This is a genomic window from Bifidobacterium sp. CP2 (assembly GCF_018555635.1).
Lineage (GTDB): Bacteria > Actinomycetota > Actinomycetes > Actinomycetales > Bifidobacteriaceae > Bifidobacterium > Bifidobacterium saguinibicoloris.
The window spans coordinates 115343-173013 of record NZ_JAFEJX010000005.1 but is presented as its reverse complement, the minus strand read 5'-3'; the positions used below and the strand labels follow the sequence as shown (position 1 = coordinate 173013).

General features: G+C 63.7%; 55 protein-coding genes, 1 tRNA gene and 2 pseudogenes (2 of these 58 running past the window's edge). 27 read left to right on the top strand and 31 right to left on the bottom strand.

The annotated features are described in order from the left end of the window. Nucleotides 1–560, bottom strand: the beginning of a protein-coding gene (locus JS531_RS05625) for a Mur ligase family protein (RefSeq protein WP_214313816.1). Its footprint begins 907 nt before the window's first position; 560 of the gene's 1467 nt are visible here — the first part of the coding sequence; its start codon is at nt 558–560; the stop codon falls past the left edge of the window. 201 nt (nt 561–761) lie between these two features. Beyond that, nucleotides 762–2306, bottom strand: coding sequence for a replicative DNA helicase (dnaB, locus tag JS531_RS05620; protein ID WP_236034460.1), 1545 nt, complete (start codon nt 2304–2306; stop codon nt 762–764). Nucleotides 2307–2837: 531 nt separating this feature from the next. On the opposite strand from dnaB, the gene JS531_RS05615 reads away from it, so the two are divergent. Continuing rightward, nucleotides 2838–4310 (top strand): MATE family efflux transporter, encoded by a 1473-nt coding sequence (locus tag JS531_RS05615; RefSeq protein ID WP_346427763.1) that lies wholly within the window; start codon nt 2838–2840, stop codon nt 4308–4310. A gap of 117 nt (nt 4311–4427) precedes the next feature. Here the strand turns inward: JS531_RS05615 and JS531_RS11305 are convergent. From JS531_RS11305 to ftsY, 5 genes and pseudogenes are all read right to left on the bottom strand, one after another. Then, a pseudogene (locus tag JS531_RS11305) lies at nt 4428–4847 on the bottom strand (protein-PII uridylyltransferase); the annotation flags it as partial. A gap of 141 nt (nt 4848–4988) precedes the next feature. Then, a pseudogene (locus JS531_RS05605) lies at nt 4989–6404 on the bottom strand (nucleotidyltransferase domain-containing protein); the annotation flags it as partial. Nucleotides 6405–6848: 444 nt separating this feature from the next. Then, nucleotides 6849–7187, bottom strand: coding sequence for a P-II family nitrogen regulator (locus tag JS531_RS05600; RefSeq protein WP_034529718.1), 339 nt, complete (start codon nt 7185–7187; stop codon nt 6849–6851). A gap of 1 nt (nt 7188) precedes the next feature. Beyond that, nucleotides 7189–8475: an ammonium transporter gene (locus JS531_RS05595; RefSeq protein WP_214313814.1), complete on the bottom strand. Its 1287-nt coding sequence runs from the start codon at nt 8473–8475 to the stop codon at nt 7189–7191. Nucleotides 8476–8834: 359 nt separating this feature from the next. Then, on the bottom strand, nt 8835–10139 hold the full coding sequence (gene ftsY / locus JS531_RS05590) for a signal recognition particle-docking protein FtsY (protein WP_214313812.1): 1305 nt from the start codon (nt 10137–10139) through the stop codon (nt 8835–8837). 160 nt (nt 10140–10299) lie between these two features. On the opposite strand from ftsY, the gene JS531_RS05585 reads away from it, so the two are divergent. The 8 genes from JS531_RS05585 (at nt 10300) to JS531_RS05550 (ending at nt 16555) form a co-directional block, all read left to right on the top strand. Beyond that, nucleotides 10300–11091 carry a TetR/AcrR family transcriptional regulator gene (locus JS531_RS05585; protein WP_214313940.1) on the top strand — a complete coding sequence of 264 codons (792 nt, stop codon included), beginning with the start codon at nt 10300–10302 and terminating at the stop codon, nt 11089–11091. Between the two features lie 61 nt (nt 11092–11152). Continuing rightward, on the top strand, nt 11153–12286 hold the full coding sequence (locus JS531_RS05580; protein ID WP_214313810.1) for a glycosyltransferase family 2 protein: 1134 nt from the start codon (nt 11153–11155) through the stop codon (nt 12284–12286). A gap of 700 nt (nt 12287–12986) precedes the next feature. Next, nucleotides 12987–13439 carry a helix-turn-helix domain-containing protein gene (locus JS531_RS05575; protein ID WP_140463235.1) on the top strand — a complete coding sequence of 151 codons (453 nt, stop codon included), beginning with the start codon at nt 12987–12989 and terminating at the stop codon, nt 13437–13439. A gap of 159 nt (nt 13440–13598) precedes the next feature. Beyond that, nucleotides 13599–13784 (top strand): hypothetical protein, encoded by a 186-nt coding sequence (locus JS531_RS05570; RefSeq protein ID WP_140558968.1) that lies wholly within the window; start codon nt 13599–13601, stop codon nt 13782–13784. Beyond that, entirely contained in the window at nt 13781–15133 is a 1353-nt protein-coding gene (locus JS531_RS05565) for a helix-turn-helix domain-containing protein (protein ID WP_181161755.1), read from the top strand. Before JS531_RS05570 ends, JS531_RS05565 begins: the two co-directional genes overlap by 4 nt. Beyond that, nucleotides 15130–15714, top strand: a complete 585-nt coding sequence (locus JS531_RS05560; RefSeq protein ID WP_181161754.1) for a WhiB family transcriptional regulator — start codon at nt 15130–15132, stop codon at nt 15712–15714. Before JS531_RS05565 ends, JS531_RS05560 begins: the two co-directional genes overlap by 4 nt. A gap of 44 nt (nt 15715–15758) precedes the next feature. Further along, nucleotides 15759–16340 carry a ParA family protein gene (locus JS531_RS05555; protein WP_140463231.1) on the top strand — a complete coding sequence of 194 codons (582 nt, stop codon included), beginning with the start codon at nt 15759–15761 and terminating at the stop codon, nt 16338–16340. Next, nucleotides 16337–16555, top strand: coding sequence for a hypothetical protein (locus JS531_RS05550; protein WP_033494383.1), 219 nt, complete (start codon nt 16337–16339; stop codon nt 16553–16555). Before JS531_RS05555 ends, JS531_RS05550 begins: the two co-directional genes overlap by 4 nt. 83 nt (nt 16556–16638) lie before the next feature. On the opposite strand, the gene JS531_RS05545 is transcribed toward JS531_RS05550, so the two are convergent. Together JS531_RS05545 and JS531_RS05540 are read right to left on the bottom strand one after the other, a co-directional pair. Further along, on the bottom strand, nt 16639–17202 hold the full coding sequence (locus JS531_RS05545) for a DUF4411 family protein (RefSeq protein WP_214313808.1): 564 nt from the start codon (nt 17200–17202) through the stop codon (nt 16639–16641). Then, nucleotides 17199–18368: an ImmA/IrrE family metallo-endopeptidase gene (locus JS531_RS05540; protein ID WP_214313806.1), complete on the bottom strand. Its 1170-nt coding sequence runs from the start codon at nt 18366–18368 to the stop codon at nt 17199–17201. The genes JS531_RS05545 and JS531_RS05540 overlap by 4 nt, the downstream gene beginning before the upstream one ends. A gap of 407 nt (nt 18369–18775) precedes the next feature. Here JS531_RS05540 and JS531_RS05535 point away from each other — a divergent pair, with 407 nt between their 5' ends. From JS531_RS05535 to JS531_RS05485, 11 genes are all read left to right on the top strand, one after another. Then, nucleotides 18776–20485, top strand: a complete 1710-nt coding sequence (locus tag JS531_RS05535; RefSeq protein WP_214313804.1) for a SpaH/EbpB family LPXTG-anchored major pilin — start codon at nt 18776–18778, stop codon at nt 20483–20485. 287 nt (nt 20486–20772) lie between these two features. Further along, nucleotides 20773–23673, top strand: coding sequence for an LPXTG cell wall anchor domain-containing protein (locus tag JS531_RS05530; protein WP_214313797.1), 2901 nt, complete (start codon nt 20773–20775; stop codon nt 23671–23673). 163 nt (nt 23674–23836) lie between these two features. Then, nucleotides 23837–24040: a hypothetical protein gene (locus tag JS531_RS05525; protein ID WP_033494380.1), complete on the top strand. Its 204-nt coding sequence runs from the start codon at nt 23837–23839 to the stop codon at nt 24038–24040. Between the two features lie 65 nt (nt 24041–24105). Next, a complete protein-coding gene (locus tag JS531_RS05520) occupies nt 24106–24957 on the top strand; it encodes a hypothetical protein (protein WP_214313795.1) in 852 nt (283 codons plus the stop codon). A 28-nt stretch (nt 24958–24985) separates the two neighbouring features. Continuing rightward, the gene (locus JS531_RS05515) at nt 24986–25351 is read left to right on the top strand and encodes a PrgI family protein (protein ID WP_214313793.1); all 366 of its coding nucleotides are present in this window, start codon (nt 24986–24988) and stop codon (nt 25349–25351) included. A gap of 2 nt (nt 25352–25353) precedes the next feature. After that, nucleotides 25354–27714 carry a DUF87 domain-containing protein gene (locus JS531_RS05510; RefSeq protein WP_214313791.1) on the top strand — a complete coding sequence of 787 codons (2361 nt, stop codon included), beginning with the start codon at nt 25354–25356 and terminating at the stop codon, nt 27712–27714. Further along, on the top strand, nt 27714–29033 hold the full coding sequence (locus JS531_RS05505; protein WP_214313783.1) for a CHAP domain-containing protein: 1320 nt from the start codon (nt 27714–27716) through the stop codon (nt 29031–29033). The genes JS531_RS05510 and JS531_RS05505 overlap by 1 nt, the downstream gene beginning before the upstream one ends. Before the next feature lie 28 nt (nt 29034–29061). Continuing rightward, on the top strand, nt 29062–29607 hold the full coding sequence (locus tag JS531_RS05500) for a hypothetical protein (RefSeq protein ID WP_214313781.1): 546 nt from the start codon (nt 29062–29064) through the stop codon (nt 29605–29607). 31 nt (nt 29608–29638) lie between these two features. After that, nucleotides 29639–30637 carry a hypothetical protein gene (locus JS531_RS05495; protein WP_214313779.1) on the top strand — a complete coding sequence of 333 codons (999 nt, stop codon included), beginning with the start codon at nt 29639–29641 and terminating at the stop codon, nt 30635–30637. Nucleotides 30638–30952: 315 nt separating this feature from the next. Then, a complete protein-coding gene (locus JS531_RS05490) occupies nt 30953–32371 on the top strand; it encodes an RNA-binding domain-containing protein (RefSeq protein WP_214313777.1) in 1419 nt (472 codons plus the stop codon). A 272-nt stretch (nt 32372–32643) separates the two neighbouring features. Further along, entirely contained in the window at nt 32644–33018 is a 375-nt protein-coding gene (locus JS531_RS05485; RefSeq protein ID WP_214313775.1) for a hypothetical protein, read from the top strand. Between the two features lie 61 nt (nt 33019–33079). Here JS531_RS05485 and JS531_RS05480 read toward each other — a convergent pair. The 5 genes from JS531_RS05480 to JS531_RS05460 form a co-directional block, all read right to left on the bottom strand. Beyond that, nucleotides 33080–33152: transfer RNA gene (locus JS531_RS05480), tRNA-Lys, on the bottom strand. Nucleotides 33153–33243: 91 nt separating this feature from the next. Beyond that, a complete protein-coding gene (locus JS531_RS05475; protein WP_240542070.1) occupies nt 33244–34326 on the bottom strand; it encodes a hypothetical protein in 1083 nt (360 codons plus the stop codon). A gap of 11 nt (nt 34327–34337) precedes the next feature. Continuing rightward, complete coding sequence (locus JS531_RS05470; protein ID WP_214313771.1) at nt 34338–34940, bottom strand: ATP-binding cassette domain-containing protein; 603 nt, start codon at nt 34938–34940, stop codon at nt 34338–34340. Next, nucleotides 34930–35952, bottom strand: coding sequence for a peptidoglycan-binding domain-containing protein (locus tag JS531_RS05465; protein WP_240542057.1), 1023 nt, complete (start codon nt 35950–35952; stop codon nt 34930–34932). Before JS531_RS05465 ends, JS531_RS05470 begins: the two co-directional genes overlap by 11 nt. Before the next feature lie 90 nt (nt 35953–36042). Next, nucleotides 36043–36684, bottom strand: a complete 642-nt coding sequence (locus JS531_RS05460) for a hypothetical protein (RefSeq protein WP_240542056.1) — start codon at nt 36682–36684, stop codon at nt 36043–36045. Nucleotides 36685–36855: 171 nt separating this feature from the next. On the opposite strand from JS531_RS05460, the gene JS531_RS05455 reads away from it, so the two are divergent. Continuing rightward, complete coding sequence (locus tag JS531_RS05455; RefSeq protein WP_214313769.1) at nt 36856–37512, top strand: response regulator transcription factor; 657 nt, start codon at nt 36856–36858, stop codon at nt 37510–37512. Then, nucleotides 37509–38789: a HAMP domain-containing sensor histidine kinase gene (locus JS531_RS05450; RefSeq protein WP_214313767.1), complete on the top strand. Its 1281-nt coding sequence runs from the start codon at nt 37509–37511 to the stop codon at nt 38787–38789. Before JS531_RS05455 ends, JS531_RS05450 begins: the two co-directional genes overlap by 4 nt. 85 nt (nt 38790–38874) lie before the next feature. Here the strand turns inward: JS531_RS05450 and JS531_RS05445 are convergent, their stop codons facing one another. From JS531_RS05445 to JS531_RS05420, 6 genes are read right to left on the bottom strand one after another with little or no spacing between them, the layout of a single operon-like run. Then, entirely contained in the window at nt 38875–40557 is a 1683-nt protein-coding gene (locus tag JS531_RS05445) for a type IV secretory system conjugative DNA transfer family protein (RefSeq protein WP_214313760.1), read from the bottom strand. Next, a complete protein-coding gene (locus JS531_RS05440; RefSeq protein WP_214313758.1) occupies nt 40554–40964 on the bottom strand; it encodes a hypothetical protein in 411 nt (136 codons plus the stop codon). The genes JS531_RS05445 and JS531_RS05440 overlap by 4 nt, the downstream gene beginning before the upstream one ends. Further along, on the bottom strand, nt 40961–41284 hold the full coding sequence (locus tag JS531_RS05435; protein WP_214313741.1) for a hypothetical protein: 324 nt from the start codon (nt 41282–41284) through the stop codon (nt 40961–40963). The genes JS531_RS05440 and JS531_RS05435 overlap by 4 nt, the downstream gene beginning before the upstream one ends. 11 nt (nt 41285–41295) lie before the next feature. Beyond that, nucleotides 41296–42213 (bottom strand): DUF3801 domain-containing protein, encoded by a 918-nt coding sequence (locus tag JS531_RS05430; RefSeq protein ID WP_214313739.1) that lies wholly within the window; start codon nt 42211–42213, stop codon nt 41296–41298. Between the two features lie 30 nt (nt 42214–42243). Beyond that, complete coding sequence (locus JS531_RS05425; protein ID WP_214313737.1) at nt 42244–43686, bottom strand: relaxase/mobilization nuclease domain-containing protein; 1443 nt, start codon at nt 43684–43686, stop codon at nt 42244–42246. Beyond that, nucleotides 43668–44063 carry a MobC family plasmid mobilization relaxosome protein gene (locus JS531_RS05420; RefSeq protein ID WP_051923829.1) on the bottom strand — a complete coding sequence of 132 codons (396 nt, stop codon included), beginning with the start codon at nt 44061–44063 and terminating at the stop codon, nt 43668–43670. Before JS531_RS05420 ends, JS531_RS05425 begins: the two co-directional genes overlap by 19 nt. A gap of 256 nt (nt 44064–44319) precedes the next feature. Here JS531_RS05420 and JS531_RS05415 point away from each other — a divergent pair, with 256 nt between their 5' ends. Then, nucleotides 44320–44751: a hypothetical protein gene (locus JS531_RS05415; RefSeq protein ID WP_214313735.1), complete on the top strand. Its 432-nt coding sequence runs from the start codon at nt 44320–44322 to the stop codon at nt 44749–44751. 131 nt (nt 44752–44882) lie between these two features. On the opposite strand, the gene JS531_RS05410 is transcribed toward JS531_RS05415, so the two are convergent. The 6 genes from JS531_RS05410 to JS531_RS05385 all read right to left on the bottom strand — a co-directional run bounded on the left by JS531_RS05410 (nt 44883) and on the right by JS531_RS05385 (nt 51205). After that, nucleotides 44883–46589: a glycosyltransferase family 39 protein gene (locus tag JS531_RS05410; RefSeq protein ID WP_140463615.1), complete on the bottom strand. Its 1707-nt coding sequence runs from the start codon at nt 46587–46589 to the stop codon at nt 44883–44885. Beyond that, nucleotides 46586–47710, bottom strand: coding sequence for a glycosyltransferase family 2 protein (locus tag JS531_RS05405; protein WP_214313733.1), 1125 nt, complete (start codon nt 47708–47710; stop codon nt 46586–46588). The genes JS531_RS05410 and JS531_RS05405 overlap by 4 nt, the downstream gene beginning before the upstream one ends. Before the next feature lie 79 nt (nt 47711–47789). Further along, on the bottom strand, nt 47790–48362 hold the full coding sequence (locus tag JS531_RS11035; protein WP_240542055.1) for a hypothetical protein: 573 nt from the start codon (nt 48360–48362) through the stop codon (nt 47790–47792). A gap of 67 nt (nt 48363–48429) precedes the next feature. Further along, a complete protein-coding gene (locus tag JS531_RS05395) occupies nt 48430–49104 on the bottom strand; it encodes an ABC transporter ATP-binding protein (RefSeq protein WP_214313731.1) in 675 nt (224 codons plus the stop codon). Nucleotides 49105–49118: 14 nt separating this feature from the next. Continuing rightward, nucleotides 49119–50189: a hypothetical protein gene (locus JS531_RS05390; RefSeq protein ID WP_214313729.1), complete on the bottom strand. Its 1071-nt coding sequence runs from the start codon at nt 50187–50189 to the stop codon at nt 49119–49121. Next, entirely contained in the window at nt 50186–51205 is a 1020-nt protein-coding gene (locus JS531_RS05385) for a hypothetical protein (RefSeq protein WP_214313727.1), read from the bottom strand. The genes JS531_RS05390 and JS531_RS05385 overlap by 4 nt, the downstream gene beginning before the upstream one ends. On the opposite strand from JS531_RS05385, the gene JS531_RS05380 reads away from it, so the two are divergent. Together JS531_RS05380 and JS531_RS05375 are read left to right on the top strand one after the other, a co-directional pair. Continuing rightward, nucleotides 51204–52091: a response regulator transcription factor gene (locus JS531_RS05380; RefSeq protein WP_240542054.1), complete on the top strand. Its 888-nt coding sequence runs from the start codon at nt 51204–51206 to the stop codon at nt 52089–52091. The two genes, JS531_RS05385 and JS531_RS05380, sit on opposite strands and share 2 nt — an antisense overlap. Before the next feature lie 125 nt (nt 52092–52216). Further along, nucleotides 52217–53263: a histidine kinase gene (locus JS531_RS05375; protein ID WP_240542053.1), complete on the top strand. Its 1047-nt coding sequence runs from the start codon at nt 52217–52219 to the stop codon at nt 53261–53263. A 28-nt stretch (nt 53264–53291) separates the two neighbouring features. Here the strand turns inward: JS531_RS05375 and JS531_RS05370 are convergent, their stop codons facing one another. From JS531_RS05370 to JS531_RS05355, 4 genes are all read right to left on the bottom strand, one after another. Further along, on the bottom strand, nt 53292–53576 hold the full coding sequence (locus tag JS531_RS05370) for a hypothetical protein (protein ID WP_214313954.1): 285 nt from the start codon (nt 53574–53576) through the stop codon (nt 53292–53294). A gap of 129 nt (nt 53577–53705) precedes the next feature. Beyond that, on the bottom strand, nt 53706–54461 hold the full coding sequence (locus tag JS531_RS05365) for a hypothetical protein (RefSeq protein ID WP_240542052.1): 756 nt from the start codon (nt 54459–54461) through the stop codon (nt 53706–53708). Nucleotides 54462–54487: 26 nt separating this feature from the next. Next, nucleotides 54488–55429: an ABC transporter ATP-binding protein gene (locus JS531_RS05360; RefSeq protein ID WP_140463603.1), complete on the bottom strand. Its 942-nt coding sequence runs from the start codon at nt 55427–55429 to the stop codon at nt 54488–54490. Then, nucleotides 55426–55953, bottom strand: a complete 528-nt coding sequence (locus JS531_RS05355; RefSeq protein ID WP_240542051.1) for a hypothetical protein — start codon at nt 55951–55953, stop codon at nt 55426–55428. The genes JS531_RS05360 and JS531_RS05355 overlap by 4 nt, the downstream gene beginning before the upstream one ends. A gap of 267 nt (nt 55954–56220) precedes the next feature. Between JS531_RS05355 and JS531_RS11250 the strand changes: the two genes are divergently transcribed. After that, nucleotides 56221–56655, top strand: a complete 435-nt coding sequence (locus tag JS531_RS11250; protein WP_217625643.1) for an IS5 family transposase — start codon at nt 56221–56223, stop codon at nt 56653–56655. Beyond that, nucleotides 56580–57014 carry an IS5 family transposase gene (locus tag JS531_RS10850; protein WP_346427764.1) on the top strand — a complete coding sequence of 145 codons (435 nt, stop codon included), beginning with the start codon at nt 56580–56582 and terminating at the stop codon, nt 57012–57014. The genes JS531_RS11250 and JS531_RS10850 overlap by 76 nt, the downstream gene beginning before the upstream one ends. 306 nt (nt 57015–57320) lie before the next feature. On the opposite strand, the gene JS531_RS05345 is transcribed toward JS531_RS10850, so the two are convergent. After that, nucleotides 57321–57671 carry the 3' portion of a cytochrome C oxidase subunit IV gene (locus tag JS531_RS05345; protein ID WP_140463599.1) on the bottom strand. It continues 276 nt past the right edge of the window, so the window shows 351 of its 627 coding nt (coding positions 277–627); the start codon falls outside the window, past its right edge — the gene reads right to left on this strand; the stop codon is at nt 57321–57323.

The following is a 57671-nucleotide window of genomic DNA, read 5'->3' as shown; positions in this document are numbered from 1 at the left end:
CGGGCGATGCGCGGGTCCTCACGGTTGAGCACGACGGTGCCGGTGGTGGCGGCCGCCGCGTGGCCGAGCAGGCGTGCGGTGTTGTCGATTTCGCCGAAGCGGTCGAGCTGATCGCGCATCACGTTGAGCAGCAGCGTGTAGCGGGGGCGGACCTGCCGCACGAAGTGCACGGCGTACGCCTCGTCGAGTTCGAGGACGGCGATGTCGGCGTCGAGACGGCCGGAGAGGCTGACCTGTTCGAGCAGGGCGGAGGCCACGCCGCGCGTGAAGTTGGAGCCGGTGGGATTGGTGAACACCTTGAGCCCCAGGTCGGCGAGCATGGAGGCGACCATGCGCGTGGTGGTGGTCTTGCCGTTGGTGCCGGAGACGAGGACGACGCCGAGCGGCAGCTGCGCGAGCGTGCGTGCGAGGAACGTCGGGTCGATGCCTTCGACGATCTTGCCGGGGAAGGCGGAGCCGCCGTGGTGGAGCAGACGCGACGCCCAGCGCACGCCCTTGCCGATGAGCGGCGTGGCGAACGCGTTCCAGGGGGCGCGGGTCGCGGGGTCCTTCTGGGTCATAGTGCGTGGAACCTCCTGTGGGATACGGTGGACGAATGTGAAACACCCTGTGAAACAGGGGCATGCAGGCGTGGAACAGTGCGTGAAACATCGACGCCGGCGCGTGGAACATGCCGTGGAACACGGGAGAACATCCCACTCGGCCCGTCCATGCCGCCGACGGGCCACGCCGGCGGACGGCCATACGCTTCGCGGTCCATGTCACACCCCCTGCCCGGCGTTGTAGTCCTGCGGCATGTCCTTGAACTTGGACGTGGCGCCGAGGAACGCCAGATGGAAGGTCTCGGTGGGACCGTTGCGGTGCTTGGCCATGATGATGTCCGCCTCGCCGGGCCGGTCCTCCTTGTCGTAGAAGTCCGGGCGATGTACGAGGAACACTACGTCGGCGTCCTGCTCGATGGAGCCGGATTCACGCAGGTCGGACAGCTGCGGCTTCTTGTCGTTGCGCATCTCCGGGCCACGGTTCAACTGCGAGAGGGCCACGACCGGCACCTCGAGCTCCTTGGCGAGGAGCTTCAGCGCGCGGGAGAACTCGGAGACCTCCTGCTGGCGGCTTTCGACCTGCTTGCCGGAGGTCATGAGCTGCAGGTAGTCGATGACCACGAGCTTCAGGTCGTTGGTCTGCTTGAGCCGGCGGCATTTCGCGCGGATCTCCATGAGGCTCATGTTGGGCGAATCGTCGATGAACAACGGCGCGTCCTCCAGCTTCGACCAGAAGCCGTTCAACGTGTTCCAGCGTTCCGGCGTGATCTCGTCGGCGCGGCGCAGCGCGCCCAGTGGGATGTTCGTCTCGGCGGAGATGATGCGCTGCGCGAGCTCCACCTTGCTCATCTCGAGGCTGAACACGATGGTCGTCATGTGATGGTGCAGGGCCGCGGCACGCGCGAAGTCGATGCCGAGCGTGGACTTGCCCATGGCCGGGCGGCCGGCGACGACGACCATCTGACCGGGCTGCAGGCCCTGGGTGAGGTCGTCGATGTCCCTGAAGCCGGTGGGCACGCCCTTGTTGACGAGTCCCTGCTGGAGCTTGTCGAGCTGGTCCAGCGCGTCATGCACCACGGGGCCGATGGCGGAATAGTCCTGCCGCACCTTGCCCACGCTCATCTCGTACACCTCGGCCTGGGCGAGGTTGACGACGTCCTCCGCCTGGGAGCCTTCGGCCGAGTAGCCGAGCTGCGCGATCTTGGTGCCCGCGGCGATCACGTTTCTGAGGATCGCGCGCTGGTGCACGATCTCCGCATAGTAGGTGGCGTTTGCGGCCGTCGGCACCGAGGCCACGAGGGAGTGCAGATAGTCGGCGCCACCCACCTTGTCCAGGTCGCCGTGCTTGAGCAGCTCGTTCGCCACCAGCACCGCGTCCACCGGCTGGCTGGCGGAGAACAGGTTGATGATCGCCTCGTAGATGGTCTGGTGCTTCGGCTGGTAGAAGTCGGTCACCTCGATCATCTGCGAGACCTCGCCGATGGCGTCCTTGCTCATGAGCATGCCGCCGAGCACGGCCATCTCCGCGTCGTCGTCATGCGGGGGGACTCGGTCGAACAGGGCGTCGCGCACCGGCGTGCCGGTGGCCCCCGGCACGTAGCCGGAGCCGCCGCGCGAACGCGCTCCCCCACGGCCGGCGCGCTCGGACCGACCGGGAGCCCGATCCTCGTCGGCGCCGAAGCCGCCGTCCTGCCCGCCGAACTCGTCGGCGCCGGCGTCGTATCCGCCGGCCGGCGCCTCGTCATCCCATGTTTCCTCTGCCATAGGCCACAGTATAGATTCCCCCATTGCGAGGCCGGTAGATATCGCCCGACACGGTCCGCACACCCATGGATATATGGTCCGGCACGGTTATCCACACCTAGATATGCCGATGCGCCGAGTTATCCACAGCGTTATCCACATCCACGGGCCCCAAACCCGCGACACGCGCGGAATTCATTGTGGATAGCGAAACGAGTTATCCACATTTAGGGGATAACCATGTGGACAACGCACAGAGTTATCCACAATATGGGGATAACTCTGTGCATAACTTGGGGATAACTTCACCGAGCACCGGCAGGCGCTTGCGCAACCACCAACGTCGTGGTAATCGCAGTTGAACGGCAGGTGAACGGACGGACGACACGTCCGCGACGCCCCGGCGCGATTCGGCCCCGCGGACCATCGGGAACCACTATCGTGGACACGGACCACCGGCCGCGTCGGCGTCGAACGCGCCGGCGCATCGGACGAAAAACGGCGCGCGGAACCCATCGACGCGACGGCCGGAGACGGAGAGGGAGACGACCCGTGACACACGCGAACACGACCGACGACGCGGCGCGACCGGCCCCCGCGCGGACCGAGGACGCGGCGAACGGCGCAGACGCGGCCTCATCGGACGCCGCCACCAGACGTCGCATCATGGCGCTGGCCGTGCCCACGTTCGGACAGCTCATCGCCGAACCCACGTTCATCCTCATCGACACCGCCATCGTCGGCCATCTCGGCGACGCGGCGCTGGCCGGACTGTCCATCGGATCGACCATCATCCTCACCGCCGTGGGCCTGTGCGTCTTCCTCGCCTACGCCACCACCGCGCGGGTGGCGCACCTGCTGGGCGCGGGACGCCGGCGCGAGGGTATGCAGACCGGCATCGACGGGATGTGGCTGGCGCTCGGCATCGGCCTCATCCTCGCCGCGGCGCTGTTCCTCGGCGCCGAACCGCTCTGCCGCGCGCTCGGCGGGCGCGGCGAAGTACTGACGCAGGCCGTGGCCTACACGCGCGCCGTCGTGCTGGGCGCGCCCGGCATGCTGCTCGTCTACGCGGCCAACGGCATCTTCCGCGGCCTGCAGAAGGTGCGCGTCACCCTGATCGCAGCGGTGGCCGGCGCGGCGCTCAACACCGTGCTGGACGTGCTGTTCGTCATCGTGTTCCGATGGGGCATCGCCGGATCCGGCGTCGCCACGCTCATGGCGCAATGGTTCATGGGCCTGTTCCTCGCCGTCCCCGCCGTGCTGTGGGCGCGCGCGGACGGCGCAAGCCTGCGGCCGCGGCCCGCGGGACTCCTGCGCGTCGGCGGCGACGGACTGCCGCTGTTCATACGCACGCTGGCCATCCGCGTGGCCATGGTGGCGACCGTCGCGTGCGCGGCGCGCATGGGCACCGGCGTGCTGGCCGGCTTCCAAGCCGTGAACTCCACGTGGAACTTCGCCACGAACATGCTGGACTCGGTGGGCATCGCCGGGCAGACGCTCGTCGGATCCGCGCTCGGCGCGCGCGCATACGACCGGGCGCGCGGGGACGCGCGGACCACCGGACGGATGGGCCTGGCCATCGGCGCGGCGGCCGGCCTCGGCTTCGCGGCCGTCGGCCTGTTCGCCGGACGTTTCTTCTCCCCCAGCCCGGAAATACAGACGCTCGTGGCCGCCGGCATGATCACGATGGGCGTGTTCTTCCCGCTGCAGGGATGGATGATGGCGTTGGACGGCATCCTCATCGGCGCGCGCGACCACCGCTATCTCGCGGCCACCTGCACGGCCGTGGCCGCGGCGTACGTCGTCGCGCTCGCGGCGGCGGGCGCATGGGCCGCATCCTGGCAGACCGGACCGTCCGGAATCCTCGCGGGCTTCGGCGTCTTCGGCCGATCGGACGGCATGGCGGTCGACATCGTCCGCACCGTGCTCGTCTGGACCGTCTTCAACGTGGTGCTCATGGGCGGCCGCGCACTGGCCAACGGCCTGCGCGCGCACGGCGACGCGTGGATGCATCGGCACGCATAGGGCGGACTCCCGGACCACGCCTCCCGGACCACATCTCCCGACGCGGCAAGGGCGTCACCGCATCGCACGTCACCGCATCGCACACCACCGTCGCCACGACGCGGCGGACGCGACGCCTCACATGTGGTACCGGGTGGCGGTCACCATCTGACGGACCAACGTCTCACGCCACTTGCTCCACCCGTAGCGCTTCGTGATCGCCTCCTCGGGCGTGGCGCCCAACGAGGAGCCGTCGGCGCGGGTCAGATCGTAAAGCATGTCCAGCAGCACCGGATCGTGACGCAACCGGCCGGCCAGGTCGTCGCCCGTGTTCGGATCGTTCGGATTGCGGCCGGTCGCGAACTCGCTCAACGTGAGATGCTCACGCACCAGCAGGGTGACCATGCGCACCGCATCCTCGTCGAAGCCCATGCGGCGCATGATGACCGGCGCATGACGCGCGCCCTCCGCCGCATGGTCGGCCACGCCGGAACGCTTGCCGATGTCATGCAGGATGCCGGCCATGAGCAGCGCCGCGTAATGCGCGTCGTCGTAGCGCGTCACGCCGTCCTCGCCGACCGTCTCGCCGCGGACCGCGGGCCATCCGCTCCGCGAGCCGCCGCGGGCGCCGGCGGAGACACCGGCCGAAACGCCAGCCGAAACGCCACCGGAAATGTCACCCGGAACGCCACCCGGGACACCGCCCGCCGGGAACCCGCATTCGCGCCCCAATCGCGTCACCACCTCCACGGTGTGACGGTCGATGGTGTACCGGTGCGCGGCCGAGACCGACGGACGGTTGCGGATGCCCAGCCACTCCGGCATCCACTTGCCGGGGATGTCGGCGTAGTCGATCTCCTCCCATACGTCGAGCAGGTTCGGGCCGCAGGCCAGCAGGCGCACGAACAGCGCGCGCGACGTATCGTCCCACTGGTTGGAGTGGATGGGACACCGGCGCAGATTGTTCAACGTCGCCGGATTGATGGGCAGACCGCGCTCGCCCGCGGCCACGGCCACGCGCAGCGCGAGGCTCGCGTCCTTCGAGGGATTCGCGCCGGGGGCGAGCACGATCTCACCCTCGTGAACGGCCACGCCGGGCGCGACCGTCTCGAACGTCGGCGCCTCGCGATGGCCGCCGGCGCGCTGGGAGAACATCTGGAAGAACGCGAACCGCGGCTTCTCGTGCGTGAGGGAATGCTCGGCGCGGGAGGCGGTGGAGTCGAGCGCGAACGCGATGCGCCGGCCCAGCCGGGCGAGCATGGTCTGCATGTCGTCGATGGATTTCGCCTCGCGTTCGCCGCCCGTGGGCAGGGTGGGGTCGGCCAGGCCCAGCATGGCCGCCACCTTGTCCTGGTAGGCGGCGAGCAGCAGGTTCGTGTCCTTCTTCGCGACGAGATGGATGCAGTCGCGCACGTCGAGCAGCCGTTCAACGGCCTCGTCGTACATGCCGTGCGGGCGGTCGGCCAGCCATGAGGCGGCGAGCGCGGACACGAGGACGGAGTCGCGCAGGCCTCCGCGCGACTCCTTGACGTCCGGCTGGTTGATGTATTGGAGTCTGCCGAACTCGTCGAGACGTGACTTCGCGGAGTCGAGCAGTTCGGGCAGGCGCTTGCGGGCGGCCCTGCGCCAGCGTTCGAGGATGGAGTTGGAGGTGTCGCGGATGAGCTGCACGTCGCCGGCCACGGGTTCGACGTCGAGCCAGCCCATGGCGGCGGGCAAGTCGTGGTCGGTCACGGCCTCGCACTGCTGGCGGGTGCGCACGGAATGGTCCAGGTCGAGGCCGGAGTCCCACAGCGGGTACCAGAGCTTGTTGGCGAGCTCGTTGAGCTGCTGGTCCGTCAGCGCGTGCGGCTCGTAGATGATGACGAGGTCGAGGTCGGACGAGGGGCCGATCTGCCCGCGCGCGAGGGAACCGACAGCGGCGAATCCGACACCGTGCTCGGGCACGTCGAAGCCGACGCCCTGCGTCGCCTCCGCCCAGAGCCTGGTGAGGCAGTCCATCGCCAGCGCGGTGCGCGCCTTGCGTTTGGCCGCCCCGTCGCGGTACACGCCGTCCGCGTCCGGCTGGCTCATGTCCATGAACCGTTGTTTCAAACCATCCACCGCTGAGGTCATTGTCGACTCTTTCGTTGCCGGCGTCGGGACCGCCGGGATTGTTCGTTGTTCGTTGGGGACAGATAGTGCGTATCTGAGGTGTATCTGCGTTGTGAGGGGTACTTTGGGGACGTTGCGATCGTCCAATCGCGTTACGAGGGGTACCTCGCGTCGGAGGCAACGAGGAATCCGGGGTTCTGGCCACGGCATCAAGCCGTTTGCCGGGGTGATATATACAGGGTGATACCCCTCGTAACGCAGTTGGACATCCGCGAAGGTCGAATTCCACCCCTCGTAACGCGGATAGGCGGTTCAGCCGTCTGGATTGGAGTCGAAGAAGCGACAAACGCCGGCGCCAGCCCTCCATATGACAGAATCCCCGCACGGCTCGGAGAGCGGCATGCGGGGATTCCTGTCTATCAATGGTCCGGACCCTGTATCAGCGGCACGGACGTCTGGTCACCGTCAGATTGCGGCGGAACCGGACTCGCCGGTGCGCACGCGGGTGACGGAATCGAGCGGGGCCACCCAGACCTTGCCGTCGCCGATGGTGCCGGTGCCGGCGGCCTTGACGATCACACCGACGAGCGTTTCGGCGTCGGCGTCATCGGACAGGACCTCGACGCGAATCTTCGGGATCAGGTCGACGGTGTACTCGGCGCCACGGTAGACCTCGGTGTGTCCGCGCTGGCGGCCGTAGCCGTTCGCCTCGGAGACGGTCAGACCGTGCACGCCGGCGGCCGCGAGGGCCTCCTTGACGTCGTCGAGCTTATGGGGCTGGATGATTGCAGTGATGAGCTTCATCTCACTTCACCTCCTTGAGGACGGAGCTGGCGGTACCAGCAAAATCGTAGGCACGTTCACCCTGGTCGGCAAGGTCGATGCCGCCGACTTCCTGGGCTTCGGTGACGCGCCAGCCGATGGTCTTCTCCAGCGCGAAGGCGATGATGCCGGTGATCACGGCGGAGTAGACGATGGCGCACAGCGCGATGAGGATCTGAACGACCAGCTGCTTCCAGTCGCCGCCGGCCAGCAGGCCGGTGCCCTCGCCGAAGAAGCCGATGAGGACGGTGCCGGTCAGACCGCCGACGCCGTGGACGCCGACGACGTCGAGGGAGTCATCGTAGCCGAGCTTGAACTTCAGGCTGCAGGCGAGGCAGCAGAGCACACCGGCGATGGCGCCGAGCACGATGGACCACAGCGGGGAGACCACATCGGCGGCCGGGGTGATGGCGACCAGGCCGGCGACGATACCGGAGGCGGCACCCATCGCGGTGTAGTGGCCGGTGCGGATCTTCTCGGTGAAGCCCCAGGAGAGCATGGCGGCGGCGGTCGCGGCGGAGGTGGAGACCCAGGCGTAGCCGGCGGTGCCGTTGGCGGCGAAGGCGGAGCCGGCGTTGAAGCCGAACCAGCCGAACCACAGGAGGAAGGCGCCGAGCATCACGAACGGGACGTTGTGCGGGCGGAACGGCTGCGTGCCGAAGCCCTTGCGCTTGCCGATGATGAGGACGATGATCAGGGCCGCGACTGCGGCGTTGATGTGGACGACCGTACCACCTGCGAAATCGTGAGCCTGGGCGCCGATGGCGGTGGAGATCGCGCCGGCGCCGGACAGCAGGCCGCCGTTCCAGACCATGTGGGCCATCGGGGCGTAGTCGAACGTGATCCACAGGGCCACGAAGATCATCCACGTGCTGTACTTGACGCGCTCGGCGATGGCGCCGCAGATCAGGCCGACGGTGATCATGGCGAACGCCACCTGGAAGGCCACGTCCACGGAGACCGGGTACTTGTTGTCGTTCAGTCCGGTGGACGTGAACGCGGCGTCCTTGAAGACCATCGAATCCTTCAGCAGGAAGCCGGAGGCCGGGTCGCCGAAGATGCCGCCGATGCTGTTGCCGGCGTAGGCGATGGACCAGCCCCACAGGGTCCAGATGATCATGGTGACCGACAGCGCGGCCGCCTCAAGCATGAACATATTCAGCACGGCCTTCGCGCGGACCATGCCTCCGTAGAAGAACGCCACACCCGGCGTCATGAGGAAAACCAGGGACGCGGAAGTCAAAATCCATGCGGCATTTCCGGAATCCATGTCTACCTCCCTCTCTTTATGTGTCTCTCTCACGGACCGGGAGGGTCCGCGGGATGCCATTCGTTATTGCCGTCCCCCTTGTGGGGGCTAACGATCGTCAGTGAACGCCCGGATGGTTTTCGTTTCGTTACGGCAGGTTACGCGATTGTTAATCGATGATGCGTTCGCGCCGGCGGGCGCGGCGTCGGCCCGAGGCGGTTTTCCGCCGAAAACGAGAGGGTCTCGAATCATGTTTCCAACATGATTCGAGACCCTCCCATCGGCGTTTGCACGCCGGAAACGGTTCACGATGCGGACCGGACTGACCGCACTGACCGCACGGTTCGCACGGTTCGGACGGACCGCACGGTCACATACGGTCAGGCGAGGATGCCGTCGACGAAGCCCTCCGGATCGAACGGGGCGAGGTCGTCGGGGCCTTCGCCGAGGCCGACGAGCTTGACCGGCACGCCGAGCTCCTTCTGCACGGAGATGACGATGCCGCCCTTGGCGGAGCCGTCGAGCTTCGACAGCACCACGCCGGTGATGCCGATGGCCTCGGCGAACACCTTCGCCTGGGTCATGCCGTTCTGGCCGGTGGTGGCGTCGAGCACGAGCAGTACCTCGTCCACCGGCAGGTTCTTCTCCGTGACGCGGCGGATCTTGCCGAGCTCGTCCATGAGGTTCGCCTTGTTCTGGAGACGGCCGGCGGTGTCGATGATGAGCACGTCGGCGTTGTCCTCCTTGGCGCGGGCGCTGGCTTCGAACGCGACGGACGCCGGGTCGGCGCCGTCCTTGTCCGAGCGCACGACCGGCACGTCCACACGCGCGCCCCACGTCTCGAGCTGGTCGGCCGCGGCGGCACGGAACGTGTCCGCCGCGCCCATGACCACCTGCTTGCCTTCCGCGACGAACAGTCGGGCCAGTTTGCCGGCGGTGGTGGTCTTGCCGGTGCCGTTGACGCCCACCATGATGATGACGCCCGGCTTGTGCGCTCCCGGCTTGTCGACGTTGAGGCGACGGTCCGTGTCGCGGCCGACGAGGTCGAGCAGGCGTTCCTTCAGCGCCGCACGCACTTCGGCGGGGTCGGCCTTGCCGGTGACGCGCGCGTCGGTCCGCAGGTCGTCGACGAGCTGTTCGGACGCCTCCGCGCCGACGTCGGCAAGCAGCAGCGTGTCCTCGACGTCCTCCCAATCCGCGGCGGTGAGGTTGTCCTTCGCGAGGATGTTGAACAGGGCCTTGCCGAACGGGTTGCCCGACTTGGCGAGCTTCGCCTTGAGTCGGGTGAGTCGGCCGCCCACCGATTCCGGCTTCTCCGTCTTCGGCGCCGGTGCGGCAGCCGGTTCGGGGGAGGCTTCGGGTTGTGCGGCAGGTTCCGGCTCGACGGAGGCCGAAGCGGCCGACGATGCGGACGATTCCGCGGCGCCGGGCTCCCCGGAGCCTTCGGGTTTCTTGGTCCCGCCGGATTCCGCGGACGAGGACGCGCCTGCGGCGGCGTCCTTCTCCCCGCTCTCCTGTTGCTTCTGTTGCTCCTGTTCGCGCGCCTGCTGCTCGCGCAGCATGTCACGTTCCGCGATGGTCTTGTCCAGATCACGGCGACGGGACCTGCCGAACCATACGCCCAGAAGGATGATGACGATCGCGACGGCCGCGAACGCAAGATACGACAAAGTAGTGCTATCCATGGCCCCCAGTCTAGTGTCCGCCATTGTCACGCGGGCATGCGCCGGAACCGGCGCGAAACCGGCCGGCGGCTCATCGGCCACGGCACCCATCCGAACCTCCATCGCACAGACGCGTCGCACGGCGGCGGCTAAGCTGGAAGGTATGGCCAACTCCTCACGCATGACGTCGTATCAGCGGCGCGAACAGCTCATCCGCATCGGACGCTCCCTGTTCGCCGCGAAAGGGTTCGAATCGGTGAGCGTGGAGGAGATCGCCAGCAACGCGAAAGTCTCCAAACCCATCGTCTACGAGCATTTCGGCGGCAAGGAGGGACTGTACGCGGTGATCGTCGACCGTGAGATGCAGGCCCTCACCTCCACGCTCACCGAAGCGCTCAAAGACCCGGACATGCATCCGCGGCAGATCGTGGAACGCACCGCCCTCGCACTACTCACCTACATCGAGGAGAACGCCGAAGGGTTCCAGGTGCTCTCCCGCGATTCGCCGAGCACCGACCCGTCCGGATCGTTCAGTTCGCTTCTCGGCGACATCTCGATGCGCGTCGAGGACCTGCTCATCGCGGCGTTCAAACGGCAGAAGCTCTCCGTGAAGGGCGTGCCGTACTACGCGCAGATGCTCGTCGGCATGACCGTCTTCACCGGCCAATACTGGGCGGACCGGCCGAAGGTCAGCAAGGAGCAGCTCGCCGCGTACATCGTCGACCTCGCCTGGCACGGCCTGAGCCGGCTCGACTCCAAACCGAAGCTCATCTTCGAAGGAGGCAAGGCCGCCAAGGCGCGGGCCAAGGCCGAACGGCACGGCGGCGCGCAGCCGGACGCGGCGAAAGCCGCGGACGCATCGGACACGTCGACCGACGCGGAGGCATCGGACGGCACGACCGCCGGCGACGGCCGCACGGAAGATGAACCGGATGTGCAGGATGTGCGACGGAACGTTCCGGACGGCGAATGAGTGATAGTCTGTGGCGTTGAACCACAGACCGCACGCGACCTTCGAGGGGATCGACCAGCTTATGACGCAACCGGCACCGACGACGGCCCCCGCAACCGGCACAGGCAAGACGCTCACCTTCATCGTGCCCGCCTACAACATGGAGGGCTACCTCGACCGGTGCATCAACTCGCTCACCGCGGCACGGCGCACCGACGACATCGAGGTCATCATCGTCGACGACGGATCCAAGGACGACACCCTCGCCGCCGCACAGGACTTCGAACGGCGCATGCCCGGCGTGGTACGCGCCATCCACCAGGAGAACAAAGGACACGGCGGAGCCGTGAACACCGGCATCGCCGCCGCACGCGGCATGTACGTGAAGGTCGTGGACGCCGACGACTGGGTGGGACCGGAATCGCTCGAACAGGTCATGGCCGTGCTGCGCGACGAGGTCGCAAAGGCCGGGAACGGGGCTGCCGGAGTTGCCGGGAACGACGGGATTGACGGCGCCGGGAACGACGGGAACGACGCCGAACCCATCGACATGCTCGTCACCAACTACGTGTACGACAAGGTCGGCAAACGACGCAAGCACGTCGTGAACTTCCGCCACGCCATGAAGGCCGGCGAACCCCTCACCTGGGACGACCTGGGACACTTCGGACTCGCCGAATACATCCTCATGCACGCGCTCATCTTCCGCACCGACGTGGTGCGGGCCTCCGGCATGCGACTACCCGAACACACGTTCTACGTCGACTTCATCTACGCGTACCAGCCGTTCCCGTGGGTGAAGACCCTGCGCTACCTGGACACGCCGTTCTACCACTACTACATCGGCCGCGAAGGGCAGAGCGTGCAGACCGACGTGATGATCCGCCGCGTCGACCAGCTCATCCACGTCAACCGCTGCATGGTGGAGGCCACGCCCGAACGCGGCGACGTGCCGGACGGACTGTACAAATACATGGTCCACTTCCTCGCCATCGAAAGCTCCGTGGCGAGCGTGTTCCTCATCCTCTCGCGGGACAAGGAGAACTACGCGAAGAAGCAGCGTCTGTGGGACGACATCCGCGAGCATTCCGAGCCGATCTACCACGATGTGCGGCGCAAGCCCATGTCGCGCGCGCTGAACCTGCGCGGTTCGGCGGGCCGATGGGTGATTCGATGGGGGTACCGCGTGGCCGAACACGTGGTCGGTTTCAACTGAGACGACCGCCATTCGCCATCCAGCGTCCGCCATCCACCATCCACCATCCGACCGGCGCGTTTCGCGGAGGCAGCTCGCCAGCGAAGCAACCAGTCACGCCCCTGACGAACCATTTCGCACACACTGTCCTCAGCGAAACGTCCCGTCACGGTTCCACCCGACTGCCTCACAAACCAGCCTCATAGCGAAGCAACCCGTCACCACCCTGACGAACCATTTCGCGCACACTGTCCTCAGCGAAACGTCCCGTCACGGTTCCACCCGATCGCCTCGCGGAACAGCCTCCCAGCGGAGCAACGCGGCCGTCACCTCACCCAGAGAATTCCGATTCCCATGGTTTTCCCAGCATTTGCACACGACACGCTGAAGAGTACGGGGTTTACTGGGAACCACGGTTGGAAAGCCGCAATAACTGAATCCCTTCTTCTCTCTTCTCTCTCAAGCCCGGTCCCCGCCGGGCTTTCTCTTTTGTCCCGCCCGAGCAGCCCGAACAGCCCGAACAGCCCACCAAGCCGCAGCGGAGACTTAGGCGGCTTGCATTGTCGAACGGCGGTGTGTATTTTAGAAACGTTGCCCCTCTAGCTCAACGGTTAGAGCAGCGTCCTTTTAAGTCGTGGGTTTTTCGGGGATTAAACGTACTGCCCCGACCCGCTTCACGGATTAAATTTGAACGGCTCCCGGTCATGGAAAGCGTGTTTCCATGTCTCGGACCAGTGCCTCCGCCGCGTGCGCGTTGCCGCCGGTGTTTGCCGTTGACGGCCTCGCCGATGCCTCGCGCGTCCTGTTCGGGCGTGGTGTCGTTCCTCAATCCCATGATACCCGTTTTCTGCTGGTTCCCGCCTCGAACCGTGGCATAAGCGTACCGGACGGGCAGGGTGCGGCGAGCGAACGCGAGTTGCGTCGTGACGGCGTGACCACGCGCCGCGTGCGCATGCTGATGGGCGAGCCGAATTATGTGAGCTACGCGGCGCTGGCTCGTATCATGCGGCTGTCGAAGTCGTCGGTGACGGGCAAGCTCAACGGCGACATCAACTGGACGTTGCCCGACATTCGGCGCATCGCGTCGCATTTCCGCGTTTCCAGCGACTGGCTGCTCGGCCTGTCCGACGATCCCGTTCCTTCGATGGCGAAGGAGGTGGTCGCCTTCACATAGAAGAAGCCCTCTCCTTGCGGGAGAGGGCCAGGTCCGTTCGGGATCCGTGGAGGCGGCCGGCAAAACCGTCTCCCGGATTCCAATCACAAGAATCGCGAGAGCCAGCATTTGTTAAGAGAAAGGTTCGGCTTTCGCGGTGCAGACAGAGATTGGATTCTTATGTCTTACAAGCAGGATTGTATACCCGCGCGCGTGACCGTCATCGTGTGCGAAAGCCCGGAAAACCAAGGTTTTGAGGGAAAGTCTTATATCACGGTTTCACCGTATCTCGACGAATCGGTCAGCCGCGCTGACCGGTTGCGGCGTGCCGTGGCCGCGCATCCCGCGGGAGGTGAGCGCCGATGAGCATCCAGGCATTGAGCCGCGTGTTCACGCTCAAGCGGCTGATCGAGGACCCGTACGCCCAGCTCGTGCTCATCAACCTCGCCGACAACGCCGACGAGCACGGGCGCAACTCCTTCCCCGGCATCAAGAAGATGGCCAGGAACTCGTGCATGTGCGAACGGTCGGTGCAGCGCAAGCTGCGCTGGCTGGAGGAGAACGGCTTCATCCGCAAGTCGGAAGCCACTGAAGTGATCCAGTACCTGCCCGAGTACAAGCGACCGACCGTATGGGAGATCTGCATGGACCGCGACGAGACGCTGCCCGCGCCGACGGACCGCAAGCCGCGCACGCCACGCAAGGACGAGAACCAAGCGGAGGAAACGGACGACACCACACAGGATACCGACGCCGGCGCATGCGAGACACCCGGTGCATCACAGTCACCGGGTGCAGGAAAAGCACCGGACGGCAGCAGGACGCCCGACGCACTACGAGTCACCAGCCCGGTGACCGTGCAGTCACCCAAACCATCCCATGAACCTATTACCCCTCTGTCCCCTAAAGGGGACATCTCCCCACGGGGAGACTCAGCCGAGAACAACACGCCCACCATCAGCCAATCGTCCAACGCGCCGGACCTCGACGTCGAACCGAACCAAGGTTTCGGCTTTACCGGCGAAAACCGTCGGTCGGACGACGCAGTCGTCGGGGACAACGTCTCCGCGTCCGATTGCGACGCGCTGCTGAAACGATTCGCCGAACTGCTTGCCGGCGAACAGGTGACGGCCAAACCGCCACGGGCGCGCGACCAGCGCGCCGCAGCGGGACTGCTCGCGGAACACAGCCAGATGGAGATTCTGGAGCTGGTGCTGTGGGCCGCCAAGAATCCGTTCTGGCGTCCGAAAATGCTGAGCATGTCCGAGTTCGCCCGACGCTGGGAACGCCTATGGCAGGAACGGCGCGGCGAGATCGAGCAGCGACGACTCAGAGCCAAACACGTCAAATCAGGGATCATGTCCGCGAAAGACAAGGAAGAGAAAGACCCGCATGCGGCGGTGCTGGTCTCATGCGAAACCGTCACACAGTGCCCGGTGTTCGGCTACTCGTCGTTCCAGCACGGCAGATCGAACAGCCGCATCGCATTCGCGCAGAACCACCTCAACGGCTCCATTCGCCGGGACAAATGCCCGGTATGCGCGTACGACGAACGCAACCTGGCGCTGCACGGCAACGCGCGCACCACGGAAGCCGTCAAGCGGGCGCGAATCGAAGCCGACGAGCAGACGAAACGCTGGAAGGAACACCTGCGGCGGAAGGAAGAGCAGCCGGCCTCGTTCGACAGGATGCCAAGCATGGAACGGAGTGCATGATGGATGGGTTCCGTCCCACTGGCAAGCCGGACGGCAGACCGGCACGCGATCCGGGCGGCGACGAGTGGATACACACGTCGATGCTGCCGCCCGGCGGCCTGTGCGCACAGGCGCAGCTCGACTTGTACGACATGATCTGGATGGAACTCGACGCCGCCGGCGACTCGCGCCCCGACCAGATGCTGCGCGGCGCAGCCAAACGCCTGTGCGCGCAATGCCCGATGCTCATGCCGTGCCTGGCCCGCAGCCTGCTGCGCCCGGTCACGCACGGCATCCTCGGCGGCATGACCTACAAGGAACGACAGTACGCGATGCGCGTCGTCATCGTCCACGACGTTCTACCCGAACGCAAGGCGACGGACATCGCCAAACCGTACCGGCTGCTACTCGACTGGCTCGACGCCCACCCCGAAATCCACAGCATCGTCCGCAACCGGCGACGCAACGAGCGCGCCCGCAAAACCGGCAACGGCGAACCACTCGGCCGACCACGCAGGCTCACCCGGCTTGAACCCGGCGAACGCGATCCCCCGGATACGCCCGACGATCATGCACTACCGGACACATCCGCAAAGAAATAAAGAAACAAAGAAAAACACAAAAACATACACAAAGGGAGACCACTATGAGAATCGCCATCGCCAACGCCAAAGGCGGGGTCGGCAAGACCACCATCGCGCAATACCTGTGCCACGCGCTCGTCCGCGACGGGCAGCATGTCACGCTCTTGGACGCCGACCCGCAGTACTCCGCGACCCTGTGGGACAGAATCGCCAACCTCAGCAACGAAACGCTGCCGTTCAACGTGCGGGCCGCTTCCGTTGACGAACTCGCCGCAATCCGCGCCACGCCGGGGGAATGGCTCGTCATCGACGCGCCGCCCACGCACGCGGGCCTCAAAACCGCGCTCGACATGGCCGACTTCGTGATCGTGCCCACCACCGAATCGCCCGTCGACCTGCAGCAGGCATGGGCGACCGTCAACGCGGCCGGACGCACGCCCGCCGCCGTACTGCTCAACAGGGTCGAAACGAATACGGTCGCGTTCCGGCAGGCCATGCACGCGCTCGAAACACAGGACACGCCACGATTCGACACGATAGTGCCCAAACGGCAGGAGATCAAGACCAGCTTCGGCCACCGCCCGGCCAAACTCTGGGAATACGGTCTCGTCCTGCACGAGCTGAGACGGGCGGTCGGACGATGAAAGGGAACCTGAGCTATCTGCCCGCCGAACGCGAGATCACGTCGGTCGACGATATCTACCGCGAGGAACCGGCCAACGACCCCTACATGGTCACCAGCATCAAGATCCGCACCTCGCTGCGCAACCGCATCAAAGCGGCCGCCGGCATCAAGGGCATCCGCATGCAGGACCTCGTCGCCCAAGCCCTCGCCGAATACCTCGACCGGCACGAGTGATCTAAGGTGCCGGATGCGCAATCACACGACGGAAGGTATCCGGCACCGCACTGCATCGCGATGTCTTCATGGCCGATGCAGGATCAGAGTGTTGGCTGGATGGGGTATGGCGATGAAACGAGTTCTCCGCTGGCGTCGTAGAACTCGCGTAGGTTCATGGTGCGTACGCCCATCGCGTCGGCCACGTCGGGAATCTTGGGTTCTTTTTTCAACGGGCTGCTGGGCATGGGATGCACGGCCTGCTCGTTGGTGACGACGATCGCGTCCTCGACCATTGCAGCGGCGATCAGCCACGGGTCGGCTTTGGTTTCCGGCTCCCATTGACGGTACGAGGCTGGCCGGTAGAGTCCGCAGGTGGCCAGGTAATCCTGAACCTGCGCATAGGCCACACCGATTTCATCGGTCTTATGCGAAAGCTGTTTGTCTGAGAACAGGTTGAACGCCCATTCGGCCAGCTCGTCACGGTTGCCGTCGCTGTCCTTCTGGGTGATCTCCTTGAACACGGTGTCAAGCAGCTGTATCTTGCCGTTGTGCGCCATACGTTCCAACCACCGCCAGAATGGATGAAACTCCTTGTAGGAAAACGGGTGATGAGTGCGGTAGGACTCGATGAAAATGTTCGAGTCCAGCAAAAACAGATCGCTCACTGATCCAAGCCTTTCGCCTTGAGCAGGCCGTCATAGGCGTGCATGGACCTGACGCCCAGCAGGGACAGACCATCGGAATAGGGCAGGCTTCCCCGGTCGACACCGTCCCGGATCATGCGCACGAACCTCGTGTCCAGATGGGAAGCGTTCGTCAGGTTCTGATTGCCGCCGGAACCGGCGGCCTCCGTATCCGTCACACGCCGTTCGCTCAGGGCGCGGACCAGACGAACGTCCTCGTCACTGGCCAAGCCAAGCTTATGGGCGTGAATCGTCAATGCCAAAGCGCTCAGACCGTACCTTTTCGCGCAACCATCCGCAATGTCCTGCACGCGAGCACCATCCGCAACCATCTTCTTCCAATACGCGCGGAATTCCTGCTCGTCATCCACGACCGTCAGAACGACGGCCTGGTTGATCTTGCGTTCGACACCATTGCCGCCATCCACGGAGGAGTCGTTGTACACCTCGTTGGAACCGAGCAGCACGTGACCGATCTCATGCAGGAGGGAGAACAGCATCGCCGCATAGGAATCATTGCGATTGACGAAAATCAGAGGCGCCACGTCATCCAACAGCACGAACGCGCGAAACTCGCGCACGTCCAAACGGCGCGCATTGGACGTTCCCACCCGGGAGTCGACCATCACCATCAGACCAGCGTCGGAAGCCTTGCCACGCAGGAAACGGAACCGATCGGCACTGCTCTTATGCCGGCACCAGCCAACGTCCAAGGACAATCCCTCGCGAATACGCGCGGCAAGTTCACCCGCGGTCACATGGGACGGCACACTGCCGACCAGCAGATTCTCCCCGAAGCCCTGCGCGATCATCTCGTCACGCGCCCAATCCTGACGGTTGCGCATGACCGCGATCGTATCCTGAAGATTCCGGCTCGCTTCGACCCCGCGATTGTCGATTGTGCGATACCGGATCAGCTCATCCTCATGGGACTCGGGAACCACGGAACGTACCAGCGCGCCGAACGGCACCTGCAACGCGGAACCGATCGCGGACAACTTGGTAAAAGACAGGCTCAACGGACCCGTCTCGTTCAACCACTGCGGAAACTCAGCAAGACCATCCTTATGCGCCACAGCCGCGGGATCAGCACCACTCTGACTGACGGCCCACCGGAGCGTGGCCGGATGCACGGTGATAGACGCCATCGCCACACTCCCTTCCGATACCGCAGACAAAAAGACCCACCACATGTCAGAGCGGCAATCCGCAGCCTCGGGTGGGTATTGGTAAATCTCATCATATCCGACTGAGTGGATTTCAACATGGGAGCGATGCAACTATAAACAAAGAAATACAAACATAAAGAAATGCTACGAAACTACCGGCCGATAGACGGCGTCGGACGGTGACGATTATCAGCGTGGGACCACGATGCCGTGACGGGCGGCGGCAGGATGAGGGACGTGCGGTCGGGCCAAAGGTGGTTCGGGTAAACGTTCCGCACCTTCCCTCTCATGGTATGGCCGCGCCGTCGGGTTCTCTTCCTTTCTCTTCCCCGTCGACGCGGTTCGTGCCTTGGTTCAGGGGATGCGGATAGTGAAGGATTCCGATCATGTTCTCTTCCCACAGGATCGGCCGGCTGCTGCGCGCGACGATGACGGCCGTGCTGTTGCTGGCCACAGTGTCGGCCGGCGGCATCGCTCATGCCGATGAGACCGGTGAGACGACGCCCGTATTGGGCGATTCGATCACGCTGAACGCCGGCCCGGGTTCGTCGTTGAACGGCGCGGACTTCAAGGTGGTCAAGCTCGCCGGATTCACGATCCAGGGTTCCGCGGTGACCGTGCGCACCGAGGACACGGTGCGCGGCGATGTGATCGCCTCGCTGCCGAAAGTCGGCGACAGCGAATACCCGGCCGGCACAGGCGATGCCGACGGCGGAACGGCTGGCGAGACTACACGGGGCGACGGTGCGGCGGACACGGGTTCCGGCGGCGAGGATCCGATCATATGGTTGGCGCGACAGGGCGATGTGAAGGATTCCCCGGTTTGGCGGCTGTTCGCCGATCGCATGGCGGCCACCGTTTCCGTCACGGATGCGCCGGTCATGTCCGGCACGACGACGCCGGCCGACGACGGCACGATTTCCTCGGTCGTGTTCGCCGGATTACAGCCCGGCCTGTACCTATTGGAGGATGCGAACACGGCGTTGACCGGCACCACGCGTTCGGCGCCGATACTGGTCGGTACGGCGATCACCGCCGCGAAACCACCGATCGGCAACGCCGACGGCACAGCCGAGATCAAGAACCAGCGCGTCACGATCGGCAAGAGCATCATCGACGGCGACGACGCGACACTGACGGACGACCGCAATGTGGGAGACATCGTGGACTATCGTATTGAAACCCTCATCCCCGATACCACGAAATACGCGAATGATGCGGCCAACCCGTACGTGTTCCGCCTGGCGGACGTCCTGTCGAAAGGCCAGCGGTTCAACAACGACCTGACCGTCACGGCCAGCAAGGACGGCCGGTCATGGAGTTCGCTCGACGGCAACGATTACACGTTGCAGGCAAGTGAGTCCGACGGCGGCACGGCAACCACGATCGATCTCGATCTGAGCGCATGGGTTTACGCGAATGGCCGTGACGGCATGGCGGGCGGTTTGCTGCGCGTCGACTATTCGGCCACGCTCACCGAGCATGCGACGATCGACGGCGACGGCAACACGAACACGGTCGCGCTCACGTACTCGAACGATCCGAAAACCAACCAGACCGGAGAGCTCACGCCTCCGGACACCACCGTGTACACGCACGGCTTCCAGTTCGACAAGATCGGCGAGGACGGCAAGACGCCGCTTGCCGGCGCGACGTTCACGCTCTACACGGCGGACACGTTCGCGGACGACGCCAAGTACCGTCGCGCCGACCGTCCCGACGAGGACGTGACCGCCACGTCCGACCGCAACGGCCTCGTGAGGTTCGACGGTCTGGCCGCCGGCACGTACTGGGTGCGCGAAACCGGAGTGCCGGACGGCTACCGTGACCTCGACGTGCGGTTCAAGGTCACGATCACCGCAGATCCCGGCAAAGCGGCGCTGGTCGTGTTCGAGCGCGTGCCTTCACTGGCCGATTCGCTCGTGCAGATCGAGAAGAACGGCCTGCTGTTCGTACGCAACGTCACCGCGATCACGAATCTGCCCCTGACCGGTAGCGGCGGCATCGTCCTGTTCCTCGTCATCGGCGGCCTGCTCGCCGCCGGCGGCGCGATCATCGCCGTCATGACCCATCGCAAGGGACGTCTGCTCAAATAAACGCTCCACGACCGCCCCCGTCGCGCAACCCCACGGAATCGCGCGACGGGGGCTTTCGTGTTTTCTCACGGTATACGGCACTCCAATATCCGTCCGGGACCACGGGCGGCGGATGCGGGGCCGGATACTGTCTGGCGTGCGGTGGGGCGCCAATGGTGGGCTCTGGTCAAATGATCCGCACGGGCTTTCCGGTTCGTCGTTCGCCGTCGCGGGTTTCTCTCTCCCTTTTTCTCGCGGCGGCGGCCGTCGGCCGGGGGTCTGGCTCCTCGTGAAAGGGAGTGTTTCATATGGGCGTGTTGGGCAGGAAAAGCAGTATCACGGCGGCCATCGCCGCGGCGGTGTGCCTGCTGGTGTCGCCGATGCTGGCGTTGGGGTCGCCGGACGGCACAGCCGGCACCGGAAGCGGCGGCGTAGTCGGCGGGCGTGGCAATACGGCGGATACGGCGTCGCTGGGCTGGTATCTGCCGAACAAGGCGTGGGTGCGCATGGGCGACGACGGCGTCTGGCGGATGGTTTCCGATCCCGAGAGGGATAATCACGTCGGCGCGGACGGCATGTCGTTCCTTGACGGCGACGTGGTCGCGGCGGCGGTGAATTTCACGGTGCCGTGGTGGGATGAGCCCACCCGGTTGGAGCTGGTGGACGATTGGACGCTGGTGGACCGGTATCTCGACGTGCGGGACGTGTCCGAAGTGCGCGTGTACGTGGCCGAAATGGACGAATACGACGCTCCCTCGCTGGACGGCATCAACGTGACCGGCGAGGACGTGACCGACCGTTTCGACATCGTCTCGGAAGGCATGACGGTCACGGCGAAGGCGACGGCCGAGTATCTGGCGTCGCTGGACCTGAGGGAACGGCGCAAGTCGTTGCAGTTCTCGATGCTGGTGCCGTTCGACGTGAGGTTCGACGTGCGCGAGGATCTGCAGCGGGACATCGACGCGATGCGCACGCGCAGCGGGTCGCTCGACAATACGTGCAGCGACGGCAAACACGAGCTGGTCAACCGCGGCGGCGTGTTCTGGGCCGATCACGAGTATTGGGAGACGAACGAGCCTCGCCTGTGCATCGTGCGCCCGGAGTTCGACAAGGACGTGACCGCGAGCGAAACGGAGGGCGGCGACGGGTCGAGCATCGACGGGCGCAGCGTACTGCCCGGCCAGACGGTCACCTATGAGCTGGAATTGCAGGTGGGGGCCGCATCCGACTACACGCTGCACACGCTGGAGTTCGTGGACGAGTACGACGTGCGCACGACGCCGGTCAAGGAGAGCCTGACGGTCATCGACGCGCGTGACGGTGTGACGGTGCCGGCCGAAGCGTACGACGTGGAGTGGGACGACGCCGGGCACAAACTGTCGGTCGCGTTCCGGCGCGACTGGCTGGACGAAAATTGGGACCCGTACACGGGTCACCGGTATCGGCTGGAGTTCGACGCGACCGTGTCCGAGGACGCTGCCACGGACACGGTGATCGCGAACCGCGGCTGGGTGACGTTGAACAATTCCGGATTGGAGTCGAACGAGGTGACGAACCTGCCGGTCGACCCGCAGCCGGTCAAGCAGGACACGCAGGCGGACGCGTCGGTGGACATCGACGGCAAGACCGTACTGGTCGGCGACCGCCTGTACTACCGGATCACGATCGACGCGGCAGGTTTGGCCGACCCGGCGTATCCGGTGCGCCGGCTGGGCGTGATCGACGACTACGACGAAACCGTGCTGGACGTGGACGAGGCCGGCATCCACGTGCTTGACGAGCAGGGCGCGGACGTGACCGACCGGGTGAACGTGCAGGTCGCCGATGGCGTCGTCTACGCGTTCTTCAAGACCGTGGACACCACGCTTGCCGACGGGACGGTGCTGCCGGGCGACCCGCAGCCCGCCGATCTGGCCGAATATGCGCGCCGTGAACTGTCCGCGGAACGTGACGCGGGCATCGACCAGTCGCTGCTCGGCAAGACGTACCAGCTGGTGCTGCCGATGACGGTCATCGCGGCGGCGGACGGCGGTTCGGTCGAGAACACGGCCGTGCAGGTCACGAACAAGCGCCGCGCGGTGTCGAACACGGTCACGAACGTGCTCGCGAAACTCGACCCGTTCAAGGACGTGACGGTCGACGTCGGTGCGGACAGCGCGGACGGCATGAGCCTCTACAAGGATCAGCTGTTCCTCTACCGGCTGGACTCCTCCCTGCTGCCCGCGAACCGCGCCTACCCGCAGGTGACGCAGTGGCGCATCGACGACGATTACGACGAGTCGGGCGACGAATACGCCGGCCAGTGGGCCGTGTACGCGGCCGAGGACCTGCACGACGCGGCCGGCAGTGTGATCGCGGCGAAGGGCTCGCGCATCGCGGGCAGCGGCTTCGATTCCGCAAGGTTCGGCGGCGACCTGTTCTCGTTGGACATGCGCGACGGCTCGTTCACGGTCGCGGCCACGCAGCGCTATCTCGACCTGGTGTCGGCCGACGGTACGCACGCGCAGGCATGGCGCGCGTACGTGCAGTTCCGACGGGTGAAGGCCGGCGAGTTCTCCAACACGTTCACGGAGACGCTGAACAGTGGGGAACGCCCGTCGAACACGGTGACCACGCGCACTCCTGAACGCTCCCCGTCCGTCAGCGTGGAAAAGTTCGACGAAGCGTCCGGATTGGAGGCGGGCGACCGCGACGACACGAAGGACGCGCTGGAGATCACGGGCGACGGCACGACGATCGTGTTCCGCATCACGAACACCGGCGACGTGCCCCTGACCAATCTCGAACTGTCCGACGAAACAATCGCCGGCGACGGCACAGTCACCGACCTGAAATACCCGGATGATTGGGCGACGCTCGTATTGCAGCCGGGCGAATCCGTGGACGTGACCGGCACATTGACCGGCGTCACCGACCTGCACACCGATCGCGCGACCGTACAGGCCGCGCCGGTCATCGAATGCGTGCCGAAGGACGACGACCCGTTCGACGACCAGCCCGCACAGCCGGTCGAACCCGGCACGGTGTGCACGGACACGCCGATCACGAGCGAACCGGACGACTGGAGCGCCTACATGAAACGCATGCTGCCGCACACCGGCGTCGATCTGACCGGCATCATCACGATCGGCATGCTCATCCTGCTGACCGGTTTCGCCATGCTCCGCATCGCCCACACACATCGCAGGAACCCGGTTTCCGACCTCTGACTTCCGTTGCGGCCGCGCATTATTCGCATGGCCGCAACGGTTCCTACGGGGATGCCGCCGACCATCAGACCGGCGGCATCCCATCGCCAAGGCCGTCCGGCTTTCGACAACACCGGGCGGCCGTCCACTCACCGTTGAGTCCCATCACCGCAAAGGAGCCGTCATGGACACGATCACCACGATTCTCGAACTGCTGCAGAAGGCCGCGCTGCTGGGCGGCGGCATCTGGAGCGTATGGGGTGCGATCACCCTGGCCGGAGGGTTGAAGGACCATTCCGGCCCGCAAACCCAATCCGGCATATGGCAGCTGGTCGGCGGCGCGGTCATCATCGCCGCGGCCGCACTGTTCGCCAACCTCAGCTTCTGAACGCCCCGTCGGCAAACGGGCGTTCGATTCGCATCGGACAGTCAAACGAAGAAGGTGAACCGGTCATGGCGGATTTGGTGGAACCGTGCGTGAACATGCTCAACGCGATCGGCGGTGGCATCGACGGCAGCATACTCGACCGGCTCGCATTGGGGCCGGCCGAGTTCAACGCGGGCCTGTACAACATGGCGGGATCAGTGCATACGAGCGCGGTCAAACCGGTGTCCGCCACCATCGCCAGCATCGTGTTCACGTTGGAACTGGCCCGCGCGTCGACCCGCGCGGACGGCGACCGCGAACTGGGCGTGAAGATCATCGGCGGCGTGCTGCTCAAATGCGCGCTCGTGCTCCTGTTCGCATCCCATGCGGCGTTGATCCTGCAGGGCATCGACGCGGTCGTCTCGCAGATCGTGTCCGCCGCGTCGGGCGTGCTCGCGGCCGCGCCCGGCAGCGAGACGCAACTGTTGGGCGATCAGATGCGATCCGCGATCGAGGATGCGGGTCTGATCGGCCAGAGCGGGCTCATGGTGTTGGTGCTGATCCCGTTCATCGTCTCGCAGATCGCCGGCGTGGTGCTGCTGGCGGTCGTGTACATGCGGTTCATGCAGATCTACATGCTGACCTGTTTCGCGTCGCTGCCGATCGTGTTCATGGCCTCGGAGCATACGCGCATGATGGGCGTCGGCTATCTGAAACGCTACGGGCAGGTCTCGTTCCAGGCGATCACCCTGACGGTCGGCGTGATCCTGTACCGCACGTTCGTCGGCGAGGCGCTGCGGCTTGACGGGTATGTGGACGGCGGCGACCTGTGGCAGTACATCATCGCGAACTTCGGCACGCTGCTGTTGGGGGCGATCATGCTCGGTTGTCTGGTCATGGTGTCCTCGGCCACCGCCAAGGCCGTGTTCGGCGAATAGACGCGAGCGACAAGGAAAGGCGGCGGCGATGGCGTTGGAGATCAGGATCTACAAGGAGATCACGGCCACCGAGGCACGGGTCATGTGGGGCATGAGCTGGCGGCAGCTCGCCGCGGCCGCGATGATGGGCTGCCTGTCGGCGGGCGTGTGGCTCGTGTTCTGGCGCCTGTTCGGGCTCCCCGACGTCGGCCAGTACGTGGTGTTCCTCGTGAACCTGCCGTTGGCCGCATGGGGTTGGCTGCGGCCGAAGGGGCTGAAACCGGAGGTCTGGTTCGGATACGTGATCGCATGCCGGTTCGGGCAGCAACGGTATTTCATCGACGGGCCCGCCCGGTCTCGCCGACGGGAACGGAAACGGGGCAGGAAGGCCATCAGCGAACGAAAGGACGGATGATCATGGCACGACGCAAACCGGCAGGCAGGCAAGGGCGCAGGATGCGCCGGCGGCGGGAGCGAGGGTATCGCACGGCGAAGGAGCTGATCGGCTACGAGGCGATGCTCTCCAACGGGATCGCGTATCTGGGCGACGACCGGTGGAGCGTGACCGTGCGCATGTCCGACATCAACTACGAGACGGCCACGCGCGAACGGCAGGCGCAGCTCATCAACGCGTGGGCGGAGTTCCTGAACACGTTCGACGGCTCCACCCGGCTGCAGGTCACCTGCGTGACGCGCACGCTCGACGCCCATGACGTGATGTCGATGGTCGGCATGCGATTGGACGGCGGCCCGTTCGACGCGCTGCGCGCGGAATCGAACCGGATCATGCTCGCCAAGCTCGGCGAACGCTCCCGCAACGCGGTCACCGACAAATACCTGACGATCACGATCACGGAAGAGGACCCGGAACGCGCGCAGGCCACGCTGAACCGGCTCGTCAAATCATCCGAAAGCCAGCTTTCCACGTTGGACGGATGCAAGATCACGCCGCTCGGCCGAGGCGAACGACTGCGCCTGCTGGCCCTGCTGCTGCGTCCGGGCGAACCGTTCCGCTACGACGACAAGCTGGTCGAATCCGGCCGCGCCACGTCGAAGGACTTCGTCACGCCGTGGTGCGTGGACGCGACGGACGCGCGCGTATTGCGACTGTCGAACGCCGCGGGCGATACGCTGCGTTCGACGTTGTGGATACGCGACTTTCCGCCGATCATGTCCGACCGGCTGATCGCCGAATTGACCGGTTTGAAGACCGAGGGCACGGTGTCGATTCATCTTGCGCCGTACGATCGCAGCGTCGGCGCGGAACTGGTGGACCGCAAGATCGCCGAAATGGACATGCAACGCCTGGAGGAGCGCCGCAGGAACATGCGCCGGCACATTCCCGCCGACGAACTGCCCGCCGACCTGCGCGACTCGTTGGAGGAGGCGCATAATCTTCGGGACGAGATGCGCCGGTCGAACGAACGGCTCGTGGAGGCGCTGGCGGCGGTCACGGTCTCGGCTCCCACGCGCCCGCTGCTCGACCAGCGGGTCAAGGACGTGCTCGCCGCCTGCCGCAAGCTTTCCTGCACGGCCGAAACCCTCGCCTGCATGCAGTTCGACGGGTTGAACGCAAGCCTGCCGTTGGGCGTGAACCCGCTGCCGATGCGACGCACGCTGACCACGAGCGGCGCCGCGATCATGATGCCTTTCACGAATCAGGAGATCATGGACGAGCACGGCGTGTTCTACGGGGTCAACGCGCGCAGCGGCAATGCGCTCATGGTCGACCGCACCCGTACCACGATCAACGCGAATGGGTTCGTGCTCGGCACCACCGGAAGCGGCAAATCGCAGGCCGCGAAGGCCGAAATGACAGCCTTGTTCCTGTCCCGTCCCGACGACGATCTGATTATCGTCGACCCCGAACACGAATACGCGCCCTTGTGCGACGCGCTGCACGGCGCGAGGGTGATCGTCAGCGCCGGTTCAACCGATCGCATCAACCCGATGGACATCACGCTCGACGCCACGCTGGACGGCGACCCTATCCGCACGAAGGCGAACGCGGTCATCTCCATGATCGGTGCGCTCATCGGCGGCTCCGACGGCTTGGACGCCGCGGAACGCTCCATCGTGGACCGGTGCGCGCTGGGGCTGTACCGCGAATACCGCAACAATCCCGCCCTGCCGCAACCCACCCTGGCCGACCTGCACCGAAGGCTCGCGGCCAGCAACGAGCCGGAGGCGCGGGGACTGGCGTTGAGCCTCGAATCGTACACGCTCGGCAGCCTGTCCGGGTTCGCCGGGCAGACCACCGTGGACACGTCCAACCGGTTCACCGTGTTCGACGTGGCCGCGCTGGAAGGCGAATTGAAAACGTTCGGGATGATGGTCGTGCTCGACCATCTGTGGAACCGGGTCGCCCGCAACCGAAAGGCGAACAGACGCACCTGGATCTACGTGGACGAGTTCCACCGCATGTTCTCCAACAGGTACGCGTCCGAACAGTTCCTGGACATGTTCAAACGAGCCCGCAAATGGGGGCTCGGCATGACCGGCATCACCCAGAACATCGAGGAACTGCTCGCCAGCAAGGAAGCGCGGTTCATGCTCGCCAACTCCGCGTTCCTGCTGCTCATGAACCAGACGCCCACCGACGCGGCGAAACTGGCCGACATGTGGCATCTGTCGCCCGAACTGAAGGAACGGTTGGACGGCGCACGCCCCGGCGAGGGACTGCTTAAAGCCGGCGAGGCATTCATCCCGTTCGACGGGCGCATCCCGACCGATTCCACGCTCTACCGGCTGTTCACCACGAAATTCGGGGAGACCTGATGACCGAACTCATCGATTCGCGGCAGACCGGCACCGCCGACAAGCTCACCTCATACACCGGCCGCATCCGCGAAGGCGAAGGACTGACGAGCCGACTGCGCTCGACCACGGTCAGACTCGCCGGCGACGCCGCCGCACTCGGCCGCAGCACCATGCAAACCGCGACAGGGACAACGGACGAGCATGGGGAAGACGACACCGGCCTGGGCGACGCGATCCTTGACGTCGGGCAAGAGCTGCGTTCCGCCGCCCGTCTGGTGCCAAACGCCGGCATGCGCGGCGGGCGACACAGCCGGCGACCGATGACCGTGGAGGAGCCATTGGACGATATTGCCGATGCCAAGCCGACCGTGGACGTCTTCGCGGAACCGGCAAACGGTGGACAGATCGTGAACGGTCCGGCTCGTCATACGCCCGTCACGTCGCCATCCGGCACGGCTTCGAGCCCCACTGCCACGCTGAGCACGCCGGCCGGCAGCACCCACGGTGTCGCGCGCCGGCTTGCGCAATCCGGAACAGGCGGGATACGCCGTGCAGGGAACACGGCGAACGGAACGGCCGGAGGCATACGTTTCGCGTCGCCATTGTCCAGATTCACGCCCGGCTCCACGGGTTCCGCGACGCGTGGCACCAGAAATACCGCCAAGGGAGTGGCGAAGGCGGCGGACGGCTTGTCCAATCTCATGCGGGCGGCCGTCGAAGGCTCGCGCAGAATCATGGCATCCGTCGTTTCGGCCGTGACGGGCACAGTCGGCATGCCGGTGTTCCTATTGGCGACGGCCGCGATCATGGTGCTCGCGACGCTCATGGCGCTCCTGTCATGGCTGCCCGGCTTCAACGCCACGCAGCAGGGCTGCACCGGCGGCGACTGTTTCGTCACCGGCAGCGTGATCGGCTCGCTGGAACCGCCATTGGTCATGAACGGTGACGATACGGCCGTGAACGTGGACGCGATGGACCTGCCCGCAATCACCTCGTACGAGCGCTGGCAGTGCACATGGTGGGCCGCGTCCCGACGAGAGCAGATCGGCAAGCCCGTCGACCCGTGGATGGGCGACGGGCGCATGTGGCGCGCCAGTGCCGAACGATTCGGCTATCCGATCGACAAGGCTCCCCGCCCCGGAGACGTCATGGTCTTCCAAGCGGGCACGCTCGGCGCGGACGATTACTACGGGCACGTCGCCATCGTCGAGGAGGTCAACGAAGACGGCGACATCATCATCTCCGAAAGCGGAGCCGCAGCGGCCCGCGTCACCCTGCGCACGCTCACCTCGCAACAGCTCGCGGACAACCGGGCGAACATCGACTTCATCCACTGACCGGACCACATCACGCAAAGGAGCATCCATGAACAATCGAGACCCCAAACGCAATCTGATCATCATCGTCACGGTCGCGCTCATTCCCATTATCCTGCTCGGCGCGGCATGTCTGCGCACGCTCATGCCCGCACGGCATGCGGTCGTCCCGATCATCGTGCGCGACGATCAAAACCGGACGGTCGAACCGAAATCGGATACGACGGTCAACGGGCGGAGGATCGACGTCTATCGTACGGACGAAGCGTGCGTGCTGATGGCGCCGCTCGCCGTGCAGGCGTACGTTTCCGACCGGGACGACCGCGGCCGGAACCTGAGCGACCTGTTCACCGAGGATGCGGAAGGCCTGCAGATACCGGTCGAACGCATACGCCACGACGACGCCGGCTCGCTTGGCAACGGCTACGTGAAGGTCGCCATCAACGACGACGCGGCCGCATGCGTGGTCGAGACCGAGTCCGGCGTGATCTGGGAGGTCTACTACGCGGACTTCGACCGCGACGGCTACAAGGCCAGCAAGATCATCAGCCACGACAGGGAACGCGCCTACGTTCCCGACACCGACGCCATGTAGCCGGCCGCACGTCACGGAAAGGAACAAGATCATGACCGGTGAACTGTTCAACCTCGGCCCGTCCAGCTTCCCCGCCATCGCCGACGACGATCCAAGCGCGACCCAAGTTCTCAGTTTGGATGCTCCGCCGCGACGATGCGAAGGCTCCACGGCCAACATCACCCATAATGCAGACGATGCCATGCCTCTGAACCTCGGACCGACCGAACGCAACGACCGCAACAATGACGAAGACGATGACGGTCATGCCGATGCCGACGGCGGTCGATTCATGTCACGATTCTCGGGAAACACCGTCAAACCGGCGGTAGCAGGATTGGCCGTCCTGCTACTGGTCGGCGGCGTAATCGCGGGAGTTCGCGTCATCACCGCGACGAATCATGCCGAGCCGACCATTCAACAGCCAGTGCAGGCGGAAGAGGATCGCAAACAAGCGGAACGCCTGCAGGATGCAATGACGATCGCGAAGGCGCTGCTCGAACGCGTCAAGCGCAGTCCCATCGCCGATCAGATCAACCCCAGCCAGCTCGAACAGGCTATGGACGATCAGGACATCGAACGCATGGAAGCATTCACCAAACAACTGGAAACCTCATACGCTACAGCGCTAGACGACACGACCAGTCAGACGTCCAAGACCCTCGGCGAAGCGATCGGCCGAGCCGACAAGCTGCGCGCAGCACCGGAATCCGACGAACATGCACGACTCGACCGGCTTGCCGACACATGGCGCGACAAGACCATCACCGAGGAAAACCTGGCCGATGCCATCGCAGCCGCACGCCAGATCGCCGACCTCGCCGCGACGGTCGACGTGCAGCAGACGAAAGCTGCGGAAGAGGAACGGCAGCGGGAACAACGCGAGCAAGAGGAACGCGAACGGCAGTCCGCACAACAGCAGTCCACGCAGCAACAGGCGACGGCACCGACGCAGCCGCAGTACCAGCCGTCCACGCCGCAGCCGGCGCCCTCGTGGAACGTTCCCGGCCAGCAAACAGATCGCCTACCCAACCGGGACGGCAGCCTCTGACAGCAGGCACGGGATCACATGCAAACGCGAACGTAACCCCGCGTCCCAACCCGGCACCAACCGTCACGTTCTATGCCAACGCAAGTGGTTATTCCCGACCCTACGCCAACGCAAGCCAATCAATCCAGACCGTCGGCATATCCCCGATATGCCGACGGCTTGCTCATTTCCAGATTATGACAGTAGGAGGTTGCCCATTGTCCGATTCCGTAGTAGGACCGAGAGTTTTATTTAAGCTGGTAGACTGTCAAGAGCGTTCCTCGTTGAGAAAACGTTGATTTTCCAAGGTTTCTTTATTTAAGGCGGTAGACTCCGATGACTGTTTCCGGCATTGATGGGCTTCGTCAGTTCCTTTCCGGCAGCGAATCTCGTCGTCTTGAGTTCAAGACAGCGTCGAAGCAGTTCGATTCCGACAAGCTTATGAAGTACTGCTGCGCGTTAAGCTGCGAGGGCGGCGGCGAGATGGTGTTCGGCGTCACTGACGGCAAGGAGATCGTGGGAACACAGGCGTTTCCCGATACTGCCAAGACGGAACGTGACATTTACAACCGGCTCGGTATCCGTTGCACATTCGAGACGGTCGATGCTAATGGTTTGCGCGTGCTGATTCTGCATATTCCGCGTTCCATTGTCGGCCATCCGACTTCCTTTGACGGACAGTACTGGATGAGAAACGGCGAATCTCTCGAATTCATGAGCCCTGAACGGTTGCGCGAGCTGCTCAACGAGGCCGCTCCGAGCTTTCTGGACGAGAACGAGCCCGGGGCAAGAACGTGGAGCGAAGTGGCTTCACTACTTGCGGTGGAACGCTATTACGAGCTGACCGGAACCAGGCTGCCGAATGAAGAAAGCCAGATCCGAGACTTTCTACGTCTGCATTTCGTGGAACGTGCAGCCTTCGATTCAAGATTGTTCTATATCCGTCGTCTCGGCGCAGTCACGCTAGCCCGTTCCCTTCGTGACTTTCCTGATGTGGAGTATCACACCATCAGGGTGATGCGTCTGCGTGGCTCGTCAATCACAGACATGTCGTTTGACCGAATTTACGACAAAGGGTATGCTCTCGTGTTCTCCGACGTGATCGAACAGATCAATGCCCTGCTACCGACTAGCGAGACCTTTGAGGAAGGGTTACGCAATGAGCATCGGGATTTCCCCGAGGTGGCGATACGTGAGATTGTCGCGAACGCCTGCGTACATCAGGACTTCGACGAACATGGCGGCATCGACGTGACAGTCAGTGATCATCGCATCACCGTCTCCAACCCCGGCCTTCCCGAAATCCCGGTGAACAGGTTCGTGGACGAGGTTTACGAACGCAACGAAAGTCTTGCCGAAGCATTACGCATGATGCACATCTGCGAGAAACGCGGCAGCGGCATCGACCGAGCCTTGGAAAACATTGAAGGGCAGCAGACCGACGCCCCGGAGTTCATCGTCAAGAGCCGCAGCACCACCGTCTCATTAAAGAAAAGCCGATTCAATGACATGGGCATGAAGGAGCGGATCAACGCCGCCTATCTGCACTGCTGTCTACAGGCCGCTAAAAACGAGTACTTGACCAATGCGTCGTTGCGGACCCGTTTCGGATTGCCGCAAGGCAAATCGGCGCTGATCTCTCAACTGATCGCCACAACCGTGGAACAGGGACTCATCTTCCAAGACCCCGCCACCGCCGGCTCCCGTAGAACGGCCCGCTACTTACCGTTCTACTACCGCAATGATGGAGAGTAAGCGAGTCACGGGTTGAAGAATCAACGATCCATTTATTTAATTGATGGACTTCATCAGAGACCATTCTGGTCAAGAATCGTTGCAATTCCGGGGAAAATTTATTTAAATCATCGACCTTGATCGTGAGAAAGTGCCGCGAAGCAACAGATTCAGCACCGTTCGAGCTGACGCAGCCGTAGATGTGGCATTCGGGGCGGTAAGGTGACATGTTGTAGCGCGCTCTACAACACTGTCGCGGTCGAAAAGGTAAAACTAGGGAAGGTGCGATAGACATGAATCGCAGAGGAATTATTCGGATAGCATCAATTATTGCTTTAGCATATGTCTGTGTGACGGGCACGCTGATATTTCAGGTATCTACCGCATATTCACGCTGGGAATCCGATCAGGTCTTCTGGAATTATGCAACCTTGATTTCTGCGGAGGTCGAAAAAACAAACACACGGGACTTCGGATTGTCTGAGTTCGAAAGGCCCAAGTTGCCGGAATATACGGAACCGGATCATAGATACAGTATCTTCCCCTGGGAATTGCTAAGAGAGAAGAACGAGATCATATCAAGCGATAAACTCCTGAAAGAGGAAGCAATATCTCATCTTGAATACACGAACGGTGTTCTCGATGAGCAGAATCACCGAAATCAGTAAAGGGGTACAGCCCAGCAAACAGAAAGTCCTTGGAATCGTTGAGATTCCAAGGACTAAGCTGTGCCCCCTGTGGGATTCGAACCCACAACCCACAACTTAAAAGGATGCTGCTCTAACCGTTGAGCTAAAGGGGCAACAGCACTAAGATACACATCTCCGCCAGACAATCCAAAAATCGGCGTGGCGGGACGAGTTCACTGGGGGAGGTTCCGGAACCCTAACTTGTCAGCGTTCTTTGAAGTAGGTGAAAAGGTGTCGTTCTTTGATGTGGAGGGCGGTGATGGTGGTGGCGAGTAGGTAGGCGGTGTTGGTGGTGATGGTGGTTTGTATGGCGTTGAGGGTGATGGCGGTTCGGTCGGTGGTGTCGATGAGGAGTCTGGCGGCGGTCATGTCGATGGGCAGGCTGATGGCGGTGGCGAGCAGGATGGTGATGCCGGTTTCGATGATGATTTGCGTGGCGAGTGCGGGTTTGGGGACGCCGCAGTGCAGTGCGGAGGCGATTTCGAGCCGGCGTCCGCGTATGAGGAGGTATCCGATGGCGAGGGCGATGAGCGCGCCGCAGGCGGGCAGGATGCGTGTGGAGCGTTGCCGGTAGAGGGTTTGTCCGTCGAAGCCGTCGCCTTTGGTGGTGTTGAGCTGGCCGAGGGTGGGTGTGTCATCGCCGGTGGTTTTCGCGTTCGGGGTGAGGGTGGACCAGAGGGCGTTGCGGGTCTGGCTGGTTTGCGGCCAGGTCTTGGCCCAGCAGGCGTCGAACGTGCCGGTGGCGGGTGTTTCCTCCATGAGCGCGTACGCGTATCCGGGGGTGCGTCCGTCGTCGGGGTATTGGTAGACGCCCTTGACGTGCGCGGTGCGCCCGTCGGCGAGGCCGATCGTGCCGCCGGCGGAGGTGCCGAGCGTTTCGGCGACTTGTTGGGAGGCGATCAGCCCGGTCGTGTTCGTGTCCTGTTTCGTGTCGAGGAGTCTGGCCAGTCCCGGGGTGATCTGGTAGAGGGGCGTGGTGGTGTCGGGCAGGGCCGCGAGGGTGAGCGGGTCCGTCGTGCGGATCGCGCCTGCGGCCTGGACGCCTGTGAGGCTGGTGAGACGTTCGCAGGATGCCGCGTCGATGCCGTCGGGCGCGTTGAGCACGAGGATGTCGGCCCCGGATTGCCGGTATGCGCTTGCCTGATTAAGGATGGCCGAGCCGGCGGCGATGTCCATGACGCCCATGCCGGCGGCGGTCAGGGCCAGGGCGAGAACGGCCGGGGCGAGGCGGGTGGCGCCGCTGGTGATGGAGCGCCATGCCTCGGAGATGACGGAGGTTGCTTTCATCGTGGTGTGGTTCATTGGTAGTTCTTCAGGTCGATGATGTCGGTGCACGCGTCGCGCGTGTTCGGGTCGTGGGTGGAGACCACGACGATCGTGTCGTTGCGGGCGATGCGGGAGAGTGATTCGCTGACCGTGGCCGCGGTGTGCATGTCGAGCTGGGCGGTGGGCTCGTCCACGAGCATGAGCGAGGGTTGGGCCGCGAACGCGCGGGCGAGCATGAGGCGCTGGGCCTCGCCGCCGGACAGTTCCGCGAACCTGCGGTCGGCAACCCGGGTCAGGTTGAACCGGTCCATGAGCGTGCGCGCCTGTTCCTCGGCCTTGCGGCGCGGGAGCCCCTTGGCGAGCAGGGGCAGGCTGACGTGGTCGATCGCGGTGCGTTGGGCCACGCCGTGCGGGTTCTGGAAGATCCAGCGCATCGAGTCGATGCCCTGTCGGGTCACTTGGCCTTCGGCGGGCGTGGTCCAGCCGGCGATGATGCCGAGCAGCGTGGACTTGCCCGCGCCGCTCGGCCCGGTCAACGCGTACACGTGCCCGGGCACGAGGCTCGCGGTCAGATCGTGGAACAGGAGCGGACCGTCGGCGTACCGGTGGCCGACGTGGTCGAGGTCAACGCGCATCGCACGCCGCCTGTCCCGGATCGGCCTTGATGCGCGCGGGAGCCTTGCCGTCGATCGTGACCAGCGTGCGGCCCAACGAGCTGCCGGCCACGTGCGCCTTGACGCTCGTGCCGTCGGTCGCCACCACGCATCCGTCGCTGCCCTTGAGCCCGGTGAGGGCGGACGCGGGCACCGAGTACACGCCGATCGGCTTTTTGAGCTTGTAGGTCACGGTCACGCTCGTAGTGTCCTCGCCGTCCTTGCGCGCGCCCGTGTACGTGGACCATCCCGCCATCGCCTGCAACGCGGCCGTGTCCGACACGATGCCGTCGTCGCCGATGGGATAGTCCCTGCCGTTGATCTCGACCACGCGATCGCCCTGGATGCGGCCGTCCGGCAGGGACGCGGCCTTGACCGACGCGACCCCGGCCAGGCTGCGGAACGCGGGCGAATCCGTCGAATCGCCGGTCACAGTCGAACCCAGCGACGCCGCGCACGACACGCTCATCGCCTGCGCGGGCATCCACACCGCCAACGCGCGGGAGAACGCGCCCTGCTGGACTTTGGCCGTCGCCGTAGCCGTGCCGGCGTTCGCCGCGTACAGGCGCCGCCACGCGTCCCACGTGGCCCAGTCGAACACGCCCGACCGGGAGCCGCCGTAGCCGAGCGCGGCCAGCTCGTCCTGCAACGCCGTCACGTCGTCGCCCTTGTCCCCGTACGCCAGATCACGATACAGGGGCGTGTCCGTGTGCAGGCTCACCAGAGGCGTGCCGTCCACGTCGTACTCGTGCGAGCCCGAACGCACCACCCCGTCCGCGGGACACGACGCGAACGTGACCCTGCCCGACACCGGGAACGCGACCCCGCTGGCCGGCGACGCCGTCACGTCCACGTTCAGGGAACGCGCGTCGTCGAACTCCTCCGACCCCAACCTGAGACTCCCCGCATCCGTGGAAGCCGACAGGGACGGCGGCGTCACCGTCCGCTCCAACCCCACGGCCAGGCCCATGCCCGCCGCCAGACACGCGGCCATGCACGCCGCCACGAACCCCGCGCCGTTCACCCGCCGACGCGTGCGGGCGCTGTTCTTTCCCGATCGAAACACGAGCAACATCCCTCCTCTCTACTTGCCCGGGTTCGCCAGGCACTGGGAGAACGCGTCCGACGACGTGTCCAGCTTCGACGACCCCTCGGGCTTGCCCATCTCGGTCAGGTAATCCTGCTTCGTGAACGAATCAGGCACCAGCTTGCGTCGTTTCAGACAACCCACGACCAGTTCGATCTCGTCCGCGTTCGACGGGTTCTGCACCATCCGCTCGTACAGGTCGCGGATCTGCAGGTTCGTGCCCTTCGCGCACGCCATGCTGTCCTCGTTCGCCTTGGCCGAATCGTAATTATCGTCCGTGTTCATGTGCTCCTGCATCAACCCGGTGGACTGGTCCGTGTCGAACTCCACGTCATCGCCCTTGGCGGCCATGCACTCCTGGTACTTCTCGTTCGCCTCGCGGTAATCCGACTCGCTGATCCTGCCCGCCTTGACCGCACGCTCCAACACCCCGCGCTCGAAATCACTCGACGCCGACTGCAACGCCTGCTTCAACTCCGCCTCATACGACGACGATCCGGAAGACGACGAAGACGAGGAGGAACCCCCATCCGACGAGCCGGCATTCCCGGAACCCGGCATCGAACACGCCCCCAAACCCAACACCACCGACAACACACCGGCGGCGGCAATCACGCGCAACGCATCTTGTGACAGCATGACGCGCTCCTTTCATTTTGAACATTGACTTGACGGGAACACACCATATGAGCCGGTTCGAGGGGTTTTGGCGGTTTCGACCCGGTTCCGACCGTTTTTGACCGATTCCCGACCTCGTTCGCCGCGGCCGATATGATGTGCCGCAGCCAACCAACCGGAAAGGAGACGTCGATGCGCGTGCTGGTCGTCGAAGACAACGTGAACCTCGCCGACGTGGTCGGCATGGGCCTGCGCATGAAGGGCTTCGACACGACGGTCATCTACGACGGACGTGACGCGATCGACGAACTGGACGGCAGCCGGTGGGATCTGCTGATCCTCGACCGTGACCTGCCCGGCGTGCACGGCGACGAGATCTGCCGGCGGCTGCGGGCGCGACATGACCCCGTTCACATCCTCATGCTCACCGCAGCCGCCCGCACCGACGACATCGTGCAAGGCCTGGGACTGGGCGCGGACGATTACCTGACCAAGCCGTTCGCGTACGCGGAACTGCTCGCCCGCGTCGAAGCCGTCCAACGCCGGCTCGGCCTGGCCGATACAGGACCGTTCGTGCGAGGCGGCTTCCGGGTCGATTTCCACACCGGCGACATCAGCATGGACGGCGAACCGTTGCGATTCGGCCAACGCGAGCTCGCCGTGCTGCGCATGCTGGTGGAGGCGCACGGCGCGGTGGTCGGCGTCGATCGGCTGTACGACGAGGTCTGGCAGGACGACCACGCGCATGCGAAAAGCATCGTCAAAAGCACCGTGTACACGCTACGGTCCAAGATCGGCGACCCGAACCTCATCGAGACCATACCCGGACAGGGATACCGCATATCATGAGCCGGCAGCACACCACACGCGAGCCACGGCCGCGTATTCTCCGCCCCTCGCAATGGTCGACGCGAAGCCGTCTGACCGCCACGATCGTCATCGCGTTCCTGCTGCTGACGGCCGCCGTCACCACCGGCACGTTCCTCATCGTGGACCGGCAACTGTCCACCATAACGGTCGGCGGCATCGACACGAGCATGGACTCCGACACCGCGGACGAGTCGCTCCGCCAGCCGTCATCGCACGATCCCGACGGCGACGATTCCGGCTACACGTCCATTCACGTCAACCAGGACAGAAGAGACGGACTGTCGCTCAAGGCAACGGCGGGCGACAACCGGACGCGTGATCTCATGCTCGCCACGACCATCGCGCCGATCCTCACGTTCGGCGTGCTGGCGGCCATCCTCACTTGGACCATAGCCACCAACAGCCAGAAACGCATCAACACGGTGGCCAAGCAGATCACGAACGCGGACGGGCCACTGGCCGCACGCCACGCCGTCAGCATCCCGGAACGCAACGACGAGGCCACGACCATAGCCAACGCCTACAACGCCATGCTCCACGACCTGAACGACTCCATCGAACGGGAGCAACAGTTCATCGCCAACGCATCCCACGAACTGAAGAACCCGCTCGCCGCCACCTCGGCCGCCCTCGAAATACCACTCGACGCGGGACTGTTCGACGATGCGACCCGACCATTCGTGCGTAAGGCGCTCGACGCCAACCGCAGCGGAACGGCGCTCGTGCTCCGGCTCCTCGAACTCGCCCGCATCCAACACCTCGACCACGCGGACCTCACCCGCATCGATCTCGCCGACATCGTCTCGGACGTTCTCGACAGGGAACACGACGCCCTTGCCCCACTGACGGTAACGACATCGCTCATGCCCGCAACACTATCGGCGGACCGCATGCTCATCAGCCAACTGGCCACGAACCTCATCCTCAACGCCGCGCAACACAACATACCCGGCGGCAGCATCGACATCACCACCGCAACCAGCCGTGACGACAACGACGGCGACTATGCGACGCTCACCATCGCCAACACCGGCAAAGACCTCACCCGGATCGACCCGATGGAACTGCTCGCCACGTTCAACCGCGGCCCGGACAGCAGAATCAGCAACCGACACGGCACACCCAACCACGGGCTCGGCCTATCCATCTGCGACGAAATCGTCCGACTCCACCACGGCACCATGAACCTGCACGCCAACCCGCACGGAGGCTTGACCGTCACCGTACGACTGCCGATAGAGTGTGCCGGCCAGTAGTTTTTCTGTATTTATGTATGTAAAGAAACAAAGAATCAAAGAAACACTACTGGCGCGTCCGCTTGTCACGCTGCGCCGGGGCAAGTCACATCGGTATCTTGCGACTGCGGAACGGGCGGACGCCGCGCAGGATGTAGATGCACTCGTCGGTGGGCAGCAGGCCGAGCTCGTCGGGCTGCATGAGCTCGCGCTTGGTGCGCCGCCAGCTCACGCTGTACGAGCCGTTGACGCCCTTGCTTTCACTGTCGTCCATCACGTCGATGGTCTGGGAGCCCAATCGTTTGGACACCCATTCGAGCGTGCTGGTTTCGGTGCCGCCGAGGAAGAGCATCGAGTCGCAGTTGCCGACGATGGTCTCCCAATCGTCGCGGTACATGGCCTTGCCCTGCGCATAGTTCTGGATGATGACCGAGCAGGAGATGTTCCTGCTGCGGATGGTGGCGATGAGCCTCTGGAAGTTCGGGATGCGACCGACGTTCGCGAACTCGTCAAGGAAGCAGTGCACCGGCAATCGCCGCGCCGAACAGTCGGAGACGTTCGCATGATCGGCCTGATACACGTTGGACTCGAACAGGCATTGGTAGAGGATCGCCGCAAGGAACGAGAACGTGTTCTCCGTATCCGGCAGGGCAAGGAACACGGCGGTCGGCCGCAAAGCGATCTCGTCCAGCCGCATGTCGTCGCCGGACAGGATGCGTCGCACGCTGCCGACCTGCAATGGGGCGAGCCTGACGCCCAGTGAGATGATGATCGACTTCTTCGTCTCTCCCGCACCCTGCTGGAATTTGCGGTACTGGCGTGCGGCGAAGTCCAGGCCCTCCAGCGTCTGCCGTGATTCGGCGTCATGCCGGCCAGGGTTTGCATGGTATTCGGCGACGAGCTCACGCGCCGCGTCGAACATGAGATCCACATCGGATTGCATGGCTTCGTCCGCTTCGCTGGCTTCCATCCGGTCGAGCATGTCCGTGACCCGGTTCAGATCCGGCTCGTCCTCGGAGAACCGCACCCATGCGATGAGCGCGTTCAACAGGTTGCGTTCGGCGCGTTCCCAGAACCCGTCGCCGTTGCCGGGCTGCCTGTTGTCGCCGGCCGTGTTCGTGATGATGTTTTCCGTCAGACGCAGAATGCCGGCTTCTGGGTCTGACGGATTGAGATAGCGCATCGGATTGAACCGGTCGGAACGTTCAAGATCGATGAGATTCAGACAATGGATCGCATAGCCCTTGCCGCGCAGCAGCTCACCGACCTCATCCTGTATCTCGCCTTTGGGATCGGTGATCGCATACGACATGTTCGCCTGCCGCAGGTTCGGCAGCACATACCGTCGGGTCTTACCGGAACCGGACGAGCCGATCGCCAGCACGTTCAGGTTGCGTTTCGTCACCCGCCCATCAATACCCAGTGATTCCGTCGCGGTCATCAGCAGGTCTCTCCGGCCGCCTTGCCGGAACGGTTTGATGTCGGCCGGCGCGCCCCATTTGGCCGAGCCGTGCTCCTCACCCTCGCGAAGGTCACGTCGCATCGACCACCGGTACAGCCACGCCAATCCAACGGCGGCGACCGCGCCCAGTCCGGCAATAAGATCGGTCTGATGCAGGGACAGAAACAGCGGGCGCTCCGCTATCCCGATGAACATCCGGTCGATGATCTCGCTGACGGACAGACCGGCCGTCATGTCGCCGCGCACTTGCAGGCACACGCGATTACCGAGATAGAACAGCAGGCAGGCGGACAATATCGTCAGACAGATTACAGGGAAACGTTTCATCGCACCGCGCCTTCCATTAGTCGTGCACGCTGCTCCGACTGTTTGCGCTGTAGCCGCTCATCGGTGCGACGCCTTAGTGATTCCAGCACCATCTCACGGGTAAACGGCGTCGTATCCCGATCCGACCGAGATGCGGCCTGAGACTCCGTCGCATTCGGCAGCGGTTCTGTGGTTTCGAGTGGTGTGACTGAGATCCGACGGCCGCCGTTCGATGAGCCGGCACCCGTATTTTCCGTCATTGTTTCGCCTGACGCAGATGCCACCCCACAAAGGTTATCCACAGAGTTATCCACACAATCGATGACGAGCATGTTCGTTCCGTGCCATTCAATGCTGGATGCCTCGTGCTCCCCGCACATCAGTCGGTCAAGCCGTGTGAGCGTCATTGACATGTTCCGCTCGATCATGACGGTTCCTTCCAGTTCATTGACGTGGAAGCGGCGATCATGTCCGCGTTCACCCGAACTTCAGTGTGGACGATGTCGTGGGATGTGTTGCCGGCGTCGGTCCAGCCGCTTGCCACGATCAGGTCGCCTTGTTCCAGTTGTTGCGCCTTACAGTACGCGGGCATCACGGAGCCGCCTTGTATGATTACTGGCTCGGCCAAACCGCTCGGCATGCGCACGCCGACCCTCAGCTGCACCAGTTCGCTGCCCGTGGCGGAGATCGTGAACACCGGGTCGGCGAGGAGTTCGCCGCGTACGATCATGTATCGTTTCGTTCCCATCCTGAAAACCCCTATCTGCTCTGAGAACGGTTAGGTTTCCGCGTCGCGACCGGTTGCACCGGCTTGCCGGTGAGCTTGCGTTCGATCCGTGCACGGAGTTCCGCGAGCGTGTCACGCCGGCTGACTTTCCGTTCCCCACATCGCACCGTCGGCTTCGGCGAAACCGGTGCACGCGGTTCCGATGGAGCATGTTCTGGCACGGTCCGGCGATTGGCCTCATCAGCAGTGGTCGTAGTCTCGCCATGTGCAGCCGGTGATGATACGGCCGGGGTTTGCGGCGGCTGCTCATCGTCCGATATCGGCCGTGCGGATTGTTCCGCCGTGACTGCCGGGGATGCCTCGTCACACCGCTCGGCCGTTGCGGTCGGGACACGCGATCCTGACTGAGCGGCATCGGAAAGCGTTGGTGATGATTGTTCGGGTTTCACCGGTGTAGGCTCCCGCGGTTCATCCCGGCCTGGGTCCGTTGCCGGCTGCACCTGCGTATCCTTGCTCCCGAGTTGTTCGACCGGCCTCCGGCCGTCGATCCGCAGCTCATAGCCGACATCCTGCAGTGCACGTCGTACCGCGTGCGTCACATGATCGAGATCACGCCCCTCGAAATGAATCCACGTTGACTGACTATCACGCTCCACCGAATACCGCACGCCCGCGCGACGCAGACTGCGTACCACTGCACGCACCTGATGCCGCTCCAACTCGATCGCATGAATATCGCCGCCGGTCAGGCGTTGCAATCGTTTCTCGCTCATCCGCCCGGTATCGCGGCCTCTCCGTATCACGCCGCGCATTGCCGACAAGCTACGTCCGCCCAATCGCAGAAACCAGCCGGCGGTCTTCTCGCCGACCCGCAGCGCGAGACCGCCGCCGGCGCGACCGACTCCCATAGCGATCTGTCTGCCGGTGTCTTCCAATCGTTCCTCGATCATCGTTGATCCTTTCCGTGTATGAACCGTCGTCTATTCGGGTTGGCGGATATGCCGCCGCTGCTTGACATGCCGAGCCTGAGCACGCACGCGACGCAACGTGTCCAGTTCGCGAGCCAACTCATCGAGTCTGCGTTCACGCTCCCGCAGTTCAACAACCGCCTTGTCCGACGGCGGTTCGTCGCCGTCCGTTTCGGCCGTGTCGCAGACCGCGACCAACTCCGCCTGAAACGCTTCCCGCTCGGCCTCGATGCGACGCATCGTTCCGGCGATCGCATCGTCCACTGTGGTGCCATCGGCGACGAGACGACTGGCCGTATTCAGCTCATTTGCCAGCTGGTGCAGTTCATCGAGTCGACGTGCCTGCATCGCGTACCAGCAGCGCTGCGCATCCGATTTGCCGACCGTGACCGGCATCCGCTCGCGTACGACTGGCTCCAGCAGCATGGGCGGACGGGAGAAGTACCCGTACAGGTCTTCCGCACGCACCTGCTTGACGTAACGGCCTCGCCGGCCCGTGACGACCTGCTGCGATGCCGCCGGCAGGTACGCGCGATACGTGTCCCCGTCGCGCACGATCCGCGTCAACGGAATCGTAATCAGCAGTCGTCGTCTCGTGCCGGGCAGCCATACGCGTACCGCGTTGTCGGTTTGTTCGGCGATCATCCGACGGTTGAAGCTGATCGGCATGACCGTATGCCGGCCGATGCGGGCCATAACGTTCGGCTCGTCGTAGGCGCGTCCCAGTTTCACGTCGCGTACACGCAGCCCGCTCGCCATGTCCGTGAACGTCAAGTGCCGGCCGCGCACGACGACCGTCACGCCGGCGCTGTTCAACTCGCGTGCGAACGAATCGAAATCGGTGGAGGCGCCTGCGGCCGTGTCGATCGCGGCGCGAATACGATCCTTGATCGCGTCGCCTTTCGCCGACGCATACAGTTCCGCGAAGCTCACGCCATGACGGCGTCGCTCTCGCGCCGGTTTCAGTTCGGGCAGCACGTTCAGTCCGGTTTCCCGGCACAGCCGGTCGCTGATCTCGCGCAGTCTGCGTATCGTCGCTCCCGGTTTGGTGCGCATCTTATGGAATGTCACGTCACTGGTTGCACAGATGATGATGTGGTTATGCGTGTGTCCGCGATCGACGTGCGTGGCGATCACGTACCGGTATTCGCCGCCGGTGAACGCATCGGCGAACCGCACACCCAATTCGTGCAGTTCCCGCGCGGTCATGCGTCGACTGTCCTCTGGACTGAACGATTGGATCACATGATGCGCAATCACGCCGTTGGCTCGATTCCCGCCGACCGACTGTTCGACCGTGTCCATCATGCGCCGCGCCAATTCCGCAGGGTTCGTTGCATCGTCGCTGAAGTTCGCCGAGACCAAAGCGCCATGCTCGGTCTTATCGGGATTGGCGATATAGGCGATCGCCTTGTGCAGAGTGACGGTGATCTGACTCATGTTGACGACCGCCATCGCGCCGCCTCCACCGCTTCGTCACGCTCCCGGCACATGCGCAGCAGCAACGCCGTCAGTTCGCGCTGGCTGTCCAGCACGCGCGTCATATCGCCGCTCGTGATCAGCCCTGTCGCGTTCGCCACATGGGCGATCTGGTTGATGTTGTTGCCTATACGCGCCATGTCCGCGCGAACCATGCCGGGGTCCAGCGCGACCGTGACCACGACCGTATGCGCGTCGATCAGCAGTGCGCGAGCATGGGCCGAGAACGACAGGACTCCGCCGCGTGATCGTTTCACCCGCTGGTAGAAACGGTTCGCCTCGGCCCACTCGTCGGGAGTGAACGTGACCGTCTTGCGACGGCAGCGATTGGGGTGCGAGTCTTGCCAGCTCATGGCCATCGCCTATCGGGTCGCGGGTGTCCCGCGGCGGATGACCGACAGGGAATCCGCGCAACCGTACGTACGGTTGCAATGCTTGCTATTCCCTGACCTGACTCAAAAAACAATCCGGGACCACCACCTGAACATGCCATGACTAACCTCGATTCCTAACGCCGATACCGGCGATTGAACCGCATCATCACAGCGCTGATGGTCACGCAAGGATAATCACGCTGCGACATCGAGCACACAGCCAAAGGAGGCGAGAATGGCCGTCGGAAACCGTCGCAAGGAACGCGCCGACTGGGTACGCAAATCACTTGAAGAATACAAGGCACAGCTCAAGGAACGGGAGAATCGCACCGCGGCGCTGTACGACGCGCTCACCGATTTCACCAGAGCATTGGACACCGCACGACCGTTAGTCCAGGACTACACCCGCGACTACGGGATGTCACGCCGCGAAATCGGCGAACAGTTCGGGCTCACGCAACGGCAGCTCAGCGCATTGTTTGAACCGTCGACCGATGCCGGTGCGACGGCAGAAGACACGGAACCACAGGCGCCCATAGCAGATGCGACCTCGATTGGTTCGGCATCGCAACTGAATTCCATGTCCACCGCCTCCGTTGAACCAGCGTCTATGCAAACAGACTATTTGTCGGATCAGCCGCAGCAGGTCTACGCATTGCATTGCTAACGTCGATGACAATGGGAGTGGAGATATCGACCACTAGTGTTGCGTGCATCAATGTCACACCGCTCCGCAATCGCTGTCCATGATGTCAATCAAAACAACGGACGCTGCAAATCGTTGATATGCCATTGATGTCATCGACGGTAGGCGATGGACGCGTTGGCATCTCGTGTGATGATGCCGGTTTGCGTCCATTGTCCCGCTGCGTCGCCGAGGAGCCTGCCGTAGTGACGCGTCGTGGACCATGACAGCAGGGTGAACTGTTGTGCATCAAGGTCGGTGATGGTCCTCAACTGTGCCGTCGAATCGTGCAGCGGCACGTATCCGCCGCGCGTGGGAACGTCATCGGCGTCGAGGAAGTAGTAGTACGGGCAGTCGCGGTAGTACCAGTATGCGTCGATGTACGTGTATTCGTCCTGCGCGACGACCGGCCGCTCGGCCGAGCAGACGACATGTTGGCTGAGCTGGGCCGATCCGGGCGTATCGTTGCGGTCGAAACTATGGTTGCCGCGCACGCCGTACACGATCGTCCCCGCAACCAGCATCGCAAGAACCACAACGTAGACGATCGCCGCGCGACGGCCGCGCAATCGATACGCGATGACGCACGCCAGCACGAGCGTGACGTAGAAAAACGGCGCGACCACGCTCAGATAGCGTACGGAGAACATCCCGTAGCCGCCGCTGGACAGCTCCTTGACAGCGGACCAGACCATCAGAAGCATCGTCGGCACGGCGAACAGCATGACGATCAGCCATGCAGCTTCGGCGGATTGTCGCGAAGTCAGTGTTCCGACTGACTGTTGCCATGCAGACAGCCATACTGCGACGAATATACCGACGATCAGCGTCATCGTGGCCGCGACCAGCAGCGAGACGATCGACGGCAGTTCCTTTTCCGTCATACCGAGCAGCATAATGTCGAATGCGTTCGCCACGCCGGACATGTTCGAGCGCCGACGAACCGGAGGCAAAACGGAGCTCCCGCCGAGCTGGCCCAGCAACACCGGCATCCACGGCAAGAACAGAGTGACCGACGCGATATAGGCGAATAACCATCGCCACGTGGACGGGCTCCGCATACGCCACGATCGGGCGGCGAGCCAGATCGCATGCGTCAACCATACGAACGCGGTCAGATACAACGTCAACATGCCGAGCGTGACAGCCACGGCGTACGCGGCCCACCATACGATGCGACGTTGCCGATCGTGCGACCGGCAACGGTCACATCGTCGATCATGCCGATCGACCTCGGCCGCATCTACAACGCAGTGTTGACGGTCGCGCGATGCAATCACGCCGACCGCGCGCAGCAGCATCGCCGTACCGCCCACGGCCAATAGCATCGCCGGCGAGTACATGCGCAGCTCGTAGCCGTAGCGCAGCATGAAACCGCCGCACATGAGCATCGGCATGCACGCCGCTGCGACGCGGTCGCCGAACAAATCGCGCATCAGCATGACCAGCACGAACACGGCAAGGCCGAGACATGCGCAGTTCGGCATCCGCATGAGTGCGACGTCGTCGCCGGCTACAGGCATCCATGCCTTGAGCAGCAGATAGTACAGCGGCGGATGCGCGTCGACGGCAGTGAGCGCGATCAGCTCCCGTACGGGTCGGCTCGTCAGGATCAACGAATACTGTTCGTCGAACCACAACGACTGGCCGCAGCCCATCAGCCAGCTCAACACGGTCGTCGCCAAAGCACAGCAGACGGCCAACACGGGAACGGGAACCAAGTGGTGGATGGCAACGGCGGAACCGGCACTGCTGTCGTCAGCGCGTCCGCCGGCGTGCTCGACGTATGGACCGGCGGTCTTGCGGTTCGGCGTGATCATGACAGCATCTCCCCGTCATGTGCCGGATGGTCGAAACGGATATTGCCGGCATCACGAACGCTGATGTTGCCGTCACGCACGATGTAGTTCGGCCGACGCTTGGACTCCAGATACGTGTTCGCCAGATACCGGCCGATGATGCCCAGGCACATCAGCTGCAGTCCGCCGATGAACGTGATGATGCACGCGAGCGACGGCCAACCAGCCACCGGGTCGCCGAACATGGCCGCGCGCACCGCGATGAAACAGGTCGCGCCGAACGCGACCGCGCACAGCAACAACCCGATATACGAGGCGACGGCCAACGGCACCGTGGAGCATGAGATCAGCCCCTCGATCGCGTAACGAACCAACGCGAAGAAATTCCAGCTGGACCTGCCCGCGGCGCGGCGCGTGTTCGGATAGTCGATCCACGCCGTACGGAACCCCACCCACGCGTACAGTCCCTTGGAGAACCGATTGCGTTCGGTCAGCGACGTCAACGCATCGACGACCCGACGCCGCATCATACGGAAATCACGCGCCCCATCGGGTACGGCGACCGGCGACATGGCGTTCATCAGCCGGTAGAACATGTGTGCGCACATGGAACGAATCGGCGGCTCGCCCGCGCGCGTGGTGCGCCGCGTCGCTACGCAATCCAGTGTCAGGTCGTCGGCAAGCATCGAGAACATGCGCGGCAGCAGCGACGGCGGGTCCTGCAAATCGGCGTCCATCACCGCCACGACGTCGCCTCGCGCGGCCTCCAACCCGGCGAGCAGCGCGCCTTCCTTGCCAAAATTGCGCGACAACGACAGCCAGCGGATCGCGAATGGGAGGGCGGCGTGCCCGTCCGCCGCTTGCCGCAGCAGCGCCACGGTGCTGTCCGTGGAACCGTCGTCGACCAACACCAGTTCGGCCGTCGTGCCGGGATATGCTGCGATGATCTCGCGAACGGCCTGTGCTGCGGCCGACAGAAACAACGGCAGACATGCCTCCTCGTTATGGCAGGGCACGACGATGGACAACGTGACTTGCCTGTCAGGACGCGCGCCGCCCGCGGAATCCACTATATTGCGGGATTCGCGTTCCGCAGAAGCATGTGCGGTACGACACCGCTGCGGATGCTGCTGATTGCCCATGATACTGCCTTCTTCCCCGCGGCTGGCGCCGCCTTGCGCCTACCATGCGGCCCGTGTCCGATACGATTCCAGTGTGCGTTCACCGAATCGCGGAACATGCCTGTATCGCCCCTGATTCAGCCCTTAATCGTCGTTCAGGGTATGGGGGACGATACAGGGATACTCCGACGCTGGCTTTCGCGCCTTTTCCGTGAGCTGCCGTGGTTCGACCGGAGTGATGCGCATCGTCATGCCGGTAAGACAGTTCACATTGGTGAGCATGATCGGATCCATTGCCGGTATTATGCCGATTACGGGATGCCTGCACGGTCGCGGCGCCGAACACGGACTGTACGCAGAACAGTCCAGTGAGGAACACGAACGCGGCGGGACGATATGTGCGGTAGAAATCAACCATGTCCGGTTGTGCGTATGGCATCGCGATGGTGTACACGCAGCCGGCGAGCAGAGCGACGGATAGCGAGCCGATCAGCAGTGTGATGACGGCGAAACGCAGTTGCCGCCGGTCTTCGCACGCACGTGCAAGCCAGTGAAACGCCAGCGTGACGCAAATGCTGACCAGTAAGCAGCACAGCAACCCGTACGCGGGCAGCATGTCGATGATGAGCAGCGTGTCCGTTGTCGGCTTCCTTTCTTTTCGGTATTGGCTCATTTAATCCGTTGGCAACGGTACAGGCAACGTCATGTCAAGCGATCGCATGACATGACGTTGCCGTTTTTCAGAGGAACGCGCCGTCTCGCATGGTGAGGGTGGTGTCGCATTGGGCTGCGACGCGTGGGTCGTGTGTGGCGAGGATGAGTGTGGTGCCTTGTTTGCATTGCGCGAGGAGCATGGTCATGATGGTGTCGGCGGTGTGCGTGTCGAGTGCGGCCGTGGGTTCGTCGGCGATGATGATGGCCGGGTGCATCACGGTCGCCCGGGCGATGGCGATGCGTTGCCTTTCGCCGCCGGACAGTTGCCCGGGCATGCGTCGTGCCTTGCCGGCGAGGCCGACTTGTTCCAGTGCGGCCGTGGCGCGTTGCCTGCGTTCGGCGCGTCCGACCTTGGGGTGTGCGTATTCCATGGGGATGGCGACGTTGGCCCATGCCGGTTCGTCTTCGAGGATCGCGTAGTCCTGCGGGATGAAGCCGAACATGCGGTTGCGCCATGCGGAACGGTCCTTGTCGTTTTCCGGTGCCGGGCGTCCTTGCAGGAGCAGGGAGCCGGAGGTGGGTTTCATGGACAGGCCGATCATGCGCAGCAGGGTGGATTTGCCGCATCCGGACGGTCCCATGATGGCGATCGACTCCCCGACCGAGGCGTGCAGGGATATGTCGTGCACGGCGAGGAGCTGCGCCTGCCCGTCCGTGTATCGTTTGGTCAGGTTTCGGGCGTCTATGGTCGTCTGTGGCATGGTCGGTGCTTCTTTCATTGGATGTGTGTGGTTGCGCGTCGTGCGGCGATCGTCCAGATCGGGATCGCCATGACGAGGATGACGGCGATCATCGTCCGGGATGCGGTGGCCACCGGTTCGCCTATCAGCTGGAAGCATGCCAGTGTCACGGTGGCGGGCAGCAGCATGATGAGGATGAGTCCGGCGACGCGGATCGCCTCGTCTACGGCGGTGGCGCCGTAGAGCCTGCGGACGAGCATCGACGGCCGTTCCCGTGCGAGGGTCACGGACAGTGTCCGGATGATCACGATGACGGTGAGCGCGAGGAAGGCGGACAGTCCGAGCAGGTACATCAGCGCGCGCACGATGAGGTCCCTGTCGCGTTGGGGCTGTTCCGTGTTCAATCGGTGCGGCACGAGTATCAGGCCGGCGTCGCGACTTCCCGTGATGAAACTGTCGAGCTGGGTCCGGGACGGGCTGAACATGACCGTTTTGGTCACCGCCTCTTCGAGTTCGATGTCGTTGAGCCGGTTCAACGAGCCCGGGTCGAGCCGGATGACGAGATACCGGTCCAGGTTGATGCCGGCGGTGTTCGGGTCGAATATGGCCGCCGAGGCCGGCAGCGTGCCGGACACCTTGACGTCGACGCCGGCGATATGCACGCTGTCGGGCGCCTGCGCCCGGTCCACCCGGTAGCCGGTGGACGCGCAGGGCGCGTGGGAGCACAAGCCCAATCGGGGGAACACGTCGTCGACGTTGCCCATCAGGACGATGGCCGGTATGCCGTTGGCGAACCCGGGATCGTCGATCTCGATGTTGTTGATGATCGCGGTGTACGCCCTGCCCTGTTCCAGCATGTCCTGCAGGTCGTCCGCGACCTTGGGGTCCGTTTTGCTCGGGGACTGCAGGAGGTATTGCGGGGAGAACGTGACCGCGTCGGCGGCCCGCAAGCGGGCCTCGCCGCTGATCACGCTGGACTCGGTCAGCACGTCGCTGAGCGTCATCGTGAACACGCTGCCCGCGAAGACGACGAGCAGCGTGATGCCGAGGATCGATCCCCATCGTCTCAATCCCATGCGGACGCCGGTCATCAGTTCATGGATCATCGTTCCACCTCGTCATTCGATCGTATGCCGAACCATTCGGCCAGGCCCGTCACCAGCACCGTCAGAATCGTGCCAACGGTGAAGGCCGCGGCGAACGCGACGGCCGGGCCGAGGCCGGTCCTGCCCGACACCACGGTGATGAGCACGGCGCTCAACATGGTTCCCGCCAGCACGCCCGTCACGATCGGGACAACGGCCCCGCGCACCCGGCCCGTCCACACCTGTCTCCTGGTGGCGCCGAACAATCGTCTGACATGCAGGTCGGCCTTCCTCGCCGTCTCCATCGTCGTCACGCACACGCAGGCGCAGACCAACGCCAGTACGAGGAACAACAAGGTGATGCCCACGAAGGAATCCCCGGCAAGGGACGACCACAACGACTGCGCCTGCGGCCGGGTCACGTCCATGCCGCAGCGCGCAAACAGATCCGAGATCTCCCGAAGCCGCTGCGGGTCGCTCGTGTTCACGTACACGCTGCCGGGAAACAAGGGAACCGCCCCCAACGGGAGCACATACTGCAGATTGCCGCCCACGTTCGCCCCCGGAACCCTGACGACACCGCCGACGGAAAACCCCTGGGGCAGCAGTGGGGCATCCCCATGCTCGCGCCATTGGCCGGCCGAGAACGACGACTCGATCACACAGGCTATGCGACTGTCCATGTCCCGGCATCCGCGCGGAAGCGCATCGGCCCATCCGACGGAGGAGCCCGACGACTGGAATACGATCGCCGGCCAACCGTCCCCCACGGAACCCTCCAACAGGGAAATACCGTGATCGGAAAGATACCTGGCCAGATCACGCGTCGCCTCAAGATTCTTCCCGTCACCGTGCCCGGCATCCGCCGAGGCGGTCAGCACCAGCTGCGCCCGCGCATCGGACATGCCCCACTGCGAGCCACGCCAATCAAGAACGCTCCAGTACGCAGCCCAGGCAAAAAACGACGACAACACACCCAACAGCAACGACACCACGGCAATGGAGACGCGGAACCCATTCGGAGATGACCTATCCATGCGACGCCCTCCAACCTTGCAACATGACAGCCGTTCTACCGATCGATATCAAAGCGACCGATCCGTCCAGCTGAATGCATTACATACCCTCGCGCATCACATCCGCAATGTCATGTCAAGCAATCGCATGACAGCGATGCCGTTTCATGCCGGGAAACCAATGGTCACCGGCGGTACAGTGGGCTTTATGGGACTTAGAAGCGAGCCGGAGACGGCGGGCGTGATCCGTATCGGCGTGTTGGATAATGATCCGTTCGCGTTGGATGCGATGTGTGCGATGATCGCGGCCATGTCCCGGGATTTCCGCGTCGTGTGGAGCACGGGGTCGCCGGCGGTGGCGATCGAGCACTGCCACAACGCGCATACGCGGCCGGACGTGCTCGTGCTGGACATGGCGTTGGGCGGCATCACCGGCGCGGACGTGTGCCGGCGCATCCGGCGCAGGACGAGCGAGGTGGGCGTCATCTGCGTCACTTCGTATTCGACGGACGTCTATCGGACGGAGGCGATCAAGGCTGGCGCGCAGGGACTGCTCGCCAAGGAACAGCTCAAAACCGACATCGCCGACGCGGTGCGGCGGACGGCCGTCGGGAAGCCAACCGCCGCGCAGGCCGCCTTGGGCTTCCGTGATGCGGCATCGGCGCATGAACTGTTGTCCGATACGGTGCCGGCAAAGATATCCGAAGACATGAAGGACTCGTTGTCAACACGTGAGAAGGACATCCTACGCCTGTACGCGCAACGCTTGACCACCGACGAGATCGCGTCCCGACTGGGCATTACCAAGGGCAGCGTGTTCACGTACGTGCATCGCGCGGCCGACAAGCTCGGCGTGACCAGCCGCAGGGAGGTGCTGGAGGCATGCGCCAGATACGATCTGCTGTAAACCGACTTATCGGACGAATTGGCTCGGATAATGACCATCCGGTCATCGCGGTGGCATGCGTGCTGCTGGCTGCGGCCCTCATCGCGGAATACATAGCCCGAGCCACGACGGATGCCTCCTCAACGATGAGCGTGCAGTATCTCGCATTGGTCCTGGTGATACTCGTCGGTCTGATCGGCGGCATGTTCCGCCCGCGATGGTTCCTGTGGGCGGCGCTCGTGGCCGGGGAGATACTCATGCTGGCGATGCCGATGATCACGCCGCTTGCCGTCATCATCACCTGCACGGGATTCCTCGCCTACCTGGACACCTGGTCGGGCGCGATCGCCACCGGCATGCTGCTCATCTCCACCACATTCGGCGTCGAACCCAGCAGCGGCCGCCTGCTGGTGGCGACATTGCAGAACCTCACGTTCTACTGCTTCCCGCTATTGACCGGCCTGCTGCTGCACATGATGCGCCAACGTGACCATGACTCGTATCTGCTGCGCCGCCAGCAGGAACGCGAGGATACAGCCTGCAGCCTGCACGACACCATCAGCAACGACCTCGCCTACCTCATCCTGCGCATCGACCACGCCGAAACCAACGGTATGCCCAACAGCGAACCCGAATACCGGCAACAGCTCCGGGAACTACGCGACGCAGCCGATCGCGCCATGACCCACACGCACGCGGTCATCGACTCACTGGAAACACAGCCATCGCGGCAGCCGCAGCCGGAACCGTCGGAAGCACAAGACGGAACACCGGCGCCGATTCCAGCCGGCGATCTCGTATCCGCGCAACAGGGAGAACTGCAATCCTTGATCGACGACGAGGAGACGAGACTCGAATCGCTCGGTTTCACCGGCGACAATCTGCTCGGCGAACTCCGCCATCCGCTCCCGCCCGACATGATGCGACTGCTCACGGGCCTGTTGACCGAACTGTACGCGAACATCGCCAAACACGCCGACCCGACCGAATGGTACGCCGTCTCCACCAGCTTCGACGCAAACGACATCCGCATCTCCGTCAGCGACACTAGCGCCGAACATGACGGGAAACTTGGATTGGGTAGCGGTCTCGACCGCTACCGCACCATCATCGAAACCGCCAACGGCAGCTTCGCCATCCGCACGGAACAGCGACACTGGCAACTGGACGTCTGCATCCCGAGCAAGCCATGAAAAACATCGTCAGATTCTGCAGCTCGGGTTACAGGAGCGCAATCACCAGAGCGATGGCGGCCAAACCCGCCGCTACGCCAATCCCTACAGCAAGGAAGGAGTTTGATTTCACGTCGCCTTTCAAAGCCGCAAGCAGGGCCGCGATCAGCAGCAACACTCCAGCGGCTCGACAAAACAAACTCAGGACGTCTCCGGGGATCGCGAACGCGAGAGCCTGCAATGCTACGGATACGCACACCAGGATCATGACCAGCCGTCTGACGCCGCCGTTTTGCACCGACATGTTATGAGTGGACTTTTCCATTGCGATCACTTCCCTTCCTCGGGACTCGGGTTCATCGCTATATCTATTCAATCCGAGAACGGTCGACGGTGCAACATCATGTCAAGCAATCGCATGACAGGAGTCTTCGCAGCCATAAGCAAGTTCTTCTGCATGGTTTTAGACGTCCCTTTGCGTCTGGGCCACGCATGCGGCGGTGACCGCGATGATGACGTATGCCAGTGCGACCAGCCCGCTCAACGTCGGATTCATGTTGGGAGACTGTTCCAGTATGGCGGTGCCGGCGATGGAAGGTAGCCACTCGTGCAACGTCCGCGGGTTCGGCAGATTCGCTACGACGATGGGCAGCAGATAATACAAGGCGATGTAGACGACCGCGCCCTTGCCGACCGAGTTGAAGGCCACACACAGTGAGGCGGCGACAAGCATGCGCCCTGTAAGTATCAGAGCCACGGGAAAGCAGAGGAACAACGATACGGACAGCGGCGCGGGCCATACTCGCGCCGGTACGACCGAGCCGAGGATGAGACGGGAGGCGCCGGTCGCGGCGAGCCCTCCGACTGCGACCGTGATGAGACCGACAGCGACGATGTCGGCGCACAGGGTCAGGAACAGTCGTGTTCGTTTCGGTTCGATCAGGAACAACGGCATGGCCGTGGCCGTGTTGGTCAGGACGCGGACGGACAGCAGCGCAGCGATGATCGCCACGGGTTCGCTCATGGGCATGACCGCCCCGGCGATGCTTGGCCCCAATCCCGTGAGCGTGGCGAGACCATCGAGTGTGGAACCGGAGGAGAGCATGAGTCTGACGGAGGCGCTGGTCAGTGCGGCGAACGCGGCGAACGCCACCGGTAGTCCGGCCCATGCCATGAGCGGCGCCGGGCGGCATACCACGTAACGCATGAGCAGCATCATGCGTCGCAAACATTGGTTGCACCCGTTCATGACGTGCCTTCCTTTCCCGAGGATCGGCGAATCATGCCGGTCATCACCTCGCGCAGCGTCGGCTCGACGTGGTCGAGCCGGACCAGTGGAACATCGCGTCTGGCCGCGACGGCGAACACGTCGGCCGCGTCCGTCCGTCGGGCCAGGTATTGGCCGTCCTCCAAGGAACGAATGTCGGCTCCCATCGCGGTCAGATCGTCCAACGCCAGAGCTTTCCCGGTTTCGTTCGCGTCGGGAGCGAACCGGAACACGGTTCCCGACTCGCCTCCACCGGCAGCGGCGACCTGTTCGAGCGAACCGCAGGCCATTTGCCTGCCGTGCATGATGATCAGCACATGGGTGGCTATGCGTTGCAGTTCGTCGATCTCGTGGGCGGCCAGAATAACGGTCTTGCCGGCGGCGGCCCACTGTTGCAGCAAACCGTGCAGCCACAGCCTGCCGGCGATGTCCAGCCCGTTGAACGGCTCGTCCAATACGATGATCGGCGCGTCGGCAAGCATCGCCCCGGCCACGCCCAGCCGTTGGCGCATGCCTGTGGAATACCCCTTGATCCGGGCCTTCGGCCAACGGTCCAACCCGCAATCGCGCAGCACGTGACGCACACGACGGCGCACGTCGGGCAATCCCATCATGCCGGCCATGAACGTCAGATACTCGCCGCCCGTCATCGACTCGTCGCCCAGACGCCCACCCAGGAACACGCCCACATGCAATCCCGGCTGTTCCAACCGCCGGTACGGGCATCCCATGACCAACGCCCGCCCCTGACTGGGAGCGGACAGGCCGAGCACCATGCGCAGCGTGGTGGACTTGCCCGCACCATTCGACCCGGCCACCGCCAGCACCTGACCCGGCCGGGCCTCGAAATCGATCGGGCCAACCGTCGGACCGGACGCATACCGCTTGATCAAGCCACGGGCCTCGACCACAGTGTTCATGACAAAACCTCGCCGTGACGAACCGGCGGTTCCGGGGCTTGCGCATCCGTCTCGTCGTCGGCCGTCCCATCGTCGGCAACGATATCATCCGGTTCCGCCGGTTTCTCCTCCAAACGGACGACTCCCTTACGCTGGTCCATCACCTCATGCACCAGATAGACCACGAACGGCACATACAGCAGACTGCACACCATCGTCACGATCATCCACGCGAACTGGCGGCGAGCCCACTGCCGATACGCCGACACCAGCCAAGCCGCCGAACACGACCACTGGAACACCGTCACCTGCACGGCGGCTGGTGGCGCGGACGGCACCCCGGCCAACAGGTTCGAGAACACCTCCCGCGCATACCCGCCATACGCTGGCAACGCCACGACCTCCGCGACACCCAACCATGCGATCAGCACGCCGGCCAACACCAGATACCACCAGTGCAACGTCGCCCGCCGACCACCGGCGATACGCCACTTGACGCCCTCGAACCAGACCGAAAGCCTGACCGATATCGTGCGACCATCCATGACGAATCCCCCTCGACAATCACTGTGACACATCAAGCTATAGCGGCGTCATGCAGGACGGGACAACATGCTGTCAAGCGATCGCATGACAGCCGTTATGGTCTCATCATGTGATGTCCTTGCTCATAGGCTTAATCTGCCCGATCCTTCTTTCTTTTTGCGAGAAGTATTCGGGTGGCCCGGACTGATAGGATTGCTAGAACGAGTGGGACGACCACCCATTTAGGGTGTGTTTACACTATTTGGGTTTTGTGTGATGATTGGGGTATGTGTACGCCGAGGTATGACATCACGTTGGACCAGTTCATGAGGATCGCGCATCTGCTGCCGCGCCAGCGGGGCAACGTGGCGGTGGACAACTACACGTTCGTCAACGCCCTGCTGTGGATGTGCCGCACCGGCGCGCCGTGGCGGGACCTGCCCGCCTGCTACGGCAAGTGGATCACCGTCTACCAGCGGTTCAACCGCTGGTCCAGGAACGGCGCGGTGGAGCGCCTGTTCGCCGCCCTGCAGGAGGAGCGGATCATCGGGGTGGAGGTCCGGGTGCTCGCCATGGACTCCACGAGCGTGAAGGTCCACCAGCACGCCACGGGCGCCCCGAAAAAAGGGGGCCGCAGTGCGTCGGAATCTCCCGGGGAGGCAGGAACACCAAAGTTCACGTGGTATCCGACAGCGAGTCGACGCTCGTCGAGATCCACCTGAGCCCGGGCAACGAGCACGACGCGGCCCACGGCCGCGTCTCCATGGCCGCGCTCGGCTCGTTCATGGGCGCCAGGCTGCTCATGGACCGCGCCTACGAGGGCGACCCGACCCGGCTGCTGGCCGAATCGTTCGGCCTGACGCCGGTCGTGCCGCCCAAGAGGAACCGGACGGACCCATGGGAATACGACAGGCAGGCGTACAAGGGCAGGAACATCGTGGAACGCGTCTTCAACCGCATGAAGCACTACAGGAAAGCCGCCACCCGCTACGACAGGCTCGACGCCACCTTCCTCGCCAACCTCCAACTCATCCTCATCGCCATCCAACTCAAAACACCATCAAAAAACAAACTAGTGTAAACACACCCTAGGGAATTGCATCGCGTTGAAAACCAATGCCATTGCAAGGATCAACACGTACGCCAAAAACTCCCACCATTTTACGGGCAAACGATACGATACTTTTCTTTCACGTTCTTGCACCGGTGTTTCGCCAGTGGATTTTTCCATTGCGATCACTTCCCTTCCTCGGGACTCGGTTTCGTCGCTATATCCATTCAATCCGAGGACAATCGACGGGGCAACATCCCGTCAAGCAATCGCATGACATGATGTTGATCTGCGGAAGTGCTGTATCCTCACATGTGAGAATCCAGTCAGGGTTATCTAGACACGTTTCACCGCCTTAAGCAGCAGCCATGCACTTGCCATGGCAACAACTGCACCGACCGGAATCACATAACCGGCAAAGCGCGTCCCGCTTAGCATCCATGTGGTCGGTATAACGGCATGCAGAATCGGCGAGCCCTCGAACATGCCGGAGCTGACCGGAAGGCCGGCGAGAATGAAGAAGCCGACAATGCTCCAAGCGACAACAGGACTGGCCCAGAGTCGCAGGACGAAGCATGCAAGGGAAAGAACGACAGCGGTGAACGCAAACATCAAAGCGACATGCAACGAGAGCGGTCTCTTATTGACGATAAATCCGACGGCAAATCCGTACAGTAGAGTCAGGCA

Excerpts from the sequence above, each read along its gene's own strand:
- dnaB (WP_236034460.1), bottom strand. The coding sequence starts at position 2,306 with ATGGCAGAGGAAACATGGGATGACGAGGCGCCGGCCGGCGGATACGAC.
- JS531_RS05600 (WP_034529718.1), bottom strand. The coding sequence starts at position 7,187 with ATGAAGCTCATCACTGCAATCATCCAGCCCCATAAGCTCGACGACGTC.
- JS531_RS05595 (WP_214313814.1), bottom strand. The coding sequence starts at position 8,475 with ATGGATTCCGGAAATGCCGCATGGATTTTGACTTCCGCGTCCCTGGTT.
- ftsY (WP_214313812.1), bottom strand. The coding sequence starts at position 10,139 with ATGGATAGCACTACTTTGTCGTATCTTGCGTTCGCGGCCGTCGCGATC.
- JS531_RS05585 (WP_214313940.1), top strand. The coding sequence starts at position 10,300 with ATGACGTCGTATCAGCGGCGCGAACAGCTCATCCGCATCGGACGCTCC.
- JS531_RS05580 (WP_214313810.1), top strand. The coding sequence starts at position 11,153 with ATGACGCAACCGGCACCGACGACGGCCCCCGCAACCGGCACAGGCAAG.
- JS531_RS05575 (WP_140463235.1), top strand. The coding sequence starts at position 12,987 with ATGTCTCGGACCAGTGCCTCCGCCGCGTGCGCGTTGCCGCCGGTGTTT.
- JS531_RS05570 (WP_140558968.1), top strand. The coding sequence starts at position 13,599 with ATGTCTTACAAGCAGGATTGTATACCCGCGCGCGTGACCGTCATCGTG.
- JS531_RS05565 (WP_181161755.1), top strand. The coding sequence starts at position 13,781 with ATGAGCATCCAGGCATTGAGCCGCGTGTTCACGCTCAAGCGGCTGATC.
- JS531_RS05560 (WP_181161754.1), top strand. The coding sequence starts at position 15,130 with ATGATGGATGGGTTCCGTCCCACTGGCAAGCCGGACGGCAGACCGGCA.
- JS531_RS05555 (WP_140463231.1), top strand. The coding sequence starts at position 15,759 with ATGAGAATCGCCATCGCCAACGCCAAAGGCGGGGTCGGCAAGACCACC.
- JS531_RS05550 (WP_033494383.1), top strand. The coding sequence starts at position 16,337 with ATGAAAGGGAACCTGAGCTATCTGCCCGCCGAACGCGAGATCACGTCG.
- JS531_RS05540 (WP_214313806.1), bottom strand. The coding sequence starts at position 18,368 with ATGGCGTCTATCACCGTGCATCCGGCCACGCTCCGGTGGGCCGTCAGT.
- JS531_RS05535 (WP_214313804.1), top strand. The coding sequence starts at position 18,776 with ATGTTCTCTTCCCACAGGATCGGCCGGCTGCTGCGCGCGACGATGACG.
- JS531_RS05530 (WP_214313797.1), top strand. The coding sequence starts at position 20,773 with ATGGGCGTGTTGGGCAGGAAAAGCAGTATCACGGCGGCCATCGCCGCG.
- JS531_RS05525 (WP_033494380.1), top strand. The coding sequence starts at position 23,837 with ATGGACACGATCACCACGATTCTCGAACTGCTGCAGAAGGCCGCGCTG.
- JS531_RS05520 (WP_214313795.1), top strand. The coding sequence starts at position 24,106 with ATGGCGGATTTGGTGGAACCGTGCGTGAACATGCTCAACGCGATCGGC.
- JS531_RS05515 (WP_214313793.1), top strand. The coding sequence starts at position 24,986 with ATGGCGTTGGAGATCAGGATCTACAAGGAGATCACGGCCACCGAGGCA.
- JS531_RS05510 (WP_214313791.1), top strand. The coding sequence starts at position 25,354 with ATGGCACGACGCAAACCGGCAGGCAGGCAAGGGCGCAGGATGCGCCGG.
- JS531_RS05505 (WP_214313783.1), top strand. The coding sequence starts at position 27,714 with ATGACCGAACTCATCGATTCGCGGCAGACCGGCACCGCCGACAAGCTC.
- JS531_RS05500 (WP_214313781.1), top strand. The coding sequence starts at position 29,062 with ATGAACAATCGAGACCCCAAACGCAATCTGATCATCATCGTCACGGTC.
- JS531_RS05495 (WP_214313779.1), top strand. The coding sequence starts at position 29,639 with ATGACCGGTGAACTGTTCAACCTCGGCCCGTCCAGCTTCCCCGCCATC.
- JS531_RS05490 (WP_214313777.1), top strand. The coding sequence starts at position 30,953 with ATGACTGTTTCCGGCATTGATGGGCTTCGTCAGTTCCTTTCCGGCAGC.
- JS531_RS05485 (WP_214313775.1), top strand. The coding sequence starts at position 32,644 with ATGAATCGCAGAGGAATTATTCGGATAGCATCAATTATTGCTTTAGCA.
- JS531_RS05475 (WP_240542070.1), bottom strand. The coding sequence starts at position 34,326 with ATGAAAGCAACCTCCGTCATCTCCGAGGCATGGCGCTCCATCACCAGC.
- JS531_RS05470 (WP_214313771.1), bottom strand. The coding sequence starts at position 34,940 with ATGCGCGTTGACCTCGACCACGTCGGCCACCGGTACGCCGACGGTCCG.
- JS531_RS05465 (WP_240542057.1), bottom strand. The coding sequence starts at position 35,952 with ATGGCCGCGTGTCTGGCGGCGGGCATGGGCCTGGCCGTGGGGTTGGAG.
- JS531_RS05460 (WP_240542056.1), bottom strand. The coding sequence starts at position 36,684 with ATGCTGTCACAAGATGCGTTGCGCGTGATTGCCGCCGCCGGTGTGTTG.
- JS531_RS05455 (WP_214313769.1), top strand. The coding sequence starts at position 36,856 with ATGCGCGTGCTGGTCGTCGAAGACAACGTGAACCTCGCCGACGTGGTC.
- JS531_RS05450 (WP_214313767.1), top strand. The coding sequence starts at position 37,509 with ATGAGCCGGCAGCACACCACACGCGAGCCACGGCCGCGTATTCTCCGC.
- JS531_RS05445 (WP_214313760.1), bottom strand. The coding sequence starts at position 40,557 with ATGAAACGTTTCCCTGTAATCTGTCTGACGATATTGTCCGCCTGCCTG.
- JS531_RS05440 (WP_214313758.1), bottom strand. The coding sequence starts at position 40,964 with ATGATCGAGCGGAACATGTCAATGACGCTCACACGGCTTGACCGACTG.
- JS531_RS05435 (WP_214313741.1), bottom strand. The coding sequence starts at position 41,284 with ATGGGAACGAAACGATACATGATCGTACGCGGCGAACTCCTCGCCGAC.
- JS531_RS05430 (WP_214313739.1), bottom strand. The coding sequence starts at position 42,213 with ATGATCGAGGAACGATTGGAAGACACCGGCAGACAGATCGCTATGGGA.
- JS531_RS05425 (WP_214313737.1), bottom strand. The coding sequence starts at position 43,686 with ATGGCGGTCGTCAACATGAGTCAGATCACCGTCACTCTGCACAAGGCG.
- JS531_RS05420 (WP_051923829.1), bottom strand. The coding sequence starts at position 44,063 with ATGAGCTGGCAAGACTCGCACCCCAATCGCTGCCGTCGCAAGACGGTC.
- JS531_RS05415 (WP_214313735.1), top strand. The coding sequence starts at position 44,320 with ATGGCCGTCGGAAACCGTCGCAAGGAACGCGCCGACTGGGTACGCAAA.
- JS531_RS05410 (WP_140463615.1), bottom strand. The coding sequence starts at position 46,589 with ATGATCACGCCGAACCGCAAGACCGCCGGTCCATACGTCGAGCACGCC.
- JS531_RS05405 (WP_214313733.1), bottom strand. The coding sequence starts at position 47,710 with ATGGGCAATCAGCAGCATCCGCAGCGGTGTCGTACCGCACATGCTTCT.
- JS531_RS11035 (WP_240542055.1), bottom strand. The coding sequence starts at position 48,362 with ATGAGCCAATACCGAAAAGAAAGGAAGCCGACAACGGACACGCTGCTC.
- JS531_RS05395 (WP_214313731.1), bottom strand. The coding sequence starts at position 49,104 with ATGCCACAGACGACCATAGACGCCCGAAACCTGACCAAACGATACACG.
- JS531_RS05390 (WP_214313729.1), bottom strand. The coding sequence starts at position 50,189 with ATGATCCATGAACTGATGACCGGCGTCCGCATGGGATTGAGACGATGG.
- JS531_RS05380 (WP_240542054.1), top strand. The coding sequence starts at position 51,204 with ATGCGACGCCCTCCAACCTTGCAACATGACAGCCGTTCTACCGATCGA.
- JS531_RS05385 (WP_214313727.1), bottom strand. The coding sequence starts at position 51,205 with ATGGATAGGTCATCTCCGAATGGGTTCCGCGTCTCCATTGCCGTGGTG.
- JS531_RS05375 (WP_240542053.1), top strand. The coding sequence starts at position 52,217 with ATGAGCGTGCAGTATCTCGCATTGGTCCTGGTGATACTCGTCGGTCTG.
- JS531_RS05365 (WP_240542052.1), bottom strand. The coding sequence starts at position 54,461 with ATGATGCTGCTCATGCGTTACGTGGTATGCCGCCCGGCGCCGCTCATG.
- JS531_RS05360 (WP_140463603.1), bottom strand. The coding sequence starts at position 55,429 with ATGAACACTGTGGTCGAGGCCCGTGGCTTGATCAAGCGGTATGCGTCC.
- JS531_RS05355 (WP_240542051.1), bottom strand. The coding sequence starts at position 55,953 with ATGGATGGTCGCACGATATCGGTCAGGCTTTCGGTCTGGTTCGAGGGC.
- JS531_RS11250 (WP_217625643.1), top strand. The coding sequence starts at position 56,221 with ATGTGTACGCCGAGGTATGACATCACGTTGGACCAGTTCATGAGGATC.